At 44.1% G+C, this 57,671-nt stretch carries 54 protein-coding genes and 5 pseudogenes (2 of these 59 running past the window's edge); 39 read left to right on the forward strand and 20 right to left on the reverse strand.

Features of this window, described 5'->3' with window-relative positions; genetic code table 11:
• Positions 1-718, forward strand: the 3' portion of a protein-coding gene (locus tag AB4558_RS05940; protein WP_372074027.1) for a LysR family transcriptional regulator. Its footprint begins 167 nt before the window's first position; the window shows 718 of its 885 coding nt (coding positions 168-885); its start codon lies beyond the left edge, outside the window; the stop codon is at positions 716-718.
• 307 nt (positions 719-1,025) lie between these two features.
• Positions 1,026-1,247, forward strand: coding sequence for a hypothetical protein (locus AB4558_RS05945; protein ID WP_017059142.1), 222 nt, complete (start codon positions 1,026-1,028; stop codon positions 1,245-1,247).
• A gap of 128 nt (positions 1,248-1,375) precedes the next feature.
• On the opposite strand, the gene AB4558_RS05950 is transcribed toward AB4558_RS05945, so the two are convergent.
• A complete protein-coding gene (locus tag AB4558_RS05950; RefSeq protein ID WP_010441213.1) occupies positions 1,376-1,897 on the reverse strand; it encodes a DUF2058 domain-containing protein in 522 nt (173 codons plus the stop codon).
• 415 nt (positions 1,898-2,312) lie between these two features.
• Here AB4558_RS05950 and AB4558_RS05955 point away from each other — a divergent pair, with 415 nt between their 5' ends.
• Together AB4558_RS05955 and AB4558_RS05960 are read left to right on the forward strand one after the other, a co-directional pair.
• A complete protein-coding gene (locus AB4558_RS05955) occupies positions 2,313-3,647 on the forward strand; it encodes a sphingomyelin phosphodiesterase (protein WP_372074025.1) in 1,335 nt (444 codons plus the stop codon).
• A 39-nt stretch (positions 3,648-3,686) separates the two neighbouring features.
• Positions 3,687-4,637 carry a chromosome partitioning protein ParA gene (locus tag AB4558_RS05960; RefSeq protein WP_372074114.1) on the forward strand — a complete coding sequence of 317 codons (951 nt, stop codon included), beginning with the start codon at positions 3,687-3,689 and terminating at the stop codon, positions 4,635-4,637.
• A 4-nt stretch (positions 4,638-4,641) separates the two neighbouring features.
• Here the strand turns inward: AB4558_RS05960 and AB4558_RS05965 are convergent, their stop codons facing one another.
• A complete protein-coding gene (locus AB4558_RS05965) occupies positions 4,642-5,676 on the reverse strand; it encodes an AraC family transcriptional regulator (RefSeq protein ID WP_372074023.1) in 1,035 nt (344 codons plus the stop codon).
• A 169-nt stretch (positions 5,677-5,845) separates the two neighbouring features.
• Between AB4558_RS05965 and AB4558_RS05970 the strand changes: the two genes are divergently transcribed.
• The 7 genes from AB4558_RS05970 to purT all read left to right on the forward strand — a co-directional run bounded on the left by AB4558_RS05970 (position 5,846) and on the right by purT (position 13,020).
• A complete protein-coding gene (locus AB4558_RS05970; RefSeq protein WP_372074021.1) occupies positions 5,846-6,859 on the forward strand; it encodes a DUF2804 domain-containing protein in 1,014 nt (337 codons plus the stop codon).
• An 87-nt stretch (positions 6,860-6,946) separates the two neighbouring features.
• A complete protein-coding gene (locus AB4558_RS05975; protein WP_372074019.1) occupies positions 6,947-7,795 on the forward strand; it encodes a sterol desaturase family protein in 849 nt (282 codons plus the stop codon).
• A 206-nt stretch (positions 7,796-8,001) separates the two neighbouring features.
• Entirely contained in the window at positions 8,002-9,426 is a 1,425-nt protein-coding gene (gene sbcB, locus AB4558_RS05980) for an exodeoxyribonuclease I (protein ID WP_017070926.1), read from the forward strand.
• Positions 9,427-9,451: 25 nt separating this feature from the next.
• On the forward strand, positions 9,452-9,823 hold the full coding sequence (locus tag AB4558_RS05985; RefSeq protein WP_004734867.1) for a CidA/LrgA family protein: 372 nt from the start codon (positions 9,452-9,454) through the stop codon (positions 9,821-9,823).
• Between the two features lie 2 nt (positions 9,824-9,825).
• Complete coding sequence (locus tag AB4558_RS05990) at positions 9,826-10,503, forward strand: LrgB family protein (RefSeq protein ID WP_017059134.1); 678 nt, start codon at positions 9,826-9,828, stop codon at positions 10,501-10,503.
• A 286-nt stretch (positions 10,504-10,789) separates the two neighbouring features.
• Positions 10,790-11,677: a cytidine deaminase gene (gene cdd / locus AB4558_RS05995; protein WP_248387694.1), complete on the forward strand. Its 888-nt coding sequence runs from the start codon at positions 10,790-10,792 to the stop codon at positions 11,675-11,677.
• 167 nt (positions 11,678-11,844) lie between these two features.
• Positions 11,845-13,020, forward strand: a complete 1,176-nt coding sequence (gene purT / locus AB4558_RS06000) for a formate-dependent phosphoribosylglycinamide formyltransferase (RefSeq protein WP_372074017.1) — start codon at positions 11,845-11,847, stop codon at positions 13,018-13,020.
• Between the two features lie 177 nt (positions 13,021-13,197).
• Here the strand turns inward: purT and AB4558_RS06005 are convergent, their stop codons facing one another.
• Complete coding sequence (locus tag AB4558_RS06005; protein ID WP_372074015.1) at positions 13,198-13,851, reverse strand: thiopurine S-methyltransferase; 654 nt, start codon at positions 13,849-13,851, stop codon at positions 13,198-13,200.
• A 324-nt stretch (positions 13,852-14,175) separates the two neighbouring features.
• Here AB4558_RS06005 and AB4558_RS06010 point away from each other — a divergent pair, with 324 nt between their 5' ends.
• Both AB4558_RS06010 and AB4558_RS06015 read left to right on the forward strand, forming a co-directional pair.
• Positions 14,176-14,952: a RelA/SpoT domain-containing protein gene (locus tag AB4558_RS06010; RefSeq protein WP_017059130.1), complete on the forward strand. Its 777-nt coding sequence runs from the start codon at positions 14,176-14,178 to the stop codon at positions 14,950-14,952.
• 193 nt (positions 14,953-15,145) lie between these two features.
• A pseudogene (locus AB4558_RS06015) lies at positions 15,146-16,140 on the forward strand (ABC transporter substrate-binding protein).
• A gap of 172 nt (positions 16,141-16,312) precedes the next feature.
• Here AB4558_RS06015 and ihfA read toward each other — a convergent pair.
• Entirely contained in the window at positions 16,313-16,609 is a 297-nt protein-coding gene (gene ihfA, locus AB4558_RS06020) for an integration host factor subunit alpha (protein ID WP_004734853.1), read from the reverse strand.
• A gap of 449 nt (positions 16,610-17,058) precedes the next feature.
• Between ihfA and AB4558_RS06025 the strand changes: the two are divergent.
• Positions 17,059-17,171 (forward strand): annotated as a pseudogene (locus AB4558_RS06025) (GTP-binding protein); the annotation flags it as partial.
• A gap of 117 nt (positions 17,172-17,288) precedes the next feature.
• Here AB4558_RS06025 and AB4558_RS06030 read toward each other — a convergent pair.
• A pseudogene (locus AB4558_RS06030) lies at positions 17,289-18,011 on the reverse strand (DMT family transporter); the annotation flags it as partial.
• Here AB4558_RS06030 and AB4558_RS06035 point away from each other — a divergent pair.
• A pseudogene (locus AB4558_RS06035) lies at positions 18,002-19,288 on the forward strand (PLP-dependent aminotransferase family protein); the annotation flags it as partial. The pseudogenes AB4558_RS06030 and AB4558_RS06035 sit on opposite strands and share 10 nt — an antisense overlap.
• A gap of 282 nt (positions 19,289-19,570) precedes the next feature.
• A complete protein-coding gene (gene cqsA / locus AB4558_RS06040; RefSeq protein ID WP_372074013.1) occupies positions 19,571-20,752 on the forward strand; it encodes an alpha-hydroxyketone-type quorum-sensing autoinducer synthase in 1,182 nt (393 codons plus the stop codon).
• A gap of 203 nt (positions 20,753-20,955) precedes the next feature.
• Here cqsA and AB4558_RS06045 read toward each other — a convergent pair whose 3' ends face one another.
• From AB4558_RS06045 to AB4558_RS06055, 3 genes are all read right to left on the reverse strand, one after another.
• On the reverse strand, positions 20,956-23,004 hold the full coding sequence (locus AB4558_RS06045) for a response regulator (protein ID WP_372074011.1): 2,049 nt from the start codon (positions 23,002-23,004) through the stop codon (positions 20,956-20,958).
• Positions 23,005-23,260: 256 nt separating this feature from the next.
• Complete coding sequence (locus AB4558_RS06050; RefSeq protein WP_017059123.1) at positions 23,261-24,076, reverse strand: TauD/TfdA family dioxygenase; 816 nt, start codon at positions 24,074-24,076, stop codon at positions 23,261-23,263.
• Positions 24,077-24,386: 310 nt separating this feature from the next.
• Entirely contained in the window at positions 24,387-25,286 is a 900-nt protein-coding gene (locus AB4558_RS06055) for a Vmh family MBL fold metallo-hydrolase (RefSeq protein ID WP_372074009.1), read from the reverse strand.
• 160 nt (positions 25,287-25,446) lie between these two features.
• On the opposite strand from AB4558_RS06055, the gene AB4558_RS06060 reads away from it, so the two are divergent.
• The gene (locus tag AB4558_RS06060) at positions 25,447-26,340 is read left to right on the forward strand and encodes a LysR family transcriptional regulator (RefSeq protein ID WP_017059121.1); all 894 of its coding nucleotides are present in this window, start codon (positions 25,447-25,449) and stop codon (positions 26,338-26,340) included.
• 145 nt (positions 26,341-26,485) lie between these two features.
• Positions 26,486-26,887: an ACT domain-containing protein gene (locus tag AB4558_RS06065; RefSeq protein WP_136978817.1), complete on the forward strand. Its 402-nt coding sequence runs from the start codon at positions 26,486-26,488 to the stop codon at positions 26,885-26,887.
• A gap of 106 nt (positions 26,888-26,993) precedes the next feature.
• On the opposite strand, the gene AB4558_RS06070 is transcribed toward AB4558_RS06065, so the two are convergent.
• Together AB4558_RS06070 and AB4558_RS06075 are read right to left on the reverse strand one after the other, a co-directional pair.
• On the reverse strand, positions 26,994-28,880 hold the full coding sequence (locus AB4558_RS06070; RefSeq protein ID WP_081228642.1) for a methyl-accepting chemotaxis protein: 1,887 nt from the start codon (positions 28,878-28,880) through the stop codon (positions 26,994-26,996).
• Positions 28,881-29,223: 343 nt separating this feature from the next.
• Positions 29,224-29,940 carry a DUF1826 domain-containing protein gene (locus AB4558_RS06075; RefSeq protein WP_372074112.1) on the reverse strand — a complete coding sequence of 239 codons (717 nt, stop codon included), beginning with the start codon at positions 29,938-29,940 and terminating at the stop codon, positions 29,224-29,226.
• A 276-nt stretch (positions 29,941-30,216) separates the two neighbouring features.
• On the opposite strand from AB4558_RS06075, the gene AB4558_RS06080 reads away from it, so the two are divergent.
• The 6 genes from AB4558_RS06080 (at position 30,217) to AB4558_RS06105 (ending at position 35,802) form a co-directional block, all read left to right on the forward strand.
• Complete coding sequence (locus AB4558_RS06080) at positions 30,217-30,789, forward strand: YceI family protein (protein WP_372074007.1); 573 nt, start codon at positions 30,217-30,219, stop codon at positions 30,787-30,789.
• Between the two features lie 321 nt (positions 30,790-31,110).
• Positions 31,111-31,806, forward strand: coding sequence for a VC0807 family protein (locus AB4558_RS06085; RefSeq protein WP_017059114.1), 696 nt, complete (start codon positions 31,111-31,113; stop codon positions 31,804-31,806).
• Positions 31,807-32,162: 356 nt separating this feature from the next.
• Positions 32,163-32,438, forward strand: coding sequence for an HU family DNA-binding protein (locus AB4558_RS06090; protein WP_065584244.1), 276 nt, complete (start codon positions 32,163-32,165; stop codon positions 32,436-32,438).
• A gap of 25 nt (positions 32,439-32,463) precedes the next feature.
• Positions 32,464-32,607 (forward strand): hypothetical protein, encoded by a 144-nt coding sequence (locus tag AB4558_RS06095; protein ID WP_017059112.1) that lies wholly within the window; start codon positions 32,464-32,466, stop codon positions 32,605-32,607.
• A 320-nt stretch (positions 32,608-32,927) separates the two neighbouring features.
• Positions 32,928-33,830 carry a VirK/YbjX family protein gene (locus AB4558_RS06100; protein WP_372074110.1) on the forward strand — a complete coding sequence of 301 codons (903 nt, stop codon included), beginning with the start codon at positions 32,928-32,930 and terminating at the stop codon, positions 33,828-33,830.
• 268 nt (positions 33,831-34,098) lie between these two features.
• Complete coding sequence (locus AB4558_RS06105) at positions 34,099-35,802, forward strand: FAD-dependent oxidoreductase (RefSeq protein ID WP_017067877.1); 1,704 nt, start codon at positions 34,099-34,101, stop codon at positions 35,800-35,802.
• Between the two features lie 145 nt (positions 35,803-35,947).
• Here AB4558_RS06105 and AB4558_RS06110 read toward each other — a convergent pair whose 3' ends face one another.
• The 3 genes from AB4558_RS06110 to pnuC all read right to left on the reverse strand — a co-directional run bounded on the left by AB4558_RS06110 (position 35,948) and on the right by pnuC (position 38,225).
• Complete coding sequence (locus tag AB4558_RS06110; protein ID WP_017072032.1) at positions 35,948-36,628, reverse strand: Crp/Fnr family transcriptional regulator; 681 nt, start codon at positions 36,626-36,628, stop codon at positions 35,948-35,950.
• Between the two features lie 125 nt (positions 36,629-36,753).
• The gene (locus tag AB4558_RS06115) at positions 36,754-37,482 is read right to left on the reverse strand and encodes a nucleoside phosphorylase (protein WP_102320060.1); all 729 of its coding nucleotides are present in this window, start codon (positions 37,480-37,482) and stop codon (positions 36,754-36,756) included.
• A gap of 8 nt (positions 37,483-37,490) precedes the next feature.
• Positions 37,491-38,225 carry a nicotinamide riboside transporter PnuC gene (gene pnuC / locus AB4558_RS06120; protein ID WP_372158343.1) on the reverse strand — a complete coding sequence of 245 codons (735 nt, stop codon included), beginning with the start codon at positions 38,223-38,225 and terminating at the stop codon, positions 37,491-37,493.
• A 364-nt stretch (positions 38,226-38,589) separates the two neighbouring features.
• Here pnuC and AB4558_RS06125 point away from each other — a divergent pair, with 364 nt between their 5' ends.
• Positions 38,590-38,793, forward strand: a complete 204-nt coding sequence (locus tag AB4558_RS06125; RefSeq protein WP_017059106.1) for a hypothetical protein — start codon at positions 38,590-38,592, stop codon at positions 38,791-38,793.
• 42 nt (positions 38,794-38,835) lie between these two features.
• Here the strand turns inward: AB4558_RS06125 and AB4558_RS06130 are convergent.
• Positions 38,836-38,964 (reverse strand): annotated as a pseudogene (locus tag AB4558_RS06130) (ABC transporter substrate-binding protein); the annotation flags it as partial.
• A 34-nt stretch (positions 38,965-38,998) separates the two neighbouring features.
• Positions 38,999-39,448, reverse strand: coding sequence for a PaaI family thioesterase (locus AB4558_RS06135; protein ID WP_017059105.1), 450 nt, complete (start codon positions 39,446-39,448; stop codon positions 38,999-39,001).
• A 34-nt stretch (positions 39,449-39,482) separates the two neighbouring features.
• Here AB4558_RS06135 and AB4558_RS06140 point away from each other — a divergent pair, with 34 nt between their 5' ends.
• A complete protein-coding gene (locus AB4558_RS06140) occupies positions 39,483-39,761 on the forward strand; it encodes a DUF134 domain-containing protein (protein WP_029235478.1) in 279 nt (92 codons plus the stop codon).
• 63 nt (positions 39,762-39,824) lie between these two features.
• Here AB4558_RS06140 and nqrM read toward each other — a convergent pair whose 3' ends face one another.
• The gene (nqrM, locus tag AB4558_RS06145) at positions 39,825-40,022 is read right to left on the reverse strand and encodes a (Na+)-NQR maturation NqrM (protein ID WP_017059103.1); all 198 of its coding nucleotides are present in this window, start codon (positions 40,020-40,022) and stop codon (positions 39,825-39,827) included.
• A complete protein-coding gene (locus tag AB4558_RS06150; RefSeq protein WP_017059102.1) occupies positions 40,019-40,465 on the reverse strand; it encodes a NifB/NifX family molybdenum-iron cluster-binding protein in 447 nt (148 codons plus the stop codon). Before AB4558_RS06150 ends, nqrM begins: the two co-directional genes overlap by 4 nt.
• Positions 40,466-40,940: 475 nt before the next feature.
• On the opposite strand from AB4558_RS06150, the gene AB4558_RS06155 reads away from it, so the two are divergent.
• From AB4558_RS06155 to AB4558_RS06210, 12 genes are all read left to right on the forward strand, one after another.
• A complete protein-coding gene (locus tag AB4558_RS06155; RefSeq protein WP_372158346.1) occupies positions 40,941-41,663 on the forward strand; it encodes a DUF1007 family protein in 723 nt (240 codons plus the stop codon).
• A gap of 94 nt (positions 41,664-41,757) precedes the next feature.
• Positions 41,758-42,873, forward strand: a complete 1,116-nt coding sequence (locus tag AB4558_RS06160) for a nickel/cobalt transporter (RefSeq protein ID WP_372158349.1) — start codon at positions 41,758-41,760, stop codon at positions 42,871-42,873.
• 489 nt (positions 42,874-43,362) lie between these two features.
• Positions 43,363-44,880, forward strand: coding sequence for an esterase/lipase family protein (locus tag AB4558_RS06165; RefSeq protein ID WP_372158352.1), 1,518 nt, complete (start codon positions 43,363-43,365; stop codon positions 44,878-44,880).
• A gap of 12 nt (positions 44,881-44,892) precedes the next feature.
• Positions 44,893-46,887: a choice-of-anchor X domain-containing protein gene (locus AB4558_RS06170; RefSeq protein ID WP_050645342.1), complete on the forward strand. Its 1,995-nt coding sequence runs from the start codon at positions 44,893-44,895 to the stop codon at positions 46,885-46,887.
• A 467-nt stretch (positions 46,888-47,354) separates the two neighbouring features.
• On the forward strand, positions 47,355-47,849 hold the full coding sequence (locus tag AB4558_RS06175) for a YcxB family protein (RefSeq protein ID WP_372115178.1): 495 nt from the start codon (positions 47,355-47,357) through the stop codon (positions 47,847-47,849).
• 79 nt (positions 47,850-47,928) lie between these two features.
• The gene (locus tag AB4558_RS06180) at positions 47,929-48,654 is read left to right on the forward strand and encodes a metallophosphoesterase (RefSeq protein ID WP_372073996.1); all 726 of its coding nucleotides are present in this window, start codon (positions 47,929-47,931) and stop codon (positions 48,652-48,654) included.
• A 63-nt stretch (positions 48,655-48,717) separates the two neighbouring features.
• Positions 48,718-48,897: a hypothetical protein gene (locus tag AB4558_RS06185; RefSeq protein ID WP_017059095.1), complete on the forward strand. Its 180-nt coding sequence runs from the start codon at positions 48,718-48,720 to the stop codon at positions 48,895-48,897.
• A 200-nt stretch (positions 48,898-49,097) separates the two neighbouring features.
• Positions 49,098-50,006, forward strand: a complete 909-nt coding sequence (locus AB4558_RS06190; protein WP_102333226.1) for a LysR family transcriptional regulator — start codon at positions 49,098-49,100, stop codon at positions 50,004-50,006.
• 128 nt (positions 50,007-50,134) lie between these two features.
• Complete coding sequence (locus tag AB4558_RS06195; RefSeq protein ID WP_102333225.1) at positions 50,135-51,304, forward strand: MFS transporter; 1,170 nt, start codon at positions 50,135-50,137, stop codon at positions 51,302-51,304.
• Between the two features lie 249 nt (positions 51,305-51,553).
• Entirely contained in the window at positions 51,554-51,931 is a 378-nt protein-coding gene (locus AB4558_RS06200) for a hypothetical protein (RefSeq protein WP_244916968.1), read from the forward strand.
• 321 nt (positions 51,932-52,252) lie between these two features.
• On the forward strand, positions 52,253-52,810 hold the full coding sequence (locus tag AB4558_RS06205) for a GGDEF domain-containing protein (RefSeq protein WP_372158357.1): 558 nt from the start codon (positions 52,253-52,255) through the stop codon (positions 52,808-52,810).
• Positions 52,811-52,906: 96 nt separating this feature from the next.
• Positions 52,907-54,328: a hypothetical protein gene (locus tag AB4558_RS06210; protein ID WP_372073992.1), complete on the forward strand. Its 1,422-nt coding sequence runs from the start codon at positions 52,907-52,909 to the stop codon at positions 54,326-54,328.
• A 158-nt stretch (positions 54,329-54,486) separates the two neighbouring features.
• On the opposite strand, the gene AB4558_RS06215 is transcribed toward AB4558_RS06210, so the two are convergent.
• Both AB4558_RS06215 and AB4558_RS06220 read right to left on the reverse strand, forming a co-directional pair.
• On the reverse strand, positions 54,487-55,233 hold the full coding sequence (locus tag AB4558_RS06215; protein ID WP_372073990.1) for a nuclear transport factor 2 family protein: 747 nt from the start codon (positions 55,231-55,233) through the stop codon (positions 54,487-54,489).
• Positions 55,234-55,430: 197 nt separating this feature from the next.
• Positions 55,431-55,931, reverse strand: coding sequence for a nuclear transport factor 2 family protein (locus tag AB4558_RS06220; protein ID WP_017068568.1), 501 nt, complete (start codon positions 55,929-55,931; stop codon positions 55,431-55,433).
• 164 nt (positions 55,932-56,095) lie between these two features.
• Between AB4558_RS06220 and AB4558_RS06225 the strand changes: the two genes are divergently transcribed.
• A complete protein-coding gene (locus AB4558_RS06225; protein ID WP_372073988.1) occupies positions 56,096-56,980 on the forward strand; it encodes a LysR family transcriptional regulator in 885 nt (294 codons plus the stop codon).
• Here AB4558_RS06225 and AB4558_RS06230 read toward each other — a convergent pair.
• Positions 56,977-57,671, reverse strand: the 3' portion of a protein-coding gene (locus AB4558_RS06230) for a DUF2955 domain-containing protein (RefSeq protein WP_372073986.1). Its footprint extends 328 nt past the window's final position; the window shows 695 of its 1,023 coding nt (coding positions 329-1,023); its start codon lies beyond the right edge, outside the window; its stop codon occupies positions 56,977-56,979. The two genes, AB4558_RS06225 and AB4558_RS06230, sit on opposite strands and share 4 nt — an antisense overlap.

The raw sequence follows: 57,671 nt of genomic DNA on the forward strand, positions 1-57,671 counted from the left end.
GCGCAGTGTTCGTTTAACCCAAGAAGGCGAACGCGCGTTGCAACAAGGCTTAACGATTCGCTCGCAAGTTTTACAGCTTGAACGCAGTGTTTCTGAGCAACACGACATCGTAAAAGGTCTATTGCGCCTCACCGCACCAAAGATGTTTACTGAGGTATATCTATTCGATATCTGCCAACAGTTTAGGCAACAATATCCAGAAATCCGCTTTGAGATAAACAGCAGCTACACCAACTTTAATCTCAATCAAGATGATATCGATATCGCGTTTCGTGCCACCAATACTCCACCTCACAACATGGTGGCGAAACACTTGATTAGCTATCAGCATGATTTAGTCGCGACTCCTGGCTATCTTGATCAGTTTGGCCGCCCCAACAATGCCAACGACTTAAATGACCATCAATGCTTAGCAACGCTGCACCAAACCGAGTGGCCTTTAAAATCGGCAAATATTGATGTGTCCGGCTGGCTTTCAAGCAATGACAACCACTTACTTAAGCAACAAGCTATGGCAGGCGGTGGCATCATCCGTATCGCAAGTTATTACGTCGCGAAAGAGGTCGAGCTTGGAGAATTAGAGCGAGTGCTGACTGATGAATGTCTGCAACAAGGCAACAGTATTTATCTGTTCTATCCGCAAGTTATTTATCCGGCAAAGAAACACCAAGTGTTCGTTAAATTTGTTCAGAATTACTTTGAAAGCTTAAGTCGATAAAATGATGCACAGCTCACTAGGGCTTGTTGGTTTCATCTGGCCAACATATTCGTCGTAGCGAGCTCTACTTCAACCTCTTCGGCTGAATGTGATACCAGTGAAAGTCGACTATATGGCCGATCTACTTTCAAGCCTACTCGTCCTAGTTCTTTTATTTTTTCTTGCTCTTACATTTACATTAATACCTAAACATTCACTCTACGAATCGTTTTTTATTGACTTAAAAATGAAATCATAACGACACACTAATTTGCGTAACTTAGGGTGCAAATAGGCAATCAGATTACAGTGCCTATCAGGAGGATGTATGAAACCAAATCGATCTACGGTACTCACTGGACATGTAAAACACTGCCCATGCTGCTCTACCGAACTGGTCATCAAAGACCACATTCACGTTTGCCCGCGCAATGAAATTGGCGACTGTTACTTCGATGGCTATGACCAACACGAACAGCGCGCTAATACCGATTTTATCGATCATGCAAGTGCCAATGATAGCCTTGTTTACGGCATGTCAGAACACTAAGCGTTATTCAAGATTTGTTGAAGTCATTTCGCGCCAAAAAAAATGCAGCGCCAATCGAGTGATTGTTCGCTGCATTCTTAGATCCTGTAAACTTAGCTAACCATTAAAATGGAGCTAGGTAAAACGGATTACCACATTAGATCATCTGGGATCACGAAGTCTTTGTACGGGTCATCTTCGTCTACTTCGTCTGTGCTACCTGCCTGCGTATCAACGATAGATTCTTCGTCGCGCATAGCAATCTTGTTCGCTACTGCTGTTGGAATAACAACGTAGCTCTCGCCTTGACGAGCAATACTTAGAATGCCTTTACTTAGTTGCTTTTGAGTCAGCTCTTCTACGTAAAGGTATTTAACTAGCGTACCGTCGGTGAAGTTGTATTTGATCTCACCGTTCTTCTGTTCGATCTTGTTCATCTCAATCAGTTGCTTCACTTGAGCTTTAATTTCTTTGCTCAACTGTTGTTCTTTCAACTGTTGGTTTAGCTCTTTGTCTTTCGCTTGCTGCGCCAGTTTAGTTTCTTCTGCTGCCGCTTTTGCTTCACGAGACTGAACGCGAGACTTTTTAGAGCCTTTCTTCGCCTTCTTTAATTTTTTCTCATTTACCAAGCCAGCTTTAAGCATCTGTTCTTGGAGTGTTAACTTTGCCATGACTTTCCCAGTTCAGGATTAAAAACGACACTATCATACCTGTTTTTGAGGTTTCTGTTTACTGAACAAGAGTAAATTACAGAACAATCGCAAAATTTATGCTGATAGCTCTAAGCTGTGTCCATATTCCCTTCTTGTTGCTCACAACCTCCACTTTACCGCGACACACAGTTTTCACTTAAGCACGCCAATATTGGCTGTTCCACCGACTCGAAAGCATTAACTGACCCTATTATTCGCGCGCGTACCACTTATCATTCCGATAAGACAATATGTTAATTTTCAATGGTTAATCAATTTTATAAAACCTTGGCATATATCTCATATTTGAATAAATGCCATAGAGTTATAACTCCAATGTCATAACTCTTGACTACGTTATTCTAGACATCAATCAATAAGGATAACGTAAACGATGAAAACTCAATGGACTTGGTTAGCTGCACTTGTGGCATCCACATCAATCGCTTCGACCTCTGCGATCGCAGACACCGACGTGTATCTCACCAATAACACCAATCAAGTGATGACCATTCAAGCCAACCACACTGGTACCGACCTGCTTCAACTCGGTGATGAGTGGCAACAGCATGTTGAACAGATTGGTCCTTGGGAGACGAAGAAGCTGATAAGTTTCAACCGCTGGACTGGTGTGAAATCTGGGAAGACCTATGAGTTTGACACTGTGGTATCAAACGCTGTGGGCGAAAGTGTCACGCTCAACCAAACCATGAAGGGACATTGGTATAACTCGACACTGCAACATGGTTTGAGTGCCGCAGACGTCAACCTAACATTGCATGACGATCGTAATATTCATCGCAGCACAACCGATGCGTTCGGGGTCAATGCAGAGCTAGCCCTCAAATCCGATTCTACAGCGCGCTATGATGATATTTATTACACCATCACCCCACCAAAAGTGGATGAGCAACCAGAGCCGGATGCCAATACACTCAAGGTCATGACTTACAACATCTGGGCGCTGCCTGCCATCGCTTCACATATTGGTGACCGCTATGACCTACTCCCTCAATATGTAAAGGGCTATGACGTGTTGGCGCTTCAAGAGGTGTTTGCTAACGGCAGAGATGAGTTCTTGCGTGAGCTTGCGAAAGAGTATCCTTATCAAACTAAAATGCTCGATAAAGATGGGATTAACATATACGACGGTGGTGTGATCATGGTCAGCCGCTATCCTATCGTTAATGAAGCGCAGTATGTTTTCCCTGATTGCACGGGCACAGATTGCTTTGCTGATAAAGGTGTTAACTACGCGGAAGTTATCAAGAATGGTCAGGCTTACCATGTTTTCGGTACCCACACGGCATCATTCGATACGGACACCGCTCGTGATTACCGACAACGTCAATTCAAGCAGATGCGTGCACTGGCGCAGTCTCTGAATATCCCGGCATCAGAAACTGTGGTTTACAGCGGTGACTTCAACGTGAACAAGCTCAAGTTCCCAAGCGACTATCAACAGATGTTTGCTAACCTGCAGGCTGATGAACCAACATACTCAGGTTACACCGCTTCTACCTTTGACCCACGCATCAACAACTTTGCGGGAGAACCTATGTCGGGTGGCGAGAACGTTGAGTATCTCGATTATGTGGTAGTGAGCTCAGAGTATGCCGCTAAAGCGCATAACTACAATCGCGTGGATGTCCCAAGATCAACAAGCAGTGAGTTATGGAAGCACTACAACCTTTCAGACCACTTCCCTGTTAGCGCCGTGATCAAGTAACTCGGTGAACCAATAATGCATCGAGTTATATTAATCCTAATGCTCGTCTTAACGGCGAGCATTATTTGCTATTCGTGGTCATCAAAAACGAACGAAACAGCGCTATCTTCTGCTCAACACACAGAACCTAAGCCGCGTGTTTCTACGACAACTAATGACGATAATTCCACGCCTACTGCAACCGCTAGTTCGGAAAACTCCGCATCGCACAGCAATCAAGCCCAAGCCGGAGCACTGGACGGTAAAATTCTTGCTGAAAACTTGAGTGAGCTTGAAGGCAAGGCTTTGTTCGATGAACTCGATGGGTTCTGGAAGCTTTGCCAACAACGCGATGACTGCGCAGAGCAACTCGCACGATTGAAATCAGAATTGCCGGGCATATGGTTTGAGTTACTGAGCGACTATCCGCAGCTATCGGTTGACTGGCAATTAACACAAAGCACTATCCCACTTGAATCCATAGAGACTCTTGAAGATCGTGTAGCCTTATTCAAGCAATCTGCACAACAAGTATGGGGAGAGTTGGCCCACCAGCTATTCGCTGACCAGCTTGCTCATCTGGATTTTACGCTTGACGCTAACACCCTTGAAAAGAACGAAGCGAGCCAGTTTTTGGCCAACTATCAAGATTTGCTTAGTGAATGGCAAAACAATACGGGCACGTTAAACGCCGAAACACAGCTTCAAAAATATGAACTGGCAGTCTCTTTGATACCCAGCAGCTATAACCCTGCTGAAGTAGCATCAGTCAAAGCCGACCTTCAAGATGCCTACTTAGATGAAGCGCAGGCCAGCAACATTGCCGCGCGAGAACAACAAGTCGCACAACAGCAACAAACCGTGATGAGTTATCACGAGCAACTGGATCAGCTCAAAGCAACCTTAGGCTCTCAGCGTTCATCAAGTTATGCCACTTGGACTCAACAAGATTGGGACAGTTACTATCAGCAGCAAGTCACCGATTTCAGAGAACAGTTCTTTAGCAAGTAACGCCTTAACTTAAACCATCACGAAACTGAGCGGGCGTTTTATTGAGCCAACCTTTAAACGCCCTTCTGAAATTTGCAGGGTCGCTATAACCGAGCCTTTCACCGATGTCATCAATGCTCATGGTTGTGCCGAGTAATAGCTCTTTGGCCAGCTCCACTCGAACTTCGGTAAGCAATATTTGGTAACTGGATTCATGGGTCACTAGCTCTCGCCTGAGTGTACGAGAGCTACAACCAAACTCATCCGCGAGTTGTTCAACATTCGGGAAACTACCTGCGGTTTGATAAAAGATCGTTTTGATCTGATTAGTCAGCAGATGCTCAGAGTCCAACGTTTCGACTATCGACTGGCAAGACGCAAGATAGCGCTTCAGTGTCGCGGCATCATGAGTCAATAAGGTCTGTGATAAAACCGAGGCATCAAAACGCAATTCACAATGGCTCTGCTCAAAAACTACAGGGCACTGGAAACGATCGTCATAGAGCTTGGCGTAATTAGTGCGTGTATAAGGCAAAGCCAAAGTGTGAATATCCAGCTCATGACCAGTCAGTTCTTTGAACAAAGAGACGATGGAACTTAAGAAATATTCACTGCAGAAAGGGAGCAGATCGCCCACTTCCAAGGTGTTCTCAATCTGAATCACTGCATGCTCGGAATCTAGAAACAATTTAACCGAGAAGATAGGACCGTTCAGGCGCAAATACTTGAAGCCCGACTTGATGGCCTCCCCGACATTTTGACTGGTCGATAGCGCATAACCCAACACACCAAAGTGGCTCAAGCTAGCGTGTTCCCCCAGCCAAAGCCCTAAGCCATCGTGAGGAAAGCTCTGATTCGCCGCGCTAAATAACGCAAGTTTATCAGCGTAAGTCAGCTTTCCATTCGGGTCTCGCCAATCCATGTTCGGCAAACCCACATCATTGAGTAGCCTTTCAATATCGATACCTCGTTGCTCTAACGTATTCAACAGCAGCGCGATATCTAATGTACCCAACTGATGCCGATGTCCGGTCGGCTTATACTCCGCAATAATCTCCAATCGTCTCTCCTTATATCGAGCCCATTCCCATAAACATGACTACTCAGCTTCAACAACACTACTAACAAAATCGTGATTGGTAACGCGCTCTTGTCCGAATATGACCTCCCAATTCTACGCTACTCATCGCACAATGGCTTTAGTTGTTAAATTAATGTGAACTATCGCAATGATAAAAACGAATCCTGCTCCACACAGTTTGATTGATTCTAATGGTCAGCCGAGCATTGGACATTTCGATGGCATCCCCAAGCACCTGAACATCGAGAACTTTGACTACCGAAACTCGATGGATTCAAAAGCAGCTCCTTGGCAGAAGCACTTCCACTACAAGCAATTTCAATTTGTCAGCATCGTCACCGAAACGCACATTATTGGTGTCGCTATCGCGGATATTCGCTACTTGGGCTCGGCATTTTGTTATCTGTACGATATTGAAAACAACCATCTAGAAGAGTCATCTTGGTTGAGGCCATTAGGGTTTGATAAACAAGTTACCGCTTCGCCATTTGACGGCACGACAAACATTGCAGGCCAAAGTATCACCTTTAATATTGAAGGCGGGCAATGGCGAGTTCGCTTGAATACCAAACTCATCAAGGCCGATATCGCTTTAGAGCCTGAAACCGACAGCTTGCCCATGGCGATGTGTAGCCCAACGGGTTATTCAGGTTGGACTTACACCCAAAAGCACAATGCTTTACGCATCAGCGGCGACATCCAAATCAAAGGAGAATCACTCGTTCTCGAACAAGCTCGTGCCGGTTATGACTTTTCAGCGGGTTACATGAGGCGTGAGACCAGTTGGCGCTGGGCAAGTATCAACACGCAATCCAATGGCACAGATATTGGCCTAAACCTCGCGGCGGGCGTGAATGAGACTGGAGGCTGCGAAAACGTATTGTGGGTCAGTGGAACCAGACACTTACTTAACCCGGTACAGTTTACGTTCAGTCGCCAAGACACGAATTTACCTTGGCAGATAACATCACAAGATGGACGTATAAACCTGACCTTTACGCCCTTAAATAACCGCAGCGAAAAGCTCAATTTATGGCTGTTAAAGAGTAACTTTCGTCAGTTCATTGGTCACTTTTTTGGCTCGATTGAAGACAACAATGGAGTGACACATCAACTCGATGGTGTTCTTGGCCTAACAGAAGATCACTTTGCTCGCTGGTAACGTAATTCTGCTGATTGAATCTCAGGCGAGCAAGTCTAAGTAAACTTGATACTAAGAACGCGTATGGCGTCTCAACAAGGATAAAACATGAATATCGACGCATTAATCAATCACCCAGAATGGCTACTGCTGGTATTAGCGCCCTTATTCGTGGTGTGCATGTTGGCTGAGTATTTTATCGGTCAGAAGCAAGGTCGATTGCCAGATAATTCCAGCTATAAACTTTCAGAAGTGATGTGTAACTTCACGCTGGCGGGAATGCATCAACTCTCCGATTTGCTCACCGGGTTATTGGTCGTTCAGTTGTATCTCTTGATGTTTGGTTGGCGTTTAATGGACATTGAAATGGGCGTGCTGAATTTTGTTGTATTGATGGTGTTACAAGACTTTTGCTATTACTGGTTCCATAGAGCAAGCCATCGTGTTCGCTGGATGTGGGCAGCACACGTCGCGCACCACAGCTCAGAACAGATGAACTTCAGTACGGCTTTCCGTCAAAGCTTAATGTACCCACTTGCTGGGATGTGGCTATTCTGGGTACCGTTGGTCATCATAGGTTTTGCCCCTAAGTGGGTCATCTTTGTGGTGCTTCTCAATCTAGGTTTGCAGTTCTTCGTCCATACACAATGGATACGAAGCTTGGGGCCACTTGAATACATCTTTAATACCCCTTCGCATCATCGAGTACATCACGGCAAAAACCCGCAATACATTGATAAGAACTACGCCGGCGTTCTTATTATCTGGGATAAGTTATTTGGTACATTCGAACCTGAAGTTGAAACTGTACGTTATGGCGTCACCAAACCCGTGAACAGTTTTAATCCGATAGTGGTCACCTTTCAAGAATGGAAGGCCATATTCAAAGATTTGAAGAACCGAGAGTTAACCATGAAGCAGAAAGTCCAGTTGATACTCTCGCCTCCATCGGATTAAACGGACGATAGACAGATTGTATTAACTAAGAAACCGCCTCAATTGGTTTCAAAACCTTCCCCACTGACTCGATTGAATAGTAAAGCACCGTTTTCCGGCAATTTATTTGTGATCTGGGTTGCACGCGTACCGCATACTATCAGATACTGAACAAAACTAACCTTCAGCCACAGTAAACGTTCCGCGCTTGCTGTTCAGGAAATTCAATGAGTTCAGATAATCAGCCAACCTACTTCTTTTTCGATTACGAAACATGGGGCGTTAGCCCAGCAAAAGACCGTCCGAGTCAGTTTGCGGGTGTTCGTACCGACCAAGATTTCAATGTTATTGGAGAGCCTCTGGTTATCTATTGCCAACCTCCCGCTGATTACCTCCCTGCGCCTGAAGCTGCACTGATCACCCGTATCACACCACAAAAAGCGGCTTCACAAGGTCTCCCTGAGCCAGAGTTTATCGCTAAGATCCATGCTGAGTTAGCCAAACCAAACACCACAAGCCTTGGCTACAACAGTATTCGATTCGATGACGAAGTAACGCGTTACACCTGTTACCGAAACTTCATTGACCCATATGCGTGGAGCTGGCAGAACGGCAACTCTCGTTGGGATCTGTTAGATGTAATGCGCGCTGTTCACGCACTGCGTCCTGAAGGCATTGTTTGGCCAGAGAACGAAGAAGGTTATCCAAGCTTCAAACTGGAACACCTATCTGTGGCAAACGGCATTGAACACGAGAACGCGCACGATGCGATGGCCGATGTTATTGCGACCATCGAGTTAGCGAAGAAGCTGAAAGCTGCGCAACCTAAGATGTTCGATTACCTTTACAACATGCGTCATAAGCGTAAGCTGAATGATCTGGTTGATATCGTAAACATGACACCATTAATGCACGTTTCAGGCATGTTTGGCCGTGACTGCAACTACACCAGCTGGATTGTGCCTATGGCTTGGCACCCAACCAATCAAAATGCGGTTATCGTGGTTGATTTAGCCAAAGATCCAAGCCCACTGTTAGAACTGGACGCTGATGAACTCAGAGAAAGGCTCTATACCAAACGCAGTGAACTGGGTGAAGACGAACTACCCGTACCCATCAAATTGGTTCAGCTAAACAAGTGCCCTATTCTTGCTCCAGCCAAAACGCTAACGGCTGAAAATGCTGAAACCATCGGTATCGATCGCCAACAATGCCTGAAAAACTTGGCACTGCTGCGCGAACACCCAGAGATCCGCGAAAAACTGATCGGCCTGTATTCACAAGAGCGCGAGTACGAAAAGAGTGATGATGTTGATACACACCTTTACGACGGTTTCTTTTCACCTGCTGATAAAACAGCGATGAACATCATTCGCGAAACTGACCCGAACAACTTGGCAGCTTTGGATATAACCTTTAGTGACGAACGAATTAAACCGTTACTGTTCCGTTACCGTGCGCGTAACTTCCCATGGACGCTCGACGAAGCTGAGCAATTGAAATGGGCGAACCATTGTCGTGAGTTTTATGAGTGCCGTTTAGAAGAGTACATGCTCAACCTTGAAAACCTCGCGCACGAACATGAAAGCGACGAGAAGAAAATGGCTATCTTGAAGGCGGTTTATCAGTACGTAGAAAAGTTAGCTAGCTAATTCCATTATCAAGAGACGTAACACTTTGAAAGAAAGATTGATCCAACTGGTTTACTGCTTAATCTCCTTCACCTTAATCATAGGTGCACTTACAGCAGGTAACGCGTTACAGCACTTTTTGGATACCTCAATTCCAGGCAGTATTTTTGGCATGTTGATTCTGTTTGCCGCCATGGTGATTGGTATTGTTCCTTCGCACTGGGTACAGCCCGGTGCAAGCTTGATTATCCGCCTAATGATCTTACTGTTTGTTCCGATCAGTGTTGGGTTGATGGATCATTTCGACATGCTCATCGCGAACGCATTGCCAATTATGGCGAGCGCCGTTGGTGGCACATTATTGGTGTTAGTATCCTTATCATGGTTCTTAGACCGCTTGCTTTCGAGAGGTAACTGATCATGTGGATTCTACTCACCATCGTGGTATTCCTATTTGCTCGCTGGGTAAGTCAAAAAGTAAACTCGCCGCTGTGTAACCCCCTGCTTATCAGCATTGGTATCATCATTCCGATTCTCACGTTCTTTAGAGTACCGTTTGAGACTTACTATGCTGACAACACTTGGATTACCTACATGCTGCAGCCTGCGGTTGTTGCACTTGCTTACCCACTTTATGAGCAGCTACCTCAAATCAGAGCCAACTGGCGCATCATTACCTTTGCGTGCACACTAGGCAGTGTGATGTCGATGACAACAACGGCAGTGATCGCAGTAGCATTTAAAGCGGACTTAACTTTGATTGCGAGCTTGTTAGGCAAATCAGTCACCACGCCAATTGCAATGGAAGTATCGAGCCATTTAGGTGGTGAAGCAGCGATTGCGGCAATACTGGTATTGATTGTGGGTCTATTTGGGGCAATTTTTGCTTACCCAATCTACAACCTCATTGGTATTAAGAGCCCGATCGCCCGTGGTTTAACCATGGGTACCGTGTCTCACGCTTTAGGCACCGCGACTTGTGCGGAAAAGAATCAGGAAGATGCAGCATTCAGTTCTTTGGCTCTTGTGCTTTGTGGCGTCATTACCTCAATCATCGCACCGAGTATATTTTCGCTCGTGGTTTGGTTCTACTCTTAACCTAAACGATCACTACGCGATTCAGCCCAACCAGAATGCTGTTTATTACAGTGTCTGTTTGGGCTTTTTATTCGCAATTATTTAGCAATAGCAGTCAAGTCACGGTCTTTTACGAGCAATAAGTGCGATATCAGCTGTATAAATGGCGCTTGTAATCGATTTCAAGTGTGACCTCACTCTAATTATGCAAGCCAATGTAACAACAACAATTCAATAGTGATCTTTATCACAGAAAATTCCTGAGCATTGCATAAACTTAAAGCCTAAGGTCAATTAAGGATTCAACATGAACAGTCGTATTACCCTGGCGCTGGAAAGTGCTCCAACAGCAATCAAAGCACTTTTGAGTGACATCGTATTAGCAGACAACTTTGACGCGACATTGTCTCCAGAACAATTTGCTAGCCTACTGCAAGCAAGTGGTTTAGCGGATGACGAGCTACGTATTGCGCTACTTCCTTTTGCCGCAGCCTATTCTTACGCTCCGTTATCTGACTTTTATGTTGGTGCAATCGTGCGTGGTTTATCTGGCACTCTGTATTTTGGTGCAAACCTTGAAATTGCTGGTGCTCAACTTGGCCAAACAGTACACGCTGAGCAATCTGCAATCAGCCACGCTTGGATGAAAGGCGAGCAAGGTATCTCTGATATCACCATCAACTTCAGTCCTTGTGGTCACTGTCGTCAATTCATGAACGAACTGACAACAGCAAAAGAACTTAAAGTTCAGCTTCCACAACGTGATGAAATGTCTCTGCAAGAGTACCTGCCAGACTCGTTCGGCCCTGCTGATTTAGGTGTGACAACTGGCCTAATGACAAAGCTTGATCATAAATACACGACCGAAGAAACAACGCCTATTGTTGTAGAAGCGCTAGCAGCACTAAACCGCAGCCATGCTCCTTACACCAAAAACCTAAGTGGTGTTTCACTACAACTGACGTCGGGTGAGGTTTTCACCGGTGCTTACGCTGAAAACGCAGCGTTCAACCCAAGCTTACCTCCTCTACAAGTGGCGTTGATTCAACTTAAACTGGCTGGCTTCGATTTCGAACAAATTGAAAGTGCTGCTTTGGTTGAAATCGCGGAAGGTAGCATCAGTCACCTGGCGGATACGCAATCTACATTAGAAGCGATTAATCCCGACATTCCAGTGACTTACTTAGCAATCTAAGTACATATAATCAACAAAAATTTAAATAAGCAGCCCTAATTAACAGGGTTGCTTTTTTTATGCCTGTAATTAACGCAACAACTTGCGCAAACGTTTGCTTTTATCATTGAAATAAGTATGATCACCCCGTTTTCAATCAATCGTTCAAAAGATCGGAAGGAATTTCTATGTTTGGTACTGCTACTCGTGAAAATGCTACTCGTGTACTTCTATTAGGTTCGGGTGAACTCGGAAAAGAAGTTGCCATCGAGTGCCAACGTTTAGGTTTAGAAGTTATTGCTTGTGACCGTTATGCAGACGCACCGGCAATGCAAGTTGCGCACCGTAGCCATGTATTAGACATGTTAGATGGTGATGCGCTACAAGCTATCATTGAGCTAGAAAAACCAGATTATGTGGTTCCTGAAATTGAAGCTATTGCCACTAGCAAGTTAGTTGAACTTGAAGCACAAGGCTTGAATGTCGTTCCAACGGCTAATGCAACCAAGCTAACCATGAACCGTGAAGGCATTCGTCGTTTAGCCGCTGAAGAGTTAAAACTAAGCACTTCACCTTACCGCTTTGCAGACACTTTTGAAGATTTCGCCGCTGCTGTTGAGTTCGTAGGTATGCCTTGCGTTGTTAAGCCGGTAATGAGTTCTTCAGGCAAAGGCCAAAGCGTTATCAAAACCGAAGAAGATATCCAGAAATCTTGGGACTACGCACAAGAAGGTGGCCGTACTGGCGCGGGTCGTGTAATCGTTGAAGGCTTCATCGACTTTGATTACGAAATCACGCTTCTAACCGTTCGTGCTGTCGACGGTGTTCACTTCTGTGCACCTATCGGTCACCGTCAAGAAGACGGTGATTACCGTGAATCATGGCAGCCACAGGTCATGTCTGACAACGCACTTAAAGCGGCGCAATACACGGCAGAGCAAGTGGTTAATGCACTAGGTGGTCACGGTATCTTTGGTGTCGAGCTGTTTGTTAAAGGCGATCACGTTATCTTCAACGAAGTATCCCCTCGCCCACACGATACTGGCTTAGTGACATTGATGTCTCAAGACTCATCTGAATTCGCACTGCACGTACGCGCCTTTACGGGTATGCCGATCAAATCCATCACGCAATACGGCCCGTGTGCATCAGCGGTTATTCTGGGCCAAGGCACTTCAACCAACATTCGTTTTGAAGGTCTTATAGAGGCGCTAGACGCGCCGCAAACACAAGTTCGCCTGTTTGGTAAGCCTGATATCGATGGTCGCCGTCGTTTAGGTGTGGCGCTTACTCGTCGTAACAGCACTGAGACAGCGATTGAAGATGCAATTGAGAGCGCGTCAAAAGTAAAAGTGATTTACTAGCTGCTAATTACTATTTTCTAGCTAATGACTACTAATTGGTAACGACTAACTCAGATCTGAACCATTACGTTCTCGCATCTGAACAATCACGACTTCAAATCTGAGCAATAAAAAAGACGGGCTATCGAGCCCGTCTTTTTTATTGAAGCGGTCTTTTCGCTAGAGAGCTCACTGCGCTTAAGCGTCTGACTCAATCAAGTACACTTCTTCACTAAATCGAGACAAGCCTTTTTTGGCAATCTTCGGATGTTCATCGTCTGCGATGTCCTGATTCAACAATGTGATCTTATAACCTGCGAACAACTGATCGATTTCTAGCTTAGGCACGCTAAACGGAGGCCCAGCCATTTCGTTTTGGTCGTAATCCAGTGTTACCAAAAGAATCTTACCACCCGGTTTCAGTAGTTGTTTCAAACGCTCGACATACTGCACTCGCATCTCTTCAGGCAATGCCACTAAAGAAGCTCGGTCATAAATAATGTCAACAGGCTGAATAGGCGCTGTGAAGTAGTCTCCCGTGTAAACACTCAATTCATCGAATTGGTAGAGCTCGTGCTGACCGCTAATTTGAGTCACAGTCGGGGTATAAAGGTGCTCTGCAAAAAATGCGCGAACCGCAATCTGGCTTAACTCGACACCTTGAACATCTTCATGCTTTGAAGCTAGCCAAATCAGATCTTCACTTTTGCCACAAAGTGGAACAAACACACTCTTCTCGTAGCTAGGCTCAGTATTTTCCCAAAATTTAATCAGAAGTGGGTTTACATCTTCGAGGTGGAAACCAATTTGGTTGGCTGCCCATTTATTGTGCCAAAATTCAGGATTATTCATCTTTCGTTCATGTTAAACAGTCATAATGCAAGGGTACAGTATAGAGAGGTAAGAGCAACCTTAGCTTGGTTTAAAGTACTAAATTGATTTCGATAAAATCAGAAACTGGCTAAGTTCAAAGTTCTGATAATTGCGGAACTAACGGTTGGGTTATTTGGCTATATCTTCACATTTTAAAGCAATATTAAACGTTAGAATTGGTTTCTGTCTTAGCTAGCCTCATTTAATATGTAGTGAAATTAGTTAAGCTGTTTTTACTCTTGTGCGTTACTGGTTACCCCTTTTGACTACCCGTTTTTTGTAACCTTGTATTTTGGAGTTTGAATGAGTGTATTTCTCCGTACGACGGCCCTAATGCTTTTGGTATTGAGCCGAGCGCCTGCATTCGCAGCAGCACCTGTTTCAACAAGTTCAACAGATCAAACGCGCACTCCTGCGCAAAACCAAGTATCTTCAAACGTATTCCGTCATAGTTTGAGCGGCCTTTACGGCATCAAAGCCTTCGACTCACGCCCGACTCAGCCTTACACCGACTTCGATATTTTGTACAGCAAAGCGCATCAAGGCCAAGCTGAACTAGAAACTATCTGTAAAAGTACTGCCCTACTCACCAATTCTGAAGCGCTATTTGCTGGCGTTAAATCTCAAGCTCGCGCAGAAGAAAAAATCGCCCTTGAGCTTGATGGTGATGTGACAAAAATTACCGACTTAGCCCGTGCAACTATCATCGCGAACGATGTAGAGAGCTTGGTTGAAGTTTACGAAGCGCTAAGCCGTGAAGCAGACGTTGTTAAGCTGAAAAATAAGTTTAAATCGCCGGCTGACTCTGGTTACCGTGACCTTAACTTGTTGGTTCGTTTGCCTAAAACCAACATCATTGCAGAGGTTCAACTTCACTTAAAAGCGATTGCTGACGTGAAAAGTGGTCCTGAGCACGAGCTGTACGAAATTATCCAAGGCATTGAGCGTCACGCAATTGCAGAACATCGCCCAATCAACGATATCGAAGCGGCACAAATCAATAGCCTACGACGCCAATCTTTAGAGCTTTACCAACAAGCATGGCAACCGTACATTACAACGCACATTAAAGCGGCTTAACACATAGATAGGCTATTCCAATAAACATCACAAGGGCTGCACTCGCAGCCCTTTTTAGTACTTGTTGAGTAGCCTCTCCACTTCCTATCCCAAATAATCAGATCGTTTAAATTTAGATCTCAGTCTCTTTTCTCCGTCGAACATTTCTGTTTCTATAGCGAATAAGCTTCTGACAAGAAAAGGAATTACGTCAATGCAGAATAACAAATCCATGCTTTCCATCGCGCTACTTGCTGCGTTTTCTGTACACGCTAGTGCTGACGAATGCGGAAAGATCACCATTGCAGACATGAACTGGAACTCGGCGAGCCTATTGCTCATGTCGACCAATTCATTTTGAATAACGACTACGGCTGTGAAGCGGACTTAATCCCCGGTGATAGCGTCCCTACGGGCACGTCAATGATTGAAAAAGGTCAACCTGATGTTGCGCCAGAGCTTTGGACTAATGGCATCAAAGAAGCGTTGGATAAGGGTGTTGCGGATAAGCGTCTACGTTACGCGGGCAAGTCTTTGGTCAACGGCGGTGAAGAAGGTTTCTGGGTACCAAACTACCTTGTTGAACAGTACCCAGAGCTTACAACCATTGAAGGTGTGATTAAAAACGCAAAGCTGTTTGAACACCCAGAAGATGATGAGAAGTTTGCGTTTTATAGCTGCCCTGCGGGTTGGACTTGTCAGATTACCTCCGGTCACCTGTTCGATGCGCTTAAGTTAGAAGATCACAATTTTGAAATGGTTGATCCCGGCTCAGGCGCCGCTTTAGCAGGTACGATAGCGAAAGCTTACGAACGCAAAAAAGCATGGTTTGGATATTACTGGTCGCCTACGCCTGTGCTAGGTAAGTATGAAATGGTGAAGGTTGATTTCGGAAGTGGTACTGACATTGAGGAATTCCGTAACTGTACGACACAACCTGATTGTGAATCTCCTAAAGTGACCATGTATCCACCAGCACCGGTTCACACAATCACCACAGAAGCCTTTGCTAATAACGAACCTCTTGCCTACCAATACTTTGAAAAGCGTGGTTTTACCAATAAACAAATGAGTGAGTTGCTGGCCTGGATGGAAGACAACCAAGCCGACGCCGAAGAAGCCATGTATTACTTTCTAGAAAGCTCACCACAGGTATGGAAGCCTTGGGTGTCTGAAGACATCGCAAGTAAGGTTCAACAAGCCCTTTAGAGTGAAGATTCAAAGTCAGAGGCCTAGCCTCTGTTTTCGCATCTAAAGCAAGTTCTTACCGGACAGTAAATAGATGGAGTTTGAGAAAGGTTACTAAAAATTAAAGAAATGCGTTTAGCTTAAACTCTATGCAGATACAAAAAGACCACGCTAGGCGTGGTCTATTGCTTGGCTACTTCTCGATTTTAATATTTTCGACACGGGCCTTTAGTTTTTGTCCCGGTCTAAAAGTAACAACACGTCGAGCAGAAATTGGAATGTCTTCACCAGTTTTCGGGTTACGACCAGGTCGCTCGTTTTTCTCGCGAAGATCAAAATTACCAAAACCAGACAGTTTTACCTGTTCGCCATTTTCGAGCGCTTTACGAACTTCTTCGAAAAACACTTCCACCGTTTCCTTGGCATCCCGCTTGCTGTATCCGAGTGTCTCAAACAGGTTCTCAGCCAAATCGGCCTTCGTGAGTGCCATAAAACTTTCCTCAAAGCTATGTTAAACATTGCTACCATCGCCAGTAGCGCCAAAGCATTTACCCTATTCAATCAATGAGATAAGGTCATTTACAAGGAAAGTGTATGCCAAGCTTCTGATTTTCGCCAACTTTTTTATCTTAACTATTTAATTATTCTTTCAAATCAGAAAGATAACTCGCTTCAAATTTCACATATATAGCTAAAAACCATCTACTCAACAGTAACGAAATGGAGTTATATTCCATACAAGCAACCATTAATAGAATTTAAAACTTTAGCGAACTAAATAATAATTTTTGAGACTTTTCTCCGATACCCAATAAAATCAGCCACTTGATTTGATATGGGACTCAACAAAGGTTACTAAATAAGCGTTATTAAATATAAGATTTGTATCATTTCAGAATTTAATTCGAATTCACTTATAAAAGCCTATGTTCTTTTGAGGTTTTCGGTTACAACTTAACAGAGGATGGCTTGACGAAATCAGAATAGAAATGATCGGTCTAGAAATAGACGATGATCTTGAGAGCCAGTTACTTGCGTGTATGGTTAGTTGATTGCTTAGTAAGTTGGTTATTTAAATAACTTCACTTCTTCGACATAGAATAAGACCTCACAAGTGCGAGGTCTTATTTGTCATTCAAAGCTGCTCATGCAATATCAGCTTTCTTCAATCATTTTTGTTCAGCAAGTGTTTGTGTCGCTTTGGTATTCGTTGTATTCGCAGATTTCACAATCAAACCAATCCCGACAAGAAACAGTATTGATGCAACAACCTGAGCCACAGACAGCACCTCATCATACATAAAGTAACCGCTAATCAATGCGAAGATAGGCACTAACAAGGTTAACGACGCGGTCGTGCTTAAAGGGTATTGGATTAGCAGCTTATTCCATACCCAATAACCAAATAGCGTGGTTGGGTAAGCTTGAAACAGCACCGCAATCGTCGTGTTCCAATCCCATTGTTCGATGCCCTGCCAGATTATTTGGTCACCGTGTAACATCACGGCAAATGGCACTGGAGCAAACAGCATCCCCCAGACATTGAACGCAAAAGCTTGAGTGGTTTTCGATGCCTTAACAATCACGCCCATCAAGGTCCAACTGCACGCCGCAATCATAATCAAGATCACGCCATTAACGGTGACATTACCCGTAGCTGCAGATACCAATACCGCCAATGCACACATAGCTAGCATCGCACCCAATAATTTACGAATAGAAGCACTCTCCTTGAACAACCACACGCCAACCGCCATGCCGATTAATACGTTGGTTGAAAGCAAGACCGATGAAAGCCCAGACGATAAACCAGCAGTGATCGACCATGAAGCCATACCCCAGATACCCACACCGAACACAAAGCCATAACTGACTAAGTAGCGCCAAGCAACAGGCGATCAGCATGTCGACCGTGGTGAGCTGCTACCAAAAACTGGAATCACAAGGTTGGATTCATTCTCGACCGCAAGCGGGATATTTTGTTTCTCCTCATAAACCTGCTCACTCAACCCCAGAGTGGGCACAGTTTGAGAGTAAGGTGTCCAGCGTTAGGCAAACCTCATCGACTCACAACTCAATCAATGGGCCTTTAGGGGTTTCGAGCACCACTAATGATGAGCAGTCGATCGTTGAACTGGAACGAAGTTTTCGTCGCGCTATTAGGCGTATGAGCAACAGGCTTAACCATTACCCAGATACACAAGGTGAGCCGATTTTACGACAGGCATTATCCACTCATTTTGCCAAGCTCGATGTGCACTTTTCACCTGAAGAGATGGTGATTACGGCTGGCTGTATGTCTGCGATTAAGGCCGCACTTGAATCTTGCACTAAAGAAGGCTACACCATCGCTATTAGCTCGCCATGTTTCAACGGTATTCTGGAATTGCTCGGACAAATGTCGCGAAAAATCATCGAGATCCCGTCTCTAGATGATGGTGTCGACTTGCAACAACTGGAAGCGCATTTGAAAAATAAACAAGTCGATGCCGCGATCTTTTGTACCTCTCATATGAACCCTCAAGGGATCAACATGTCAGCCACTCAAAAGCAGAAACTGGCTGAATTAGCGAATCACTATCGAGTGCCGATCATTGAAGATGATGTGTATCTGGAACTGTCCTACTCCTCACACACGCCGCTCCCCGCGAAATACTACGACAAAGGCGGTTTTGTCTTATGGTGTGGATCAGTATCGAAAAGTTTGTCACCGAGTTACCGTTTGGGATGGTGCTTGCCGGGCAGGTTTATCAACGAATACAAGGCTCAGTTCTCAGCTGCGAGCTACAGCGTTGCCCTGCCCACTCAGCTTGCGGTTGCTGACTTTATTGGATCTGGCCAATACGCTAAGCACGTGAGGAGAAGATGCACTCAGATCTTGTCTTTGCGCCAACAATACCTAAGTTATTTGGCTCAGCACCTTCCTCAAGATGTGAAGATAAGTAATCCACTAGGTGGCATGGTGCTTTGGCTGCAAATCCCAAGCTTGAACCAGTCAGCCTTTGCTCAGGGCATTACCGAGAAGAACATTGATATTAGGCTTGGACACCTGTTCAGCACTCTCGACCTTTACAGCAATTGCTTACGCATCAATATTGGGTATTCGTTAGAGGGTGGAGCCAAGCAGCAATTGGATGCCTTAATCGAGCTTATCCATATTCACAGCTAATAGCACGTAGCACGTAGCACGTAGCCTTTCAAAATCCGCTTTTTTAAATGCCTTCGAATGCCGAATTCTAATAGCCTTTTGTCATAAAAAAGAAGGCTATTATTCCTATCTTAATTCGGGTAAAGCCCCGAACCGTAAGGAAACCCACTCGCCTCAAAACCCTTAAATGCTGAGTTTGCAAGCACCCACAAAATTATGCAACTTGGCTAATGACACATCACTTTTTATCGTCAATATACAGCCGTCAGCGCTGGCGTTTTCCTGTATTTGAAGAGAACTATTATGAGTGATAAAACAAAAAACAAACCACTACCTTCCTTTATCGAAGAACGCTTGAACTTCTATATTCAAGACCTGATTACCCAGAACCAAAGCCAGAAGCATTTAGTATTGGGTAAACGCCCCCAGCGTAATTCCGTTGTGATGCAGAGCAATGATTACTTAGCGCTGTCACATAACAAACCGATCCAAGAGGCCCATCAAGCGGCGATTGTCGAACAAGATGACAACGTAGTGATGTCTGCAATTTTCTTACAAGATGAGCAGTCTAAACCTGCGTTTGAAACTGAGCTCGCGAACTATGTCGGAATGGAGAGCTGTTTGCTTTCTCAGTCTGGCTGGGCTGCTAATATTGGGCTATTGCAAACCATCTGCCCACCGGGCACACCTGTGTACATTGACTTCTTTGCACACATGTCGCTATGGGAAGGCATTCGCGCTGCAGGCGCCCTCGCCCACCCGTTTATGCATAACAATATGAATCACCTGCGCAAACAGCTAGAGCGCCACGGCTCCGGCGTTATTGTGGTCGATTCGATTTACAGCACAATCGGCACCATCGCCCCACTACGCGACATCTACGAAATGGCGCAGGAGTTTGATTGTGCCGTTGTCGTTGATGAATCGCATTCACTGGGTACGCATGGGGAAAATGGTGCTGGCTTAGTTCACGCATTGGGTATCACTAACCAAGTCGACTTCATTACCGTTAGCTTGGCTAAAACCTTTGCTTATCGTGCAGGCGCTATTCTTGGGCCGAAGCAGCTTTCAGAAACCTTACCTTTTGTCGCGTATCCAGCTATTTTCAGCTCGACCGTGTTACCACAAGAGGTGGTTCGTTTAGAGAAAACATTAGAGGTAATAAAAGGCGCAGAAGACAAACGAGAAGCCTTATTCAAAAGCGCTAAATCGCTTACTACCGGTCTCAAACGGATTGGCTTTAACATCCGCAGCGAGTCTCAAATTGTGGCACTAGAGTGTGGTAGTGAAAGAAACACCGAACGTGTTCGTGATTTCCTCGAAGAACGAGATGTATTCGGTGCGGTTTTCTGCCGCCCCGCGACGGGCAAGAACAAAAACATCATCCGCTTTTCGGTCAATGCCGACATGACACCAAGAGATATTGACCATGTGCTCACCGTTTGTCATGAAGCGTACAATCATCCGGAATTAGAGTTCGTGTGATTGTAAGGGCAATTCACACAACAGGATTCTTTGAAAGATAAGATCCCTTCCGATAATCAATATAAACGGCAGGACTGAATGGACGCTATCATGTCGCGATACAAAAAGAGCCCAGCGAATTGCTGAGCTCTTTTCTTGTGTTCATCTGTTTATCTGTTTATCTGTTTATCTAGTTCAGCTGGATAACCGGACGGTGCAACAAATCAAATCCAGTGAGCAATTTTGTCGAACAGTCGGTTTTTGTCTGCCGGTTTGACGATAAAGTCTGACATGCCTGACGATTCCATTTTCTCTAAAGTGACTGGCGAGCTGTCACCCGTGTGAGCAATAATTGGCACTGAAGAGTATGCTTTGTTAGCGCTTCGAATTCGACGAGAAGCTTCAACACCGTCCATGATTGGCATCTCGATATCCATCAGAATTAAATCAATATCATCGCTATCCAACGCGTCTAAGGCTTGTTGCCCATCTTCTTTCTGTACGACATCAAAACCCTGCTTTTCCAATAACATTGCCGTAAATCGGCGCAGAGATTCGTTGTCATCGACCACCATGATCGTGCGCTTATTGGTAGCCTCTAACGGTTTTACAGAAACTGATGGCATCACATAGTTGGAGTCGAAAAGTAAGCGTTCGATGGTCGCCTTGGTATTCAGTAGCCAAACTTGTGTCTCCACCCAAATAGGCTCGAAAGAAATGTTACGTACACGCTTGATAGGATGACGCTCATACAAGTAAATGATTCGCGCCTCAGTGAACGAAAGTAACGATTCAATCTTATCGAGGCAATTGGCTCTTAAATCCAAGCTCTCCATATCAACGAAAATCAAGTCGAATTCGAACTGGTATTCCTTATTTTTAAGCGCTGATGCTACATCCAACACCGTGAGCTCAAACCCCATAAAACGGGCTACCTCAGTCATTTTATTGGTGAGAACTTTCTGGTCACTCACCATTAGCACAGTCTTAAGTTTAGTCAGTTCATTCTTGATTTCTTTCACCGAATGGGAAGACAAAGACGGAAAAGTCATCGTGAACTGTGTCCATTGATCCACTTCAGACTGACATTTAATTTCACCACCAAACGAGCGCATTACCTTCTGACAAAATGGCAAACCTAAGCCGTAATTACCCGATTGGCCAGTAGTATAAAAGTCCTGAAAAATGCGTCGAATCACATCATTTGAGATGCCTGATCCGTTATCGGTAACCATTATTTGATTGGCCACTTCATCACTAGACATGGTGACATGAATATGAAAATCTTCAGGGCTGCGATGGTGGAATGCGTTCTTGAACAAGTTATACATCACGTACTTCAACAAAGTGTCGCTACCCAAGAAATCAAAGTTACTCTGTACGTCTAAAGAGATTGCTGATTTATCAGCAGAGCGCTTGTAATTGAAACTGTCTATCGCATCCTCAACCACCGCTTGCGCTGAATGCTTCTTAAACGTAGATCGAGAGACTCGGTTTTCATCAATTGAAGTCAGTAACAGATCTATCGTTTCGTTACCGGAATGAATGATCTCCATCGCTTCATCGCCCACTTCACGCAACTGAATCACTTCTTCATTGCTTAACGCATATTGCCCTTTTTGATCGCCACTTTTAGGGTTCGGCAATATGGACTGCATGACATCAATAGAGGTAAGTAATCCGCTTAGAGGGTTTCGCATCTCATGGGCAATACCCGCACCAAAAGACTTCGCCAATGACACCTTGTTTTCATGTTCCACCTGATTGCGGAAGTAGAACAAGTTGCCGAATAAGTAGATAAACAAAAAGATTGGCACATGCGTCCAATCCATTGTGAGTTCGAGGTAGAAGCCTTGTGCAATCCAAGCGCACAAAGTAGCAATCCCAATACCGGCAAAGGTTTGTGCAAACATCACTCTCGTCACGTGCACCAATAAAATATGGAGGAAAATAGCCGACATGAATGACATAACCCAAACGTTGGACCAATTATTCATTAGCAGCATGTAGAAGAAGAAACCTGGCAAACAGATAGTTACGGCAACTTGATAATAAGCCGGAAGGTATTTTCGCCATTCAAATGGGACGCGATTGCGAAATATAATGCCAAAGAACAATACCGAGCAAAACAGGCGAAGCGCTAAGTTTTCGTAGGGTTGCGGGAACAAAAACTCCCACACAATGTAGTAAATTGGGAAGCCGACAAAGCCCATCCAACCCACGAGGGTTAAATTCGGTTCTGCGTACTGGTAAACTTTACGAATCGCGTTCATACGAAATACTTTGCTCTCTAAGCCCTGACGTTTATTAATTCTATGATTTGGTTTTTATACTTATATTTTGGCGCCGATTATATTACACATCACGTCCGAGCAGTGAGGTTTCAATCAAATATGTACCAACGCATTTGTTTTTATTATTAAGCGTAGATGAATGATGCACCCTGCTGACGCTTAAATTTAAGTACGAGTGCTTGGTTCAGGGATGGGCATGCGCGGTGTTCTTTTGATAACTGTGTTCAGCTTACCGCTATGTCACTGTTACTCGATGCATTTTTCTTGGAGTATCCCCGTAATCTATCACTGCGTAATGTTGCGTTACCCTGTTATCCCAGATCGCCATTGAGCCGTTGTCCCATTTGAAACGAACTTGAAACTCAGGGCGTCTCGCAATTTCAAACAGTTGGCTGAGTAAAACATCACTCTCTTTGCGGTCGAGTTCGTTGATATAACGAGTAAACTGTTCATTGATACAGAGCGTTTCTTTATCCGTTTCAGGATGAACTTGAACAACAGAGTGAACCACTGGCGGATTCTCCTGTGCTGTTTTAATCAAGGATTTGTGCCAATCGAGATCAATGTCTTCTGATTCTATACCTTCAAAGGCCACAAGCGAATGAGTCGCCGACAACCCTCTCAACTTAGCTTTCATATCTTCATGTAGAGATTCAAAAACCGCAGTCATAGAACACCAGATAGTGTCACCACCAATGCTTGGAATGTGTTGAGCATGCAACAGGGAAGCTTTCGACGGCAAGCTGCGCCACGTTAAGTCGGTATGCCAATAACTTTCCTTTGGCGCATTGCCACGGGTTGTTTCAATCACACTCACCTGTGGCGCACTTTCCACGCGAGGGAAGAAAGGATGTGCAGGTTCTAACGTTCCAAAGCGCTGTGCAATCATCAAGTGTTGTTCTGGAGACAAAGTCTGCCCGTCGAGAAAGATCACTTGATGGGCAATAAGTGCCTGATACACCTTATCGAGTTCATCAGCACTGCATGTAGAAAGCTCTAGTTCGTGAATACGAGCGCCGATGTGAGGAGTAATGGGTTCTATTTTCAACATACTTTCGCTTATTGGTGATATTGAGTTGCAGGGCGGATCTGGCTACTAGGCTAATCTGACTACTAACTGTAAACCGGGTAAATGCTGATTTTCTTTCTCACTTGAAATAGAAAGTCGTCTCTCCGAAACAAAAAAAGAGCTCCTAAGCTGGAGCTCTTTTCGTTTTTTGATACTTCCTGTATCCATAGACAAGTCCAATCTGTAGTACTTTCACTGAAAGCCAGATCATCGATATCTCCAGTTGTGTATCACCAATAAATCTAGCATACAATCTTCAGACTGTTCTGGGACACAACCGAGATAATCAACTCTAGTGCCAAGCCATCTCACCGCTTAGCACTTTCGCGCCAAGTTCTAAATCGCCTTCCGTAGCCTCAAATTTCGGGTAGGCTTTCTTCATGTAATCACTGATCTCGACCGATGTTGGATTACTTTTGCTCGCCAACGCTTTTTCAATATCAGCCACATAATCCTTCGTGAAGTGAACTGCATTTATTCCTGTTGGCATTTCACCTAAATAGTGACCCGGAATTACAACCTCTGGCTCTAGTGCTTTCATACGCTCCAACGATTGTGACCACTGGCTACGAATCTCTTTCGATGCAGTATCTGCCATCCATACATGCACACCGCTATACACCGACACGCCACCAAACACCGTTTTTTCAGACGGAACCCATAGGTAAGCTTGGTGTGTATTTATCTCTTTCACTTCGATGGTTTCACCTTCGATGCTTAATGTTGTGTCGTTCATCACCATTGGAACAATCACCTTAGAGGGCGCGTTGCCTTCTAATATAGGCCCCCAGTATTCAAGCTTTGCATCTTTGGTGCGTTTGATATGCGCGACAACGGCTTCACTGGCAACGACTTTAACGTTAGGAAATTCCGAAACTATCGGTTCCAAACCAAAGTAGTAATCTGGGTCGCCGCTGCTGATGTAAACCATCGATAATTTTTTGCCTGTGGCTTTGATTTGCTCCACCAAATTTTGTCCGTCTGCGACACTGAATTGTGCGTCAAATAGAATCACTTCTTTCTCACCCGAAACCAATACCGAGCTTGCAGGGAATATCGCGTTCTCACCGGGGTTATAGTGAGTGATGTTCAGATCCACAGCTAAAGCAACACTTGATGCCAGCACGGTTCCTAGGCTTATGGTTCCTAAAAGCATGCTTTTTAATAACAGGTTTTTCGATAACGTATTCATGGCTTTATTCCGATACTTGGAGTTGAACACCTGCCAACTCGTTGAATGTCCAAATATCTTATTTAATTGTTTTTAGATGAAATAGATATCAAATTGACTTTAACTATTGCAGTTTTCGGACATATACTGAGGTCGGTTTAATTCTCTAGGCAATAAAACAATGGATAAACTCGAGGCAATGAATGTCTTTGTCACCATAGTGGAACGTGGCAGTTTGAGCGCAGCGGCAGAGCACCTTGATCTCTCACGAACCAAGGTCACTCGTTATTTGGGTGAGTTAGAAACATGGATGGACACACGCTTGCTTCACAGAACAACACGAAGCTTGAGTTTAACCAGCGCAGGTAAAGAAACACTTGAGGTCGCCAGAGAACTTTTGGCACTGGAAACATCCCTAGCTGGGATCAGAAACCAAAACCGAGAGCATTTAAAAGGTCAGCTGCGTATTACTGCGAGCTACTCGATTGTCGATAGCTTCTTGATGGAATCAATTAGTCGCTTCATCGCCAAATGGCCAGAGGTTTCTATCGACATTATCTCGACTGATCAGACCGTCAACCTGGTTGAGTCACGCATCGATTTGGCCATTCGCATAACCAACGAACTGACGCCCAATATTGTCGCGAAGCAGATCGGTGAATGCCGCTCCGTGATTTGCGCATCGCCTCAATATCTAAAAGAGAAAGGCACACCCACAGAAGCCCAAGATCTAGCGCACCACAACTGTTTATCGTTCAGTTACTTTGGCAAAACCGCTTGGACGTTCAATGGCCCCAATGGGCTCGAATCGGTTCCGATTAAAGGGAATATCAGTGCAAACACCTCAGAGGTTCTGCTTTCTGCCACACTCAAAGGCAACGGTATCTGTTTACTGCCCTTCCCTTCAGTGGAAACCTTGATGCGTGATGGTCTATTAGTGCCACTGCTTTCTGAATGGCAACCTAAAACGCTCGGTGTTCATGCTATTTATGGAACGCGTAAGCAAGTCACACCGCTGTTAAGAGCCTTTATCGACCATTTATCTGACGAGATGGAACAATCGACAAGTTGGTAGAAGTACGATGCCATCACTAAGGAGGAAAACTTGCCATTAGTAAAACTGATGCAGAATTAAAATCATTAATTTTACTTAACTGTCAGTTGCTTCTATCGTGACTGCATACATCATCAATTAGCTTATTCACGCAGGGAAACTGACTATGGCTGCCATTACCGACCTAGACCTTCTACTGAAATCCATGTCACCAGAATTAATCGACGGGAGCTATGTTTTTTGTACTGTAGGCGGGGGATTGGCAGACTATGTTCAGCTCAATCCAATCTCGACTTTTCGTGAGAAAGAAGGTTTAACACTGGTTCTGAAAGAAGAAGTTGCGACCAAAGCTCAGCTAAACTTCGACGGTGTATTTAGCCTTATCACTTTATCGGTACATTCGAGCCTTGAAGCGGTTGGATTAACGGCGGCGTTTGCGACAAAGCTTGGCTCTTACGGCATTAGCGCTAACGTGGTTGCGGGCTACTATCACGACCACATCTTCGTTCAAAAAGACAAAGCAGAAGCTGCAATGAGTGCGCTGAAAGAGTTTTCAGAAGTAGATTAGTAAAGAATTCGATTACTCACAAATACAAAAAAAGCGACGTAATCTACGTCGCTTTGGCTTATTGCTTAACGTACACTCACTGATCAGGCATCAGTGAGCGAACCAGTTAAGCAAGCTTAAAAGTCGCCACTTTGTCACTTAAGCCAGCGGCTTGGCTCTTAAGTTCGTTCGACTCAGTTAAGCTGTCCTGTGCGCCCACAACTAAGTGGTCGGTAACATCTTTAATGGTCGTCACGTTCTGGGTAATTTCACCCGTCACATGTGTTTGCTCTTCAGCAGCCGTCGCGATTTGAGTCGCCATATCGCTGATCAAAGCAACTGCAGTATTGATCTCTTCAAGCGCATGCGAAGCTCGATCGGCATCTTCTACTGAATGTATTGCCAACTTAGAACTGCTCTCCATCAGCTCAACCGCTTGCGCCGTTGTACGCTGCAGGATATCAATTGTTGATTTGATCTCTTCCGTTGAAGAGTGAGTGCGCTGCGAAAGCACACGTACTTCATCAGCAACCACAGCAAAGCCACGACCTTGTTCGCCAGCACGAGCCGCTTCAATCGCAGCATTCAAAGCAAGTAAGTTGGTTTGCTCTGCAATGCCTTGAATCGTTGCGAGTACAGTCGAGATCTCTTGAGCATGCTTGTTAAGTTCGCTAATCACACTACCCGCTTCATTAACTTCATTGGCTAGGTTATTGATTGAACCTTTGGTATCCACAACCAGAGCGTGACCACTGTTAGTGCTTGTCGCTGAATCTTGCGCCGCTTTTGCTGTTTGCTCGGCATGCGATGCTATCTCTTGCGTGGCGCTCGCCATTTCAGTTACGGCCGTCGCGACCATAGTGATTTCTTGCTGCTGATGATTAAGCTCATCCACCGAACGGTTCGCACGCTGAGCACTTTGCTCTGACTGGCTGTTTAGCTGTTCTGACTGCCCACGGATATGGCCAATCAACTGCTGTAAGCTTCCAACAAAGGTATTGAAGTTATGAGCCAACTCGCCCACTTCATCTTGGTTTTCAACATGAATGCGTTGAGTTAAATCACCACTACCATTCGCGATTTGCGCCAGTGCTTGAGAAACGTGGTTCAACGGGCGGAATAGAATCGTACACAACAGGTTAAACAGTATGGTACATACGATCACCACAAGTAGCGTCACCAACACTTGACCAATCACTGCATCAAATAGTGGCGCAACCAGAGAGTCATGGTTAACAACGCTCACAGTAATCAGGCTCGTTCCATCAATCGCACGTGCGTACAGAACATAGTCGCTGCCATTCAACTCGATAGAAGTGTCTTTACCGCTAGTCAGCGCCTTTTGTACGTCCGCAAAATCTAACCCAAGTGAGCTGATATTTTTGTTCAGTAACTTGGTGTCAGGGTGCGTATAAACCGTGCCTTTATTGGTCGCGATGAACATGTAACCTTCACCCGGAAGAATCACTTGCTCTAGGCTATTAAGAATGTCGGTAATTTCAACATCCGCGCCTAACACAACCTGTTGACCATGTAATTGCATGGCAGTACCCAGCGACACAACATTCGCCCCAGTTGCAGCTGCAACCGTTGGATTATCCATGAACACCTTACTAGGGTTTGCTACCGCGTTGGTGTACCAACCCCATAGACGTGGGTCATCATTGCCGGGCGGCAATACCACTCCGTTTGCGTTCTTTTGCGAACCGTCTGGAAACGCCAAGAAGACATTATCAAAAGAGGCTGAATCACGAACCTGTTTTAGGTGAGTCACCAAGCTTTCTTGTTTGGATTCTTTCGAAAGAGAAGTAAGCGCACGCTCTTTGGATAAGATCCAATCCGATACATATTGATTGTAAGAAGCCGATGCGCCTTCTAAACGCTGTTCAACTTCTGTATCCAACCTTTGCAATGAAGCACGAAAAGACAATGCCTCGACCAAGATCCCCCCCAGGATAATGGCCATACTGGCTGAAATCGCCAGTTTATTTTTAAGCGAGAGTTTCTTGAACATAGGAAACCTATAATGTGGAAGTAAAAAACCGTGGCGAACAAATTGGTTGCCAAAGAGGTTTGCAAGCGGGATATATTTTACGCTTTAAAATAAATTAAGAAACCGATGAGGAACTGAAATATTGATATATGTGAGTAAGTGCACGCATCGTAACCCATTGATTTAGAGAATGGTAAACTCTAAATTTTGAATTAATGTGCTAAACATGGTCAGCTGATGAGTGTCTCTGTTTGAGAATAATAACGGCACAGATCGCGCCATGCCGTTAGCTCATTAGGAAGGTATTTAAATGAGTTGAACGTCTGAATAGAAACAGGTTGCGAACTAAATAGTCAAAAGTTGATCAACCAAAGTCCAACGTTAACAGCAATCGTGTTTCGTCAGATGAAGTGACTGGTGAACGGTGAACAAGGCCTCTATTCTCATTGCCACTCCAACGCTCCCCTTTTAATAACGCAACATCACCACTGGCCATTTTCTGGATGTCAGATTCGTCGTTGTACAGGCCTGAAACAGAATCAGGCTTTCCGTTAGCCCCTAGCCCTAGCTTAGAACGGTCGACTAACTCGTTTGGCAACCATTGAGTCGCAACACCATGATAAGTTGTCACCAAGCGGCAAGGCACTTGATCAAAATGGAAACGTGGGCACATCGCTTTATTCAGAACGGCTAAACGCAACCCGACTTCTTCAAGCTCAAACAAACAACAGAACATATCCACCAGCTCTGCCATGTTTTCTAATAGCGCTTTAGAGGCGGTGCCATCGGTAGCAAATTCCAACTTATCGAAAGCATTATCAGGTGACACGCTAACAGACTTACTAAAGTTTGGATTCAAGGCGATAAATTCACTAATTGCCGTCGTTAAGCCTTCATCAAACTGTCGCTGCCATACCGCTATATTAATATCACTTTGGTAGATATCCGCTAATACCGTTGGCTGCTCAGAAGCACTCAAGCTTGGCTTGTGATTTGCCTTATCCTGAATACTCACAGCTGAACTAATGTTGAGTGGCTGGCTGCTATTGGTAGCCAAAGGCTTGGTTAACACGGCATTCATTACGTCGTCTCCTTGATACATGCTCATCGCTTCCCTTTTACCAACAGAATAATTATTCTTGGCAAGAGTGATTTTGGTTATGTTATAACATAACCAAAAATAAACAAGTCACTTCGTCGATCATGATTCCAGTAATACAGCGACGCTCTTCTTTTCCTGCGGTAATTTTTCGAATGCTGAACTAAGCTTCTCTCAATCACTCTTTCCAAAAAGTCATTTTAAAAACGTACGACTCAAGAACGTAAACCTGTGAATTCATCAATCTGGTGACAACTTATGAAAAAACTAATCTCTACATTCGGCCTCCTATGCACCGTTATCTCCGCTCAATCTTTCGCGGAGTCGGGCTACACATTAGATCCGAAGTTATCGAACATCACATTCGCGACCATTAAAAAGCAGTTTGTTGTCGAGCCCGCATCCATCAAACCTATGTCTGGAGGGCTTACCGAAGAGGGTCAGTTTTCAATAGTATTGGACTTGAAAAGCGTGAGCACCGGAGTCGCTATTCGTGACCAGAGACTGAATGAACTCTACTTTGAATCGATGACTTTTCCTGAAGTGAAGATCTCTGGGAAGGTTGAACCGTCGATGCTATCTGGTGATCCAAAAAGAACAACAGTAGCAGCGGAAGTTACTTTACACGGCGTAACCAAAACGATCGACTTCCCAGTTGTGGTGGTTCCATCCTCAGGGTTTGTCATGGTTAGCTCAGCTTCGACAATCATCGTCAACGGCGCTGATTTTGGGATATCGACAGAGAATCTAAACAAACTTTCAGCGACCGTGGGTGAATTAGCGATTTCCGACCAAATCCCTTTAAGCTTTAACCTACTTTTCGACCAATAATGGACTTATAACTATTCCTTTCTATTCTCCCTCATTTCACATTCATCAATCGTTTGAGAGCGGTGAATGTGAGTAAGAGTACGCGACAACGCAATAAACTGAATTAGGTTTGAATAAACTAAACCAAAATTTCCACTCGATTTCCCCAAGTCGGCCAGATAAACATCCCTCACAAAGTATTAAATTGAGCGTTATATAGGCTCAGAGATGTCGTTGATGTCACATGTCGTTACACAGCATGACGCCTTAAGGCTTTACATCTTGGACGAGGTAAACAACAATCCCTGAGAACAAATCCATAACATAATGTATTTAGAAATTATGAGTAACACAGAAAACAAAAAATCGAGTCCTCTTTTCGAAGTCGTGTTTAACGTCTTTCTTCCTTCATTCATTTTAATGAAGTTCAGTGGAGATGAGCATCTCGGAACAGGCTTAGCTTTGCTTGTTGCCCTTGCCTTCCCTATTGCTTATGGTGGCATGGAGTTAATCCGCAATAAGAAGTTCAACTTCATCGCTGCGCTCGGCTTTGTAAGCGTGCTATTGACGGGCGGTATTGGTTTCTTTGAGCTAGACACTCGTTGGTTAGCACTAAAAGAAGCATTAATCCCTGGTCTAATTGGTTTGGCGGTTCTTGGCTCAACCTTCACCCGCTACCCGTTTATCCAGAAAGTTATCTTCACACCGGCCCTGTTAAATATCTCTCTTATTGAAGAGCGCCTAAAGCAGTTCGGTAACCAAGCAAAGTTTGATCGTTGTCTAATGACATCCAACTACCTATTCGCGAGTACTTTCGCATTTTCTTCAGCTATGAACTACTTCCTAGCGACTTGGATTGTGACTAGCCCTGCTGGCACCGCTGCCTTTAATGAAGAACTTGGCAAGCTGACACTTTACAGCTACCCAGCAATCGCCATCCCAAGCATGCTGATGATGTTAGGTATTTTCTACTACATTTGGCGTCAAGTTCGCACGATGACATCACTAGAAACAGAACAAATTTTTATTACTAAATAGTTCTGAATTAACAAATCGCTCTGACAGCACAACATGAAGCCCAGCAATTAAGCTGGGCTTCTTTGTTTTTACTCTTTCGTTATCAACGTGATAGATGACAGCTTCGATTTGGATTATGAATCGAACGGGCAACCCTAATGCTCTTTTCTCAAGTAAATTTGGGCAACATGTCTATAAACCAATAATAATCAATGAATTGCATTGATTGAACCGACAGATGCTTTTATAGTCAATTCTGTTGGTTACTTTACAAAGCTCTACCCGCTCACTGACATTATTTCAATTGCTGTTGATAAGATCGCATAAGCTAGGTGCTAAAGGTAGACGCCAGCCGTACTCAATAAGGAATATAGATTATGAACAAATCTCAATTAGTTGAACACATCGCGACTTCTGCAGACATCTCAAAAGACCAAGCAGGCACAGCACTAAATGCGCTAGTTGAAGGTATCTCTACTTCGCTTGCGAACGGTGATGACGTATCGATCCTTGGATTTGGTAGCTTTAAAGTTAACTCTCGAGCTGCTCGCACTGGTCGTAACCCGCGAACCGGAGAAGAGATTCAGATTGCCCCATCAAAGACGCCAGCATTTAAAGCGGGCAAGGCACTAAAAGAGACGTGCAACCTGTAACACAAAAAACACAAGGAAGATTACGATGACGACTAAGGAAAAAGCGAAAACGAGCCGAAGCAAAAAAGCAGGCAAGTCGACTAAAGCGCAAGCCGAAACGCCTAAGACTCGTCAACGCATTGAAGAGCTTCTCGAAGAGCGTGAACTGGCTAAACTGTTAGAACTTTAGTTTATATAAGAACTAAAGTTTAGGTTTAAGCAAGGTGATAGTTTGTTATCGTTCTAATGCCACTGCAGATTTGTAGTGGCATTTTTGATTTAGGAGCAAGCGCCTCTAATAAATAACATTGATACCCCTCCCCACTAAAGCGACAAACACATCTGTCCAAAATCTGAACGCTAAGTAACTGATTGAGTTACATAGCTATACATATCCATACTTACCCAAATCACCTTTTTCACTATCATCATTTTCTTGTTATTGGTGAGATTATTGGAAGGGTTCATGACACGACTATGTTCGAGCAATCCTTCTTCTTTGAGGTGATTATGAATGTCGTTCGCATGGGGATTGAAGCAAATACCCATAAAAATAAGGGTAAGTACAAAGCGATAGTTAAGTTTACTATTCGAGCCCTGTTTTATTATTCAGCTACTCGAAAAATGAGTAATAGTTTCAACTCTGAAGAGAGAAAGTTATTATTTATCAAGCAACCCAACTTCCTTTCTAAATTTGTGACTCCCTACTTATGTACTGGCTTTAGCAATAAAGAAAAGATCGATATCTTATCCAAACACTACGACTGGTTTGAAAACACCTTCGCAACAGAAGCTAGACACCAAATCTATAACGAAAGGCTCAATCTTTTAAAACTTGAGATAGATGACAACGTTTATCTGGTTAATCTCAGCTTCGAAAGAAACGCGAGAAAAGAAGGTGAACTGACAATTTCATTGACCAACTCTCAACTCGAAAAAATGTATACCATTTCGTTTACTGTTTTCGACAACAACATCTACATCGGCGGTATACAGGGTGGCGCCAATGACAATGGATTTAGCCGCACATTCACCAAAGCTTTTTACGGTTTAAGACCTAAATCCTTCATGGTAGAAACACTACGACTGCTCGCTATTAACTTGGGTATCGACAATATCTATGCGGTAAAAGAGTCTGGTCATGTCTCGAACTCATTACGCTACGGTAAGAAAAACAAAGACATCAGCCTTAAATACGACAGTCTGTGGGAAGAGCACGATGGACAGGTGCATGATAACTATTTCTATCGTCTCCCGACAAACCCGAACAGGAAAGATCTTGAAGCTCTAAAACGTCAAAAGCGTAAGTTGTATCGCGAGCGTTATGCCTGGCTAGATCTGTATGAACAAGATCTGAAGAACGTAATCAGTCAGCACATCCGTGATCCTGTTCATTATGCTCATGACAGTTAATTTGGCTAACCTGTACTCGACTCGCTAACGCGTATTACCTTTACTAGCGTGCTTTAGTCTAATCACAGCCCTTGGACCAAACGCTCAATCCCGAGGTGATAGCTTCAAAATAAATATTAGACAATGCTAATTTACATCTTTATAGTATCTAGGTATTTCGAAAACTACTCAATCGCCGGCGACCAGCCAGTACTGATCATTAAGAAGATACAAGCTCTATGCTCGGCAATTTGTATAGTTAAACTTAGAGACAGTAATAGGTAAACGTATGACTAAAATTGTAATCATCGGTGGCGTAGCTGGAGGTGCTTCAGCTGCTGCACGCGCTCGTCGTCTTAGTGAAGAAGCCGAAATCATAATGTTTGAACGAGGACCATTCGTCTCTTTTGCCAACTGTGGATTGCCATACCACATAGGTGGCGATATCGAGGATAGAAGCAAGCTTCTGTTACAAACACCTGAAAGCTTCTTAGCTCGCTTCAACGTTGACGCACGAGTGATGAACGAAGTTACCTCTATTGATCGCACCAATAAAACCGTTACAGTCAAAAATCTTGTTGATGGTAATCACTACAGCGAGAGTTACGACTTCTTATTACTCAGCCCTGGAGCCGGTGCCGTCGTTCCTCCCATCTCAGGAATCGATAACCCCCTCACCCATTCACTACGCAATATTCCAGATATGGATCGCATCATCGAAACAATCCAAATGAATAAACCTGAGCACGCGACAGTTGTTGGCGGTGGCTTTATCGGCTTGGAAATGATGGAAGCGTTTCATCAGCTTGGGATCAAGACTTCGTTGATTGAGATGGCTGACCAAGTAATGACGCCAGTAGACCGGGAAATGGCCGGCTTTGCCCATGCGGAGATTCGTGACAAAGGCATCGACCTAAAACTCGGCGTCGCGCTTGAGTCTGTGAAATATATACCTAACGAACACATCGCAAGTTTTGATTCAGGCGAGAGCGAGAAGCACCAACACATAGAGGGTGAATTAGAATTAACACTTAATAATGGCGAGTCATTAACTACTGATATCTTAATCATGGCTATCGGTGTGCGTCCTGAGACTAAGTTAGCAAAAGAAGCAGGACTTCAAATTGGCGAACTAGGTGGTATCTACACCAATGAAATGATGCAGACTAGCGATCCTAGCATCTACGCTGTGGGTGATGTGGTCGAAGAAAAAGACTTTGTCACAGGTGCACAAACTCTAGTTCCGCTTGCTGGCCCTGCTAACCGTCAAGGTCGTATGGCTGCCGACAACATGCTCGGACGCAATGAAATCTATCAAGGTACACAGGGCACAGCTATCTGTAAGATTTTTGACCTAGCCGTTGCCTCAACAGGGAAAAACGAAAAACAGTTGAAGCGTGAAGGCGTCGACTATGAAAAAGTCTATGTGCATACCGCAAGCCACGCTAGCTACTATCCTGGCGCTGAGATTGTCTCGTTCAAGATGTTATTCGCCCCTAAGACAGGGAAAATACTAGGTGCGCAAGCCGTCGGTAAAGATGGCGTAGATAAACGCATTGATGTTATGGCAGTAGCTCAACGTGCAGGTATGACCGTTGATCAGCTTCAACACCTTGAATTAACCTATGCACCACCTTACGGGAGTGCCAAGGACGTGATTAACCAAGCCGCATTTGTTGCCAACAATATTATTAAAGGTGACGCGACACCTATTCATTTCGATGAGATTGCAACATTAAGCGACAACCAACTCCTACTCGATGTTCGTAACCCTAGCGAACTAGAAAATGGTGGCTTTATTGAAGGCGCAATCAACATTCCTGTCGACCAACTGCGTGATCGAATGAGTGAGCTCCCAGCAGACAAAGAGATTGTAATCTACTGCCAAGTCGGGTTACGTGGTAACGTGGCTTATCGCCAACTCGTCAACAACGGCTTTAAAGCACGCAACTTAATCGGTGGTTATAGAACACTCATGTATGCAAAAGCTTAAGGATTAATACTTAGTCGCCGGTAATGGTGCGCGGACACTTACGGGCTAGTTGCTGAGAGAAAGTCGCTCATAAATAGATGCGAGTAGTTAATAGTAAACATTGAAAAACCGAGCTTGGCATTTAAGTAAGTGCCAAGCTCTTTTATTATTCGTAGGAGTCAATAAAAGCTTGCAGTGCTCGCTGATCGACAATTTCTAACCCTTGATCTCCTTTTCTGATGAAACCCTTGTCTAATAGGTCTTTAACCGCTCTTCGATACACTCTGCTCGATGTGCCAAAACGTTCCGCTTCTTGATTCACTTTATCGAAACCGCCTAACACAGTATTTGTCTGACTTTGAACCAATAAGTCGTAGGCAATGTTGTAGGTAATTGAGTGTAAAAGACGATTAGTGTAAATGCCCATAGAGTCTTGATAATCTTCCGCTAATGCAGAGGCGAAAAAGAACATCATCTCCGGATTTTCATGTAGCGCTTCTGATAGTTTCTGGATACAAATAACATCAACTTGCATGTGTTCATCAGCCACTACGTTCCACTGACAAGGGGTCTGCGTGAAAAACTCCATCTCACCGAAGATATGATAATCACAATTCACTTCGCCCAATTGAAAGCGTCGCCCATTAGCCGCCGAAATACTCATAGAGACTCTTCCAGCGGGCACTACATAAAGATACTGAAGCTGCTCACCTTGACGTAGGATTTCATCATTTTGATTGAAGTAACGAGAGTTAACTTGGTGTTGGTAGATGAGATCTCTAAATTCAGAGCTTTTTTGTTCTAAGTAGTTTTTAAAGCGTCCGCTTGAGTATGGTGCAATCTTCATACTTACTCTCTCATTGCATTACTGCTGTCTATATTCAAACGATTGTAACCACTTAAACCACAGGAGAGAACCCAATAAAAAAGCGACGGTCTCCCATCGCTTTCGTCTTGCATTTATTCAGGCTCTTATTGAGTAATTAATGCTTCCAGTGCCGCTAATGACGCTAGCCGCTCTCCTTGCATCATTACCTCTGCCTCATCGACATATTGCCCAACGCCCTCCTTTACATCTTGTTCGTACAAGACAACATTGTTCAAGATAGAAGCGACATTAAGCCCTCTCAAGCGTCCCACGGTAAACAGCGCGGATGTTTCCATGTCTGCACCTAAAATGCCTTTGCCATTCCAGTACTGACAAAGCGCCTTCTCGTCATCGGTATAAAAACTGTCGTGTGAGCGTACCGTGCCCAAATAGTAAGGTGTTGTTTGCTGCTGCAAGAACTTGTCTAGCTCTTTAAGCAGAGAGAAGCTTGCATAGGCGGGATACGACGGCTTAACGTAAGCGGTAGAACCACCCTCATCGCGAACCGCGCCCTCTGCAATAATTAGCTCACCAAGCCCGATATGTGACTGCATCGCACCTGCAGACCCTACTCTGATGATATGAGTCACACCACAAAACTTAAGCTCTTCTACCGCAATGATCATTGAAGGTGCACCAATGCCCGTGCTGCAAACCGATATCGCTTTACCTTGATATTGACCAGTGAAGATTCGATATTCACGGTTTTCAGAGACCAGTTCAGCATGTTCAAGCAAGTTAGCGATTCGATTCGCTCTATCTGGCTCACCACAAACAATAACTAACGGAGCAATTTGCGTTTCATCAACGCAGATATGAGGTTGCTTTGCCATCTTCACTCCTAAGAAGCCGTTGCTTGAGTTAACGATTTATCACTGTTTCGTTTAGCTGTGCGTGCCCACTCACGAGTACCGTTTGCCGCAATAAACATTAAGATTGCGTATTGAACAGACATTGCGTACACACCCTGCGTCGCATAAATACCAACGCTGATAATGTTAATCACAATCCACAGTATCCAGTTTTCAACATACTTACGTGTCATAAGAACTTGAGCAACAATAGATAGAATGGTCATCGTGGCATCCCAGAATGGGAACGCATCCGGTTCAAGCACTGGCTCCGCTAAATCCGCACCAAATAGATTCAGGCTATCTACCGCGATGTTTGCTAGCGCAAAAAAGAATGGGTCGATGTACATAGTTAACAAAGCAATAGAAATCGCACACGCTACGGCCGTTGCTACTAGTTTATTTTGGCTCAACCAACGAACTTCTAGCGTTTCACCTTGCTCATTAGGACGTGTCCATGCGTACCAACCGTAAATGTTGGCGCAAAAGAAAAAGAGTTGTAGAAGTAACAGTCCGTATAACTGAATTTGGAAAAAGATAACCGCGAATAAGGTGACATTCAGCAATCCGAACAGGTAGTTAATGGTTTTTTCTTGGCTTGCAAACCAAATACACAACAAACCAAACACGGTGACGAATGCTTCAATCCAGCTCATTGCGTAGCCATCCCCTATTGGGATATTGACTAAAGTATTGTTGATATCAAGTAGAGCGAATAGGTCCATAGATGTGTCCTTTATTATTTGTTTTAGTGGCACCTATTTTATTGCGCCTCTCCAAATAAAAAGGAGGACATTTGTCCCCCCTAGAATGCATGCGATCATAAATCAGAATATTAAATCCGGAAAATCAATTTCACGGGAAGATGTCATAGCCCTTCCACAGTCTCGAACTCGAAACTCCAGCACCAGAACAGCCCCCTTCCAAAAACGAAATTTTAGCTTACTGGCTTAACGCCGATATCGCATTGACGGTTACGTTTGAGAAGCGCATGATTTTATTTCGAGCAGAATCGTTGTCTGGCGTGTTAACCGTGTAATCGCCCCAAAACTCGTTCTGTGCAACGTACTCAATTGTATGGCAGGTCACATGAATAAAGTAATTATGTTAGTAATGGGGCTGCTTTTTACCAGTCGATTGTTTGCCAGTATTGTTCCTCATGTTGGTCAACTTGAGCATGATGCGCCTATTCTCCTTCGCTCGGCATTGATTGTAGGGGTTGCGGCTTACGCGGTTTGGAGTGCATTTAAATACTTCAAAAAGATCAAGGCCTCAGATTCAGATCAACTGTAACGGCGAAAGTCCAAAAGCTTTTGAATAAGCCTCTAATTTCGATTACTGATCTGCGAAATAATCGACCAAGATTTTACGCCACTTTCGTGACTCACGAATCTTCAACAGGGCGCGGTTAATCTCTTCTTCGTACACGTTATTTTCAGTGATTATGAAACCGTAGTTGGACTTTTATAACTGATAAAACAACACCGCTATACCAAGCTTAAGTTTGATAGCTAGAAACTGACATAAACTGACTTTGTGCCGACGAACATAACTTTCCGCACTGAGTAATTTGGCTTTCTAGGAAGTAGATATTACGTCTACTTTTCACCCACTGGGCACGAACTTCCAGTTCTTGACCAATCAAAATCGGATGATGAAAACGAGAGGTTAAACTCACCGTCATCGCCTTGATATCATTCTGAAATAGACAATGCAACATCGCGCTGTCATGCAATGTAGTGACAATGCCACCTTGCATGATGCCATCGTAGCCCTCAGCTTTATCTGTTGGTACAATCTTGGCTCTGGTTTTATATTTAGCTACTGCCTCATGCTTAGTTAAAGTGTCATGCTCGCCAATAGCTTCAAAACAAATGGCGCTGTCGTTGAAAAAACCTTGGCTGCACACTTGGCAACGCCGATGATTGTGTGGAAAGAAAACCTTCATACTTACCTTTACCCATAGATTGCTAGAGATTGATATGGCTCGACCAAAAAAACATCGCCAGTTGTGTACCCGTACGGCTTACTCTTGTTTTAAGCCCAATGGTGTTCCTATGGACGAGCTTCATAAAGAAGAATTGCTATTGGAAGAGCTCGAAGCCTTGCGCTTGGCTGATCAAGAAGGCCTGAGCCAGCTTGAAGCCGCTGAACAAATGCAGGTGTCTCGCCAAACGTTCGGCAACATTATCAAGCGTGCACGAGCTAAAGTCGCCAAGTGCATCGTCAATGGTCACGCGTTGGTGATTCAAAGTAGTTAATTAACGTGTTAGCCAGAAGTTATTTAACTCAGTGAGCGAGAACTCTGATGCTTACTTCGATACTTAGCTTGATGGCTCAGTAATCTGATACAGCTTTTTGCTTTGCCCTTCACACACATCCTTGCAATTGCATTCACGCTCAATATCTAACTGCGCCAATCCTCCACAGCTGCCTTTGATTGGCTTGCGCGAAAAAATCACGCCTATCGCCATCAATGTAACGACTCCGACAAACCCCAATAGCGTCAACAAAAAGGTCATTGTCGGAACCCTCGAATAGCACCTAGCTGATTAGGCTGTACCATTAGAATCGAAGCTTGTTTTTTGTGCCCGTTTTCGCCGCACGTTTTATTGCCACACCCACTATTTCTCGGCTCGCGACCATAATCGAGATCGGTCACTTCCCGTAGATTGTCGAAATCCAAAGCCCCGATTTCTGCCTTACCTGTCGATGCCAAGACTCGAATATCGTTATTGAACAAGTGCGCCAGCATCTTCTTACCAATATAACGAACCACCACAGATTTCACATCGTAAGAACGGAGAACCGAAATCCATTGCTTCTTTTTATTGCAAGAGGTGTCGGAGTCAATCAAAGGAACAATCTGTTTTATCTGTCGTTGTTCATCGACAATCGCGATCTGTGGGGAACGAGCAAAGTGGTTGCCAACATGAAGGTCGCGACAAGGTACTGCGTATAACATAGTAACTTCCTGTTATTGATGATCAGGAGTTCAGCATACGCCCCATTATTGGCATATGCCAATAACTATCATGTGAAAAATAAGATTTACTGGATCGATAACGAAGATCACAAGCACCCAAACTTACCGTCATCTTCAGCCTATCTCAGTTACCTTTCAAATAACCATATATACTAGGGGGTAGTATTTTTACTGGGGGTATTTTTTGCGTTGTTAATGCCTGTTATCAAGAGCCAAGCTCAAACCCATTACAAAAAGGCCTCGCACAACCGAGAGCTTAATCGACTATTCAACGTCACACACTAGTCTGAATAATGTCGAATTAGGGACCAATCAAAGATGTTTATAGGAAAAATAGGTTGGATTGAAAATCAAGAATTGCAGTCGGCTTCAATGTAAACAAGCTTATAATTTGAAGTGAACAACGCATCGAGTTGTTATAATATAACATCACACTAAATTACCATCATTTCTCATGAAACAGCCATTTATTCTAATCGATGTCATCAATCGCCTCTCCACACGCTATGTAAGCCGTTTCTCGACATGCTTTCGCTCTCTCAAGGGCTTGACTGTTGGCCTAGCATTATTGTGTTTTGCGCCAAATCTATATGCCCATCCTCACTCTTGGATAGAGATGAAAACTCATATTGAGGGAGAGAATGGCATGATCACCGGTCTCTCTATGGAGTGGTCTTTTGATGCAATGACCTCGATGTACATGTTGGATGGAGAAGACGTCTCTGCCGATACAGAAACTGAAACATTCAAAAAGCTCGCTGCGTCTGTAATCGAAAACATGATGTACGAGCACTACTTCACGTACTTTTATGATGGTGAAGAGCCCATCAAATATCAGGTGGTTGAGAACGCAAAGTTTGAGCGTGATAAAGCCAAGATGGTTCTAACATTTGACCTACCACTTTCTAAACCTAAGCCTGTGACACGAAACTCGCTTCGCGTATTGATTTTTGACCCTAGTTACTTTGTCGACATTTCGTGGCTATCCAACAGCGACGTGACATTGTCACCTGAACTGGCAAGACAATGCCATTTAGAATTAATCGAGCCTAACCCGACGCCAGAGCAAATGAGTTATGCAATGTCTTTACCTGTCGATGCAGATCCAGATAACACGCTAGGCCAACTGTTTACACAATCGGTTGAGCTTCATTGTGCGGCGGTTCCCGCTTCTTAGTCGCAGTGATTCGTTTCAGCCTTTAAGTCAGCGTCTAGCTGATTAAGCATGGCAACTAATTAACAGAAAGATTTCAGATATAGGTTCTTGTTAAATGAAGAAAAATCAATCCAAAATCAATCACTACCTCATTGGTGCTGGCGCGTTCATGCTTATTGCTATTGGTGCGTATCAACTGTGGTCCATGTGGCCATCGTTAGTTATCTCTAGCATTCAATGGCAAAGAGAAGTCAATTCAGAACTTGCAGACCTGCTCTATGAAGCTAAATCCAACCCTTGGGGCGCAGGCAGTTACCTTATCGGGTTCAGCTTTATCTATGGCATGCTTCATTCTTTGGGGCCTGGGCACGGCAAAGTTATCGTGTCGACTTACTTAGCGACTCACCCAACCAAAGCCAAGGCGAGTTTAGTGCTTACGGTCGTCTCCGCTTTTTTACAAGCATTGGTCGCAATCTTACTAGTAAGCGTGTTGCTGTGGGGCTTTAGTGCTTCCATGCGAGTAGTGAATGACAAAGCGAATATGTTTGTTTCATTAAGCTTTGCCTTAGTCGCGGTCGTCGGCGCACTTATATGTTGGAAGGCTTTGAAAAACATCTACACCGCTATGCGTAAGCCTAAGCTGAAAGTGAAAGCCATCACTACACTCGCAACAGACACAGCTGCGACAATTTCAGCGCGTTCGCCAATGGCACTTCGTTCGCCAATGGCACTTCGTTCATCAATATCAGCCCCTTCTCCGATAATCGACGCTACTAGCACAATGCAAGCCGCAGCTAACACTCATGCAGATCATTCTCATGCCGACTGTGGGTGCGGCCACCAGCATGTAGCCGATGCAGACGCAATCAACAAAGCCTCAACGCTCCGAGAATATGCTGGAATTATAGTGACGATTGGCGTAAGACCGTGCACCGGAGCCATCATGGTACTGCTTTTCGCAAACATGGTTGGCCTATATTGGATGGGCGTATTGAGTGCCTTTGCGATGGCCATAGGCACAGCACTAACAACCTCTTTAATTGCAATGATGACGCTAACAGGCAAACACTTAGTGAAACGCTACTTGGCAGCAGGTAACAAGAATAACAGTGCTTCACTAAAAGCCGCAGGTCATTATTTACAGCTATTCGGTGGTGTTTTACTTGTCTTAATTGGCTTGTTGCTAATGAGTGGACAAGACAGCGGTATGTCGCCTGTTTTCACTATGTAGCGAACGATGTAATAACAAACCTCAGTTTATTGCGACCTTTACCATTTTTACTAAAAAACACTAGCCCTTATCTCTCAAATCTGAATTAACAGCCACATAATTTCTACTAACCTAACTTTGCACAGCCAGTTAGGTTAGTAGTCAGCCATTCAGAACAGCGCGCTCTATGTAGTTCTGTAACAAACCTACATCCAACTTTGATTTTCCTATTCTTAGCTACTCTTTCATAAACTAACTTAGATTGTTCTAACAATATTAGAGCACTATCCCCCTCCTTTTGAAAATAAGGACATAACTTCCGCAATCCAGAAACTACGATCGCACTCTTCCTATTTTGAAAAAAAATAGAGCAGCAGTTTTATCAATTGAGTAACAAGCCGAAATTATACCCAATAAATTTCACATCAAACTCCAAGCCTTTACCTTACAACTACAGATAGAGCTTTCTTCAACCAAATTCTTGGATAACCTATACTCAAAGGTAAACAAATGAAACTATACATTCCGAGCGCCACGCTCAGTGTTTTGTTACTTTCTCCGAGTTTCGCGAGTGCCGAAGATATACCTGATTCACACGAATTGCGTAATTTCTCGATGCGTTCACAAAGCTCTGGGATAGCCCCACCGCAAGAAGTACTCGGCGTTTATGTTGTCAATTCTGGTCCTGGTCTGGATACCGGTTGTACCTATGCTTCTGGCGGACCTCTACTTATCTCTTTACCTGTTCCTATGGTTGTCAGCCCCAACGTTTTACAAAGTGACGGGAGAATTGCCCCAAGTAAACTGGGCGATATGCAGCAAAAAGGCGTTCTCGGTTCTAACGCAAGGATTAGCATGCCGGTCTTCGACATAGACTCCAATGCCAACGTCAGTAATATTGCTCCAGAAATAGATATCGTATCTTTTAACGGAAAGTCTTTAGGTACGCTGCAAGGCGCTGATAACCGTTGGACGGATACTAACCTTCAAGTCGATATCAGTGATATCAAGTTCGGCCAAAACAATGAGATTCGCGTCGATATTGATACTGGCAATACGGGAGACAACTGGTGTATGTCTGTCGATTGGGTCTCAATCGAGTTTGATGTTGCCATTCCTGTGATTCTTGCTCATGGCATTGCTGCACAATCAGACACTTGGGATGATGATACGGCTCCAGGCGTGCTTTCTACACTTGATGACTATGGCATTCGTTATACTCGTTTCTCTGCTGACAAAAATGGAACCACAGCGACTAACGCTAATATCTTGAACAACAAAATTCAGGGTTTTCTCGATGAGTTGAAATCCGACAAAGTTCACGTCATTGCACACAGTAAAGGCGGGCTAGATACCCAAAACCTCAAAGCACTTAGCCCTTCCTTTGAGATAACCTCCCTTTCTACTTTCTCCACACCTCACCTTGGTAGCGTCGCAGCAGATTTGTCGGTGATAAAAATGGACCACTACGCCGATATCTACAGTAACGTCAGTACCGATCCAAATAATTACGCTGGCAAGTACATGCAACTCCCAAATATTCCGTTTGCGGGTCCTAAAATGCCTGGTATCCGTGATCTAACAACGGATACAGCATCAAACGCGATCCAAATGCGTACTCGCGGCAATATTGCAAATACATTTTCTATTGGGGCAAATGCCGATCTCAACCAAGACGGTGTTATTGAGAAAGATCCTGATATCGTTGGCCTATTCCCGTGGGGATCGCGTTGGGCAGGCGTTACCGCTTGGCAGGCGCTAAGAAGCTTTAGTTCTGCGGCCTACCTCGATACTCAAACTCAATCGGTCACAATGCCAAGTGTGCATGGACCACAAGCTCATCCAATCACCATAGTCAGTTACCAAGCCATTCAAACAGTACCGCAAGAAAATGATGTTGTTGTGACCTTGGCAAGCGCTAACCCAAGTTATACCAATGCATTGGGTAACGTATTGGCTAACCACTCAACAATGAAAACGGGACAAAACGTTGAACGTTTTCTACAACAAATTATTTCAATGCGCTAAGGAGTGGCCACAATGAAATTCATCAAGCAATTAGTGATGGTGTTCAGTCTTTTCTGTACCTTCATCACACCGGCTATCGCCAGTAATGCAATACCCGTTGGGATGAGTACAAGCACGACACTATCTCAACCAGTGACTAGTAACGATAACGAAGTCACAATGCTATTTACCATCGACAAAGCGGAAGCCCTAAAAGCAGAAATCATCGTGCCGTTGGATGATGCAACCGTATATTTAGTCAAGCCTAACGGGCAAGTCGCAACATCATCCAATGATGTGCAAGCGAACATACTTTCAGGTGACACACAAAGTCCGCCGCTACCGGGCAGCTATTTATTTTTGCCTGAAGTAACTAACCCTGAACCTGGCGAATGGAAGATCGTCGTTGATTTTCCAAACCCAAGTTACAACACAGTAATTATTGCTCAGGTTGCGATCCAATCCCCTATTGCGTTTGGCATGGCGATAGCTGCAAACCAATTTGTGGTCGGTGAACCAGTTCCCGTTTCTGCATTACTGACAAACAAAGGGAATCCAATCACAGGTGCCCAAACCAGCGCAGTGATCATTGATGAAGCTGGAATAAAAACACGCCTGACGCTTAAAGATGAGGGTGTCAATTTCGATGCTATTGCTAAAGATGGTGTCTACAGCAATATTTTCGTTCCACCCGCTGAAGGGGATTATCTAATTGAAGGCATAACGTCTTTTGAAGAATATGGAACAACTATCACTCGCCAGACAAGTAAAAAAATCCACGTACTACCCTCTGACATTGAATTTGTCAGCCTCTCACTCGCTCCACTGTTTTCCTCTGAAGGCTGTGTTATTGCCTTAGAGCAGCGCTTGGAACTTGATGTTAAATCCGCGGGGGATTTTGCCATTCATGGTTACCTCACCGATGGAATTGACGAGCTCAACACAAGCAAACGTCTGCAACTCAAACCTGCGAAGCAAATCGTCACTCTACAGTACTCAACTGAAGATATTTTTGGCGCGTTTGATTCAGCGTCTACTTTGACCTCCAACCCGACGATCATCTACGCAATCACTCAAGATGACATACGAATTTCAGCCCCTCGAATTCAGTTTGAAGAATTTATTGATTTAGCATCTTTTGAGCGTTGCCGCGAACCGATTGAAGTCACGGGGAGTTTAGTCACCACACCGACTATGTCGCAAGATGGAACCTACATTGATTCGCTTAGTTTTGAGTTTCCTATCCATGTTACGCGCAGTGGAACTTACACAGGTTCGGTAAATATCGTTGGTGCAGCCGGAGAGTATTTAGAGCTAGTGAGTTTCCAAGAACCGCTTGAGGCTGGCGAAAACACCATCAAGTTTACCGTTCCTGGTGACACGTTTAAGCAAGCCGATGGTCCTTATGAACTGAACGCACTGCTAATCTACAGTGGCGTTGACTCCTATCGACAAGGAGTTCTCGGTCAAACTCCACCATACCAAGCCTCTGATTTCAGTCCGCCAGTGAATGTGACCCTCCCCTCTAACCTATTCGGTTTGGAAAGAGAAAACTGGCAAGCAACCCCGGCAACACAAGTCACGCAACATCGTGTCGGTGGTTACTTGAGAGCGGGGGCTTCAATCCCATACGACTACGAAACACTAGCGAGTTTTGACTTAAGTGAGGTTCGAGGGAAAATTAAACAGGCAACGCTTATTGTTGATTTCGGAGATTCAACTCTTCAATTTCCATTCAACAATGTAACTGCGCATATCGTTAATCAAACTTGGTCTCCAAACACACTGGATTACGACACGTTCTGTGAGTCTTTTACAATATGTGCAGCATGGAGTAATCCACTCACTACATTCAACAACGTAGAAGCCGGTCAAACGCTTAGGTTTACCAACTCTAAACTATTAGAAGCATTAAATGAGAAGAGAGTGTCTGGGTTGAACAAACTAGATATTGCTCTTACCTCTTCTCCCTATGAAAGAAGTTTCTTCATTAACGTTAAGCAGGTGTCATTATTCATCGAGTACTGATCCTAAAACTGAAATAGAATAAGGCCATGCCCAAGGTATCGCTTTGGGCATGGCCTCTCAGAGTGAACAGTGATGAACTTTGCAAGCTTCATATGTTTATTCTGTTAGAGCAGACTATGCCAGCCCCTCAACAGTAGTGATAAAGCACGCTAATCACTATAGACTCCATCAACCAACAAAATGAGATCGAAGTTTTATCCAAAAAGGCCAGTAGTCCCAACAACCGGGTGACTCCACAGATCTATCCATCCCATCACCAATTTTTTAGGTGACTTTAAAGATGCCCCTACACTAGTCTGATAGCTAAAGTTAGAATAGACCCGTTAAGTATCATCGATTTACAAAACAGAGCCAAAATATCTAAATAAAAACAGTGAGAAGCGATACAATAATCAAGTTGCAAAATTGCAGCGTGGGACACCTGCCCACTGACAGCCCATTCACAGAGAACCATAAAGTAGCCTCACATGTCTAAAGAACCCGGTTTCACTACAGAATACAAACTCGACAAGACGTTTTTCGCGGAGTGTTATGATCAAACTAGCCTTACGACTCAATTTCCAAAAGCCTACTTAAAAGGAATACTGTTTCTTATTTTTGGTGTGGTTCTACTGGAATTTGAACTATTACCTAACGGCTATGTTGGCTGGTTCTTTATTGTTTTGAGTGTGATTGAAGCATTCAGTGTGTACTGCAAAAGAACCTGGTGGTTATGGCGACAAAAAATCAGCTCAGGCGCAGGCAGCAAAATCGTCTTTCAAGGTGACGCTAACGGAGTAAGTTACAAAAACCACAAAGCGACCAACACCATCGCGTGGAGTGACATCGACCAACTTGAGCAGACCGATCTTGGTTTTATCCTGCATATCGGTAAACAGCGCCAATATGTGAGTAAATCTTGTTTAAACGATGAAGCTATTGCCTTCATGATTGAACACCACGCCGCATCAAAAGCGAAATAACACCAATAAATACCTGCTGATTTAGCAGGCATTTTTCTATCACTTTTAATTCTACGTATCGAATTACCGGACAATAACAATGAATACCGTGTACCAAATCAGTGATTGCCACCTTTCCGATGAATCCAGCTATGAGAACCTGCGCAGAGCACTGGAATACGTCAACAAAGACACGGCATGCAAGACCATCTTTCTGACTGGTGATATTTGTTGTAACCCAAAGTATGGCGACTACGTTCGATTAGAGGCATTCATTAGGCAACACATTAGCGACCAATCCATTTACGTGATTGCGGGTAATCATGATGACTCTCGCTTAATGCGCACAGAGCTAAAAGGCTCGACGATTTATGTCACCGACAAAGCCACCATCGGTGAACGAGAGTTTGTGTTCCTAGACTCAAGCTTCAAGCCGCTAGACAGCCGCCACCCACTTGGTTCAGGGCGTATTGATAACCGCGGCATGGCTCAGCTAAAACAACAATTGAGAAAGGCCAATGATCCTATCGTGGTTGTTCACCACCCTGTCATTCAAGTCGGTGCAGATTGGATGAAAGCGATCCGCCTAGAGAACGATACTGATGTGATGAAAGTGCTTCGAAAATATCGCGTTCGTGACGTGTTCTGCGGTCATGGCCATGATGAAATAACAGCGACACAGCAAGGCATAACTCAATATATGGCCCCGTCGACAGCCTATGGCTTTGACCACTCGATCAATGAATACAATCGCAGCGAGAAGATAGGATTAAGTCGAATCTCGTTCTGTACTGATTCCATCAACTACCAAGCTGTCTATTTTTGAACCCTATCTTACTGTCTTAAACCTCATAGATTAGCTTTCAAATAAACCAAACTATATAGAGCTATGCCAATAGAAGAGGCTTGCGGCGATTCAATTTATCAATCTGTGATTGAAGCCCACAACCCAACTTCCACAACGGGTCAACGTTCAGTAGAAGAAATTACCTGGTTAGCACTGATGACTGTAAAACAAATGCACGATTTAGTTCGGCGCAATCTCGAAAACGAAGAGCTCGAAAACTAAAAGTTTGAAAAAGAATTATCTAGAAAACAGAAAGCTTGAAAGCTGAATACGTAGGATTATCGCCCCACTCTCACAAGTGACCAGAGCCTTGCAAACGTTATTACCCTAAGGTTTGCTAGCAAGGTCTTGGTGATTGATAATAAAAGCAATATAGGCGCAAGTTAGCGCTTTTTTATCACCTAGGTTTATATTGAGGCTATATGGAAATCAAAGTACTAAAAAGCTTTGTGGCTGTCGCGACACATTGCAGTTTTTCAAAAGCTGCAAAAGAGTTAAATACCGTTCAACCTGCCATTAGCCGCCATATCACAAGCCTTGAACACGAACTTGGAGTGAGCCTATTTTTCCGTACATCTCGCGAAGTCGTCATTAGCGCCGCAGGGCAGCACTTACTTAAAGATGCGATTAGACTCATCGAACAAACGGAACAAGCAAAACAGTCCGCGATTCGAGCTTCTTCTGGTTGTATTGGTACTTTAACTATTGGTTATCTTGGAGGCGCAACTCTGAGCTTTTTGCCTCGTTTAGTTCGACAGTATATTGCTGAAAACCCCAATATTGATGTTGATCTTGTTGAGATGACGGCTTCTGAACAGATCGAAGCTCTGGACAAACGAGAGATCGATATTAGCTTCTCTCGCCCACTGCCGAACCTGCTTGTTGATGATTACACCTCGGTGACGATTTATACAGATAAGCTTGTTGCTGTTTTGCCCGTCACCCACGAGTTGGCTAAATACTCCACCATTCAAATGAAACAACTGCAGCAAGACCCTTTCATCTTATTTGAACGTGAACAAGCGGTAGGATTATTTGACTCCATCATTACTCAATGTGACCTATCTGGATTCTCTCCAAATATAAAAAAACAACCCAACAACATGCAAACCGTGTTAACCCAAGTCTCTTCTGGCTTAGGTGTATCTATCGCACCGCATGCAATTCGTGATTTACGCAGTGAGGGATGTGTATTTGTTAATCTTGAATCTGTGGACGTACAAATGCCATTAGTGATGACACACCATTCGCATACTCTATCCCCTACAGCCAGTGTCTTTGTTGCTGTCGTACAGAGTGAAATTGAGGCGATTCAACAAAACATGGCTTAGAAAGTTATCTATACCATATTCGTATAGAATTTAAATCAAATGGTTATTTTTGTTATTCAATCGCTAACCTTAGACTTAGCTCATCGAAATCATTCATTAAAACGATGAACCAAAGTTAAGGTGTCACCATGTCAAAATTGACTACAGAAGTGTTGAGCACAGGACGTTTATTACTGATGTCGAGCGCAGTCTCGGCAACTGCTGCAAACCTTTATTATAACCAACCCATCTTACCTAAGATCGGCGCAGAGCTAGGGTTAACAAGCGAACAGCTAGGCGCAGTGCCAGCTGCCGGTCAGATTGGTTATGCCGTGGCATTGCTATTCTTATCGCCCTTAGGAGACACGTTACCCCGCAGACGCCTAATAGCGATCTTGTCTGTCATGTTGGTGTTGTCATCTTTTGTCGCGTTTACTGCATCTAGCTTAGTGGCTCTGGTTGTTGCGTGTTTTGCGATTGGTTTGAGTGCCAACATCACTCAGCAGCTGATTCCATTTGCAGCGTCACTAAGTACTCCAGAAACGAAAGGAAAAGTCATTGGCACATTAATGACAGGCCTAACTGTGGGCATCTTGCTTTCGCGTACACTCAGTGGGTTCATCGGTGAGCAGTTTGGGTGGCGCGCGGTATTTATGATGTCAGCAATTATTGCGATGGTCTTTGGTGTGTTGCTGTATGCCTTTTTACCGACGAACACGCCGACAACGAAAATACCTTACCTTAAACTGGTTGCGAGCATGGCCACGTTAATCAAGCAGCATGCGACACTGCGTACTTCCGCTTTAACTGGCGCGCTTTGGTTTGCTTCGTTCAATGCGCTGTGGGCGACGTTAGCTCTGCATGTCAGTGAATCTCCGTTTAACTACAATGCACAACAGGCAGGAATGTTTGGTGTTATTGCTCTTGCTGGAGTCATTGGAGCAAAAGTTTCAGGGTCACTGGTGAGCAAGTTTGGCTCTCGAAACATGATCAGTATGGCGTTAGTTATTATTACTGCTGGTTTTATTATATCGGGGCTTTTCGCTGACACATTGGCTGGATTGATCGTCGGCATCATTCTCATCGACCTTGGGGTATTTAGCGCTCAAGTATCGAACCAAGTACGCGTATTCTCAATTGACCCACAAGCTCAAAGTCGTATCAACGGAATCTATATGCTTGGCTACTATCTCGGTGGTGCGTTTGGTTCATTTGTGGGAATTCAGGTATTTGAACGTGCGGGTTGGATTGGTGTTGTGGGCTTTAGTATTGCAGTCGTGATATTGAGTTTTATCGTTAACCGTTCAAATAAGCAATAAGTCACCTCGTCTTAATTCTTGAACTTACCAATATGCACAACGGATATTCACTCTGTAATTGATAGCAAATTACCACCCAGTGATTTGCTATCGTTCTAGATCTAATAAGGCAGTAGTAACTCTACTCTCTCAAGTTTTGAATATCATGATTCTCAAACAAGCTTTCCCGCCTAGAGCGCTGTTATGCCTTTGCGAGATGATCTTGGTCTATTCGTATCATTTAGACGACTGAGTTCCGAGGCTTTGAGTATGAATAAACTGTTTTTAATCTTATTGGTTTTTCTTTTGTCCGGATGCGGAACAAGTGATAGTGCTTTGATTGAGAGTGGTCACAACACCTCTTACATACAAGGTTTTCATGACGGTAGGCATAGCGGCATGCAAGAAAGCGGCAATAGCTTCGAAAACTACATAAAAGATGGAAAGCGTTTTGAATCAGACAGTGACTACAAGCAAGGCTGGATCGCGGGTGAATCTGAGGGGAAAAAACTACAAGCAGAAGCAACAGCGATCGGTAAAGGTGCCGCTGCTGGTTATCCTCAAAAATCGACAACGACAGATTTAGATGAAGTAGCAAAAGACACCTTAAAAGGCGTCGATACATCGGGTTTAGAGAATCTAAAATAAAAGTATAACAAAGCCAAGGTCGGGCTCTGGAACAACTCGCACCTTGGCATTAGCTTCTTCCTTTATAGCGCCATAATTGCGCCTTCTGTTACTTCTAGGATCGAGGCTCGAAGTATTCTCGTTGTGACAATCTGTATCTTAGCCCTCTGTGCAAACAATTCAGGGGAAAAGCACGATAACAGAGAAGCAAAGTGCCTGTTGAACCTGACCCTGTTCATCAACATTCTCTATATGGCAATTCGGGGCGTACTTGCTCATACCAAAGGAACGAACTCGAACTATTACCTGATATCAGATATTCATAAATTGTCTTTCGTTATCATGACAATCACAATTGTTAGCCTCGCATTTTCAGTGTTTTGGATCTTAACTGATCGTTTGTTGAAGCAGACCTATCGTTCATCGATCACTGATGAACAAACCGGCCTTTATAACCGTAGAGGCCTAGCAGAACTGATACCCAAGCTTGTTCAACCAGGCCGAGAGAGTGACATTTCTGTACTGATGGCCGACCTAGATCACTTCAAAAAAATTAATGATACCTATGGTCATGACAAGGGAGATGATGTGATTAAGCACTTTGGTAAAATTCTTGAAGATACATGCCGCACAAGCGATTTCTGTTTTCGCTATGGTGGAGAAGAGTTTGTTGTCATGTTACCTAGAGCGAATAAAGTTCAAGCAATGCAGATAGCTGAAAGAATAAGAAACCACGCAAAACACAACTCCAATCAAGAGCTCTCTTCTGGCACGTATACTGTCAGCATTGGAGTGACTCAAGCTCTCATAAACGATGACTGGAATTCATTAATTAAAAGAGCGGATAACGCCCTCTACGACGCAAAATCTCAAGGGCGCGATTGCATTGTTGAGCGTTAAGGCGAGTTGTAAAACAGTGTAAATATTCTTCCATCACCAAACATGTTGGCTAAGATTCAAGAAGTTAAACACACACAACAAGTAAGGTTAGCAAGGATGCGCATTTTTCGGTTTGTTTTAGCGATAGCATTATTGGCGTCGTCGTCCGTAGTGATGGCAAAAGATAGCGACATGATTCGTGATATCACTCGGGAGCAAGTCGATGAAAAAGCGCTTACCGATGCAATCGCTTCAAGAACATTGTCTTGGCTAACGGGAAGCTCATCTAATAATGACTATATGTCTGTTGGTCGTATGGCTAACTATTTTGGTTTTGTTGGCTTGCGCGTGGCAAGTGGACATAGCCTTTCTCGAAGCCAAGTTGCCAAGCAAACTTTATCTGTCCTCGACTCTCAGCAACGAAACACTTTGCTAGCGTTGCTTGAACAACAAAAAGCTCCTTTTGAGCAAGTTGCAAAAAGTCGATTTGCCATGAACAGAGCATTAGAAGGGTTATTAATCGGAGAGAGCATCTCGGAAAAAGAATTCCTCGAACTTGGGCAGCGCTATGGTCAGCATGAAGCCCAACTCGGCGAAATAATCGCTGAAGCCTTTGGCAAGATTATCCAAACTTTAACGGAAGAACAGAACCAGCAGCTCGACGCTATTCGACATGCTCACCTCAACGGAAAAGGTCAAGAGCTAGCAAAAGGTAACTCTAAGCCAAAGATTAAACTCAATAAAAATGACAAAAAAGAGCTAACCAACCTCGCCGCTCGCTTCTTAAGCTGGTCTACAGGTAGTGAAGCGTTTAATGACTTCGAGGTAGTGGGAAAACCTAGCCAGCACTTTGGTTTTGTAAGCTTAAGAATGGCTTCTAATCACGGGGTTAAACGAGGCCAAGTATCTAAAGAGGTAATGTCATTGCTCACTGCAGATCAACGAAAGGTATTGGAACAGGCTGCCAAAAGCAATATTGATGAGTTTAATCGTTTTATCGAGCAACGCGGAAAGCTAATGCGCAACTTAGAAGTCGCACAAAATGGTCAATCGATTGAGACCGAAAATGTACTCAGATATGGTCGTGAGGTCGGAAAGGTTGAAGCCAGCATGACCTGGAGCCAAGCGATGGCCATGCTCAAAGTACGAGCATCATTAACAGATGAACAGTCTCAATCTCTACTCAGTATTCGCAACAAATATACCGCAGTTGGCGATCAAAACTTACCGAAAAATAGTGTAGAGCAAGGTCGCCAGCTTTACTCACAATGTAGCTTGTGTCATTCAGACAGCTCGACCACTGCTCCCAATTTGAATTCAATTGTTGGTCGTAAAGTGGCTTCAGATGACAGCTATAACAACTACTCTAAAGCCATCCTCGATTTTTCTGGCAGCCATAAGGTTTGGACGGAACCCTTGCTAAAGCAATTTATTGCATCACCTAAAACTCTGATTCCAGGCACATATATGGGGTTCTCAGGCTTGCGAAATACTCAGGATCAACAAGCGTTAGTCGACTATCTAAGTTCGTTAAATTAGCTGTTTGGGGCGAATTCAAAGAGCCAAACTCATTGAAGAACCGATAGCGAATACGCCAATGTGTGCGGCGTATTCGCTTAACTATTTTGGCGGTAAGTGAAGGTCTTTGACACTCACCACTCATAAGCCGTTAACCGAGCCATACCCTTAAAGCGACTCTAGAACTTCCCGCCGTTTACCCATTCTGCTTTTGGTGGCACGGGCTCTTGGTTTACCCATATCTCTTTAATTTGACCGCCCTCAACTCGGAAAAGATCAAAACGCGCAACCTCGAGACCATGCTCAATAACTCGGCTGTAAGCTGCTACGAAGTTACCTTGACCGACAATCTTAAACACATGGTCATAGCCACCAATATAGCTATCTAAAGGGCTCACATCTGAGGCTTGATAAACGGCTAGCTCCTCGTGCTGGAGGTATTTTGATAGCTTGTCTTTCTGCCCTAGTACCATGACATCACATAAAAAATCACGGATAAGGTTTTTATTCTCTTCTGTTTTATCTAGGTCAGTGTGATTGATTGGCCCTTGCAGCCGACCTTCCCCTTCCGTCGGTTGATCTTCGAAGGCAGAGATCACATCCCAATGTTCAATAATTTTATCGTCATTATCGGTATCGAATAGATCCGTAGTCACCCACTTATATTCGCCATTATTAATATCTTGGAATGCTTGAACAAACACGAATTGGCCATCGACGATTGAGCGTATGATCTTTATGTCTCTAACAGGGCAGCGTTTTAAGAACGGTTCGAAGAACTCAACAAAACCATCAATACCGTTGCGTACCCCAGTGCTATGTTGAGTATAACGTTGACCGGTGTACTTCGTTACCGCCTCTAATGCATGACCATCTCGGATACCTTCCATATACAGATTAGTCGCATTCGCTAGCTTATTGCTCATAAATAGTTTCTCCAAACTTAATAGTGCCAAAGTACGTTATTTGGCTCGTACACTGAAACTCAGAACTAGATTGTCTCAGGTGTCCTTTTAACTGTCGGATTGTTGAATAGGCTCTTCGCGTCGCTATTCAAAACCAAGTTAAGCTCGATATACCTCTGTAGAATATCGAGCTTTTACAACCTAATTGGTCACTGTGGTTACTGTTTGGCGTGATAAGCTTTAGATACTGCGTAGCTATCCTCAAACCAGTTCCAACTCTTCACTTTGCCATCTTCAACCTGAACTCGAACCGCCCAGCTGAATTTACCCGTGTCTACACCAGATTCATTCGCAATGGCACTCATGCTGCCCATGAATACTGCTTGGTCGCCGTTTACAAAACTATAGTCTGTTGACCAGCTTGTGACTTTCAAACCTGCGCCAAATAGAGGAAAGAAAGTGTTGAGCACTTTTTCTTTTGACTCCCAGTTACCGATCCAAGGGATGTCGGCGTCACCTTCGTTGTGCCAGACAAAATCATCGGCCATTAATGACTCGAGTTTTGCCATATCACCTGAGCCTGCCGCCCATAAGAATGCTTGAGCCGTTTCTAGTGTCTTTGCTGAATCGACTGCTTTTGTTTCATCTGCAAAGGCTGGAGTGAATTGAAAGAAAGCCAGAAGACTCGCTAGACCGATAAGTAGATTTTTCTTTAACATTTTCTTTCTCCTGATTGTCAATTTTGAAGCTCAATGCGTGGGAGATTAAAAGTGCCATCAGTGCATGCTTTGAACTTCAGTTCTGTTTGTTGCCTTGTTGAGATAACTATAGCTGTGCTAAATTTTTGGTAAACTCACTAATTGAACACGTTGGATATGCGCAAATGCACAACATAAGATGGGATGACCTACAATATGTTCTAACAGTGGCGAATGAAGGATCCCTGTCGGCCGCGGCAAGAGCACTTGGTGTAAACCACAGCACCGTTTTACGTCGTATTGACACCTTTGAGTATCGTCACAAATTACGAATTTTCCACAAACTTCCTACCGGATACAAACTAACGGTTGAAGGACAAAAGCTTCTGGAGTCAGCTCTCGCTATCGAATCCACAGTAAGAGAATTGGAACACAAGGTTTTTGGACGGGAATTGAAGCTAGAAGGTACGCTAAGAATAACGACGACCGATGCGTTATCTCGCCTCATTCTGGGTACTCATTTGGCTGCTTTTCATCGGCTTTATCCAAAAATTCAGTTAGAACTCAGCCTCACATCTCGTCAATTGGATATTTCACACCTAGATGCAGATATCGCGATTCGCCCGGCAAATGAGTTGCCAGCCCATTTAGTTGGGACCAAGTTAAGTAAAATTGCCTTTGGTGTTTACGGATCGCCAGAATATATAAATGGCCTTAAGAGTAAGCACCCCTTAAAGTCTGCATCTTGGTTAATGATGCATAGAGGCAGTGCTTCGCTACAGGTTTCTGAACTGATTTCGGAAGACAAAATTGTCATGAAAGCCGACTCTTTTGAGCCCCTGATCATCGCGGCTGAAAATCAGATGGGGTTAGCCTACTTACCCTGCTTTTTAGGTAACAGTAAGGGAACTCTGCAAAGAGTAGATATGGAAGTGATGCACCAAAATACAGACCTATGGATGATGACTCATAAAGATTTAGAAGATTCAGCCAAAGTAAAAGCATTTTTTAATTTTATGAAAGGCGCAATCAAATCAGACCATAATCGGTTGGCCGGATTTGATTATTAGCGAACGAGTGCCGGCTCTTCACCATTAGGCTTACGAACAAAATGACACAAAGCCCACAGCACAAACAAAGTCACAGTCAGCTCCCAAGCGCGTAGGAAGGTACTTTCCAACCCTAAATTGCTACTGGTCATGTACAACTGAATCGGCAGCATAGTCGCCAATAACGCATCGGCATGAATGTCTCTGGCTGAACCTTTCGCTTTGGCCATTGATGCGGTGATCATAAAGGCAAATAAACCCAACACTATGGTGTAGTAACCGAATGTAGATTGATGCCCTGCCATCAACAAGGTGAACACCACGGCGAATGCACAGCCGCCCACTTGAGTTTGAAAACGGCGGTCAACCACGTCGATAAAGCTTTTGTGTGTGGTTTGGGTTGCAGCAGCAATCACTGGCACCATGCAGAACGTTGCAGAGATAATGTCGACAATCATCAAGAATGCCAAACCAAGACCAATCAACGCGAGTGAAATTGCTCTGCTCTCAAATGTGACAGGCTGTTCTTTAAATACAGGAGGCTTGTTTCCTTGCTCAACAGGGAACAGAGCCACCATGGTTTTTGCTACTACCATGGTAATCAACATGGATACCAAAATTTCATGAATACGCATCGGCATATCCATGGTGGTATGCTGAGCAAACACCACAATCAAAATCCAGTTGAAGGTTGGCATCAACATTTTACCTT

It is taken from the genome of Vibrio sp. 10N.222.51.C5, assembly GCF_041474575.1.
In the GTDB taxonomy this organism is placed as follows: Bacteria; Pseudomonadota; Gammaproteobacteria; order Enterobacterales; family Vibrionaceae; genus Vibrio; species Vibrio crassostreae_C.

What these genes read in the sequence shown, in the direction of transcription:
- AB4558_RS05970 (WP_372074021.1), top strand. Translation starts at nt 5,846, where the DNA reads ATGATAAAAACGAATCCTGCTCCACACAGTTTGATTGATTCTAATGGT.
- AB4558_RS06110 (WP_017072032.1), bottom strand. Translation starts at nt 36,628, where the DNA reads ATGAAGATTGCACCATACTCAAGCGGACGCTTTAAAAACTACTTAGAA.
- AB4558_RS05945 (WP_017059142.1), top strand. Translation starts at nt 1,026, where the DNA reads ATGAAACCAAATCGATCTACGGTACTCACTGGACATGTAAAACACTGC.
- AB4558_RS05960 (WP_372074114.1), top strand. Translation starts at nt 3,687, where the DNA reads ATGCTCGTCTTAACGGCGAGCATTATTTGCTATTCGTGGTCATCAAAA.
- cqsA (WP_372074013.1), top strand. Translation starts at nt 19,571, where the DNA reads ATGAGTGATAAAACAAAAAACAAACCACTACCTTCCTTTATCGAAGAA.
- AB4558_RS06195 (WP_102333225.1), top strand. Translation starts at nt 50,135, where the DNA reads ATGTCAAAATTGACTACAGAAGTGTTGAGCACAGGACGTTTATTACTG.
- AB4558_RS06080 (WP_372074007.1), top strand. Translation starts at nt 30,217, where the DNA reads ATGAAAAAACTAATCTCTACATTCGGCCTCCTATGCACCGTTATCTCC.
- AB4558_RS05950 (WP_010441213.1), bottom strand. Translation starts at nt 1,897, where the DNA reads ATGGCAAAGTTAACACTCCAAGAACAGATGCTTAAAGCTGGCTTGGTA.
- AB4558_RS05990 (WP_017059134.1), top strand. Translation starts at nt 9,826, where the DNA reads ATGTGGATTCTACTCACCATCGTGGTATTCCTATTTGCTCGCTGGGTA.
- AB4558_RS06045 (WP_372074011.1), bottom strand. Translation starts at nt 23,004, where the DNA reads ATGAACGCGATTCGTAAAGTTTACCAGTACGCAGAACCGAATTTAACC.
- AB4558_RS06165 (WP_372158352.1), top strand. Translation starts at nt 43,363, where the DNA reads ATGAAACTATACATTCCGAGCGCCACGCTCAGTGTTTTGTTACTTTCT.
- AB4558_RS05955 (WP_372074025.1), top strand. Translation starts at nt 2,313, where the DNA reads ATGAAAACTCAATGGACTTGGTTAGCTGCACTTGTGGCATCCACATCA.
- AB4558_RS06190 (WP_102333226.1), top strand. Translation starts at nt 49,098, where the DNA reads ATGGAAATCAAAGTACTAAAAAGCTTTGTGGCTGTCGCGACACATTGC.
- AB4558_RS06050 (WP_017059123.1), bottom strand. Translation starts at nt 24,076, where the DNA reads ATGTTGAAAATAGAACCCATTACTCCTCACATCGGCGCTCGTATTCAC.
- pnuC (WP_372158343.1), bottom strand. Translation starts at nt 38,225, where the DNA reads ATGGACCTATTCGCTCTACTTGATATCAACAATACTTTAGTCAATATC.
- sbcB (WP_017070926.1), top strand. Translation starts at nt 8,002, where the DNA reads ATGAGTTCAGATAATCAGCCAACCTACTTCTTTTTCGATTACGAAACA.
- ihfA (WP_004734853.1), bottom strand. Translation starts at nt 16,609, where the DNA reads ATGGCACTCACGAAGGCCGATTTGGCTGAGAACCTGTTTGAGACACTC.
- AB4558_RS06105 (WP_017067877.1), top strand. Translation starts at nt 34,099, where the DNA reads ATGACTAAAATTGTAATCATCGGTGGCGTAGCTGGAGGTGCTTCAGCT.
- AB4558_RS06220 (WP_017068568.1), bottom strand. Translation starts at nt 55,931, where the DNA reads ATGTTAAAGAAAAATCTACTTATCGGTCTAGCGAGTCTTCTGGCTTTC.
- AB4558_RS06090 (WP_065584244.1), top strand. Translation starts at nt 32,163, where the DNA reads ATGAACAAATCTCAATTAGTTGAACACATCGCGACTTCTGCAGACATC.
- AB4558_RS06215 (WP_372073990.1), bottom strand. Translation starts at nt 55,233, where the DNA reads ATGAGCAATAAGCTAGCGAATGCGACTAATCTGTATATGGAAGGTATC.
- nqrM (WP_017059103.1), bottom strand. Translation starts at nt 40,022, where the DNA reads ATGACCTTTTTGTTGACGCTATTGGGGTTTGTCGGAGTCGTTACATTG.
- purT (WP_372074017.1), top strand. Translation starts at nt 11,845, where the DNA reads ATGTTTGGTACTGCTACTCGTGAAAATGCTACTCGTGTACTTCTATTA.
- AB4558_RS06085 (WP_017059114.1), top strand. Translation starts at nt 31,111, where the DNA reads ATGAGTAACACAGAAAACAAAAAATCGAGTCCTCTTTTCGAAGTCGTG.
- AB4558_RS05975 (WP_372074019.1), top strand. Translation starts at nt 6,947, where the DNA reads ATGAATATCGACGCATTAATCAATCACCCAGAATGGCTACTGCTGGTA.
- AB4558_RS06115 (WP_102320060.1), bottom strand. Translation starts at nt 37,482, where the DNA reads ATGGCAAAGCAACCTCATATCTGCGTTGATGAAACGCAAATTGCTCCG.
- AB4558_RS06185 (WP_017059095.1), top strand. Translation starts at nt 48,718, where the DNA reads ATGCCAATAGAAGAGGCTTGCGGCGATTCAATTTATCAATCTGTGATT.
- AB4558_RS06225 (WP_372073988.1), top strand. Translation starts at nt 56,096, where the DNA reads ATGCACAACATAAGATGGGATGACCTACAATATGTTCTAACAGTGGCG.
- AB4558_RS06175 (WP_372115178.1), top strand. Translation starts at nt 47,355, where the DNA reads ATGTCTAAAGAACCCGGTTTCACTACAGAATACAAACTCGACAAGACG.
- AB4558_RS06200 (WP_244916968.1), top strand. Translation starts at nt 51,554, where the DNA reads ATGAATAAACTGTTTTTAATCTTATTGGTTTTTCTTTTGTCCGGATGC.
- AB4558_RS06100 (WP_372074110.1), top strand. Translation starts at nt 32,928, where the DNA reads ATGAATGTCGTTCGCATGGGGATTGAAGCAAATACCCATAAAAATAAG.
- AB4558_RS06210 (WP_372073992.1), top strand. Translation starts at nt 52,907, where the DNA reads ATGCGCATTTTTCGGTTTGTTTTAGCGATAGCATTATTGGCGTCGTCG.
- AB4558_RS06170 (WP_050645342.1), top strand. Translation starts at nt 44,893, where the DNA reads ATGAAATTCATCAAGCAATTAGTGATGGTGTTCAGTCTTTTCTGTACC.
- AB4558_RS06150 (WP_017059102.1), bottom strand. Translation starts at nt 40,465, where the DNA reads ATGTTATACGCAGTACCTTGTCGCGACCTTCATGTTGGCAACCACTTT.
- AB4558_RS06140 (WP_029235478.1), top strand. Translation starts at nt 39,483, where the DNA reads ATGGCTCGACCAAAAAAACATCGCCAGTTGTGTACCCGTACGGCTTAC.
- AB4558_RS06135 (WP_017059105.1), bottom strand. Translation starts at nt 39,448, where the DNA reads ATGAAGGTTTTCTTTCCACACAATCATCGGCGTTGCCAAGTGTGCAGC.
- AB4558_RS06005 (WP_372074015.1), bottom strand. Translation starts at nt 13,851, where the DNA reads ATGAATAATCCTGAATTTTGGCACAATAAATGGGCAGCCAACCAAATT.
- AB4558_RS06160 (WP_372158349.1), top strand. Translation starts at nt 41,758, where the DNA reads ATGAAGAAAAATCAATCCAAAATCAATCACTACCTCATTGGTGCTGGC.
- AB4558_RS06075 (WP_372074112.1), bottom strand. Translation starts at nt 29,940, where the DNA reads ATGAATGCCGTGTTAACCAAGCCTTTGGCTACCAATAGCAGCCAGCCA.
- AB4558_RS06010 (WP_017059130.1), top strand. Translation starts at nt 14,176, where the DNA reads ATGAGTGTATTTCTCCGTACGACGGCCCTAATGCTTTTGGTATTGAGC.
- AB4558_RS06205 (WP_372158357.1), top strand. Translation starts at nt 52,253, where the DNA reads ATGACAATCACAATTGTTAGCCTCGCATTTTCAGTGTTTTGGATCTTA.
- cdd (WP_248387694.1), top strand. Translation starts at nt 10,790, where the DNA reads ATGAACAGTCGTATTACCCTGGCGCTGGAAAGTGCTCCAACAGCAATC.
- AB4558_RS06065 (WP_136978817.1), top strand. Translation starts at nt 26,486, where the DNA reads ATGGCTGCCATTACCGACCTAGACCTTCTACTGAAATCCATGTCACCA.
- AB4558_RS06055 (WP_372074009.1), bottom strand. Translation starts at nt 25,286, where the DNA reads ATGAATACGTTATCGAAAAACCTGTTATTAAAAAGCATGCTTTTAGGA.
- AB4558_RS06060 (WP_017059121.1), top strand. Translation starts at nt 25,447, where the DNA reads ATGGATAAACTCGAGGCAATGAATGTCTTTGTCACCATAGTGGAACGT.
- AB4558_RS06070 (WP_081228642.1), bottom strand. Translation starts at nt 28,880, where the DNA reads ATGTTCAAGAAACTCTCGCTTAAAAATAAACTGGCGATTTCAGCCAGT.
- AB4558_RS06180 (WP_372073996.1), top strand. Translation starts at nt 47,929, where the DNA reads ATGAATACCGTGTACCAAATCAGTGATTGCCACCTTTCCGATGAATCC.
- AB4558_RS06095 (WP_017059112.1), top strand. Translation starts at nt 32,464, where the DNA reads ATGACGACTAAGGAAAAAGCGAAAACGAGCCGAAGCAAAAAAGCAGGC.
- AB4558_RS06155 (WP_372158346.1), top strand. Translation starts at nt 40,941, where the DNA reads ATGAAACAGCCATTTATTCTAATCGATGTCATCAATCGCCTCTCCACA.
- AB4558_RS06125 (WP_017059106.1), top strand. Translation starts at nt 38,590, where the DNA reads ATGAATAAAGTAATTATGTTAGTAATGGGGCTGCTTTTTACCAGTCGA.